The organism is Intestinimonas sp. UBA1698, from assembly GCF_002320075.1.
GTDB classification, from domain to species: Bacteria; Bacillota; Clostridia; order Oscillospirales; family Oscillospiraceae; genus Intestinimonas; species Intestinimonas massiliensis.
Genome location: NZ_DCJO01000035.1, coordinates 1 through 56,223, shown reverse-complemented (window position 1 = coordinate 56,223; position 56,223 = coordinate 1). Strand labels below are relative to the sequence as shown.

Here is a 56,223-nt window from a genome sequence, read left to right as displayed (position 1 = left end):
GCAGGAAGCCCTGGACGCCACCGAGCGGGTAAAGATCGGGTAGGGGCGGCCGGCCGCGGAGCCAATTCCCCGCGTGATCCCCGATCATGCAGGGCTCCCTTTGATTCCACATCCTCGGGCGGAATGAATCCGTCCTGCGGAAATGCTTTGCTGGCGCTGCACATTGGGCGGCGGCACTCGCCGCCGTCCCGGCGTTGGCATACGGAGGCTTTTATCATGTCCCACACAGCCGAACTCATCGCCGTGGGCACCGAGCTGCTCCTCGGCAACATCGCCAACACCGACGCCCAGATGATCTCCCAGGGACTCAGCGGCATCGGCATCAACGTCTTCTACCACACGGTGGTGGGCGACAACCCGGAGCGGCTGCGCGCCGCGGTGGAGATTGCCAAGCGGCGGGCCGACATCCTCATCACCACCGGCGGCCTGGGCCCCACCTGTGACGATCTGACCAAGAACGTACTGGCCGCCGCCTTCGGCAAAAAGCTGGTCTTTGACGAGGCGTCGGCCCAGCGCATCCGTGCCTATTTTCAAAAGCTCCACGCCCGCCGGCCCATGACCGAGAACAACCTCCAGCAGGCCATGCTGCCCGAGGGCTGCACCGTTCTCTCCAACGACTGGGGCACTGCCCCCGGCTGCGCCTTCGAAGCGGAGGGGGTCCGGGTGGTCATGCTCCCCGGTCCACCCCGGGAGTGCCGGGAAATGTTCACCCACCGGGCCCTGCCCTATCTGCAAAATCTGGCCGACGGCACCATTCTCTCCCGCTCGCTGCGGATCTTCGGTATGGGGGAGTCCGCCGTGGAGTCTCTGCTCCGGGACCGGATGAACGCCATGACCAACCCCACCCTGGCCCCCTATGCCAAGGAGGGGGAGGTGGAGCTGCGCATCACCGCCAAGGCCCCGGTGGAGGCCCAAGCCCGGGACCTGATCGCCCCGGTGGAGGCGGAGCTGCGCGCTCTGCTGGGCGACGTGGTCTACGGCGCCGATGTGCCCAGCATCCAGGCCGTGGCCTTCGCCCTGCTGGAAGCCCAGGGGCTGACCCTGGGCGCGGCGGAATCCTGTACCGGCGGGCTGGTGGCCAAGTGCATCACCGATCTGCCCGGGGCCTCCGGCGTGTTCAAGGGCGGCGTGGTGAGCTATACCAACGAGGTCAAGCACGGCGTGCTGGGGGTGCCCCGTGAGCTGCTGGACCAATTCGGCGCGGTGTCGCCCCAGGTGGCCGAAGCCATGGCCCGGGGGGCCCGCCGGGTGCTGGGCGCCGACCTGGCCGTCTCCACCACCGGCGTGGCCGGCCCCGACCCCGACGACCGGGGCAATCCGGTGGGACTGGTTTACGTGGCGCTGGCCGGGCCGGACTTCTGCCATGTTCGGGAACTCCATCTGGGCGGCGTGCGGGAGAGCATCCGCATCCGGGCGGCGGGCAGCGCCTTTGACCTCATCCGCCGGTACCTCACCGGGCTGAAACTGAACGAAAGCGACGGGCGGCGGTTTGCCGATCGCCTTCCCTGAACCCGATGGAAACGAGGTGATCCCATATCCCCCGAACGGCCGCTCACCGAAGGGGCCGTCCGCCCCCCGCTCCGCACCGGGCTGGCCGCGCTGGACCAAACAAAGGACCTCTGACCGGCGTCAGAGGTCCTTTTTCTGTGCTATTCTTCCCCCTCCAGGGCCTGAAACAGCCGGTGGACGGTGACGAAGGACTGTTCCCTGGTGTAGCCCGCCAGGGGGGAGAAGCGGTTTGCCCCGGTGCTGCCCATGACGCCCCGGTCGGCGGCAAAGGCCACCGCGTCCCGGAACCACACCCCCACCTGGTCATGGTCGGCAAAGGCGCTCTCCGCCACCCCGGCCGTCTCCATGCCCAGGACCTTGGCGGTCCGGTAGAGGAAGGCGGCGGCCTCCTGCCGGGTGATGGGGGCGTAGGGATCGAAGGTCCCCTCGCCCCGGCCGCTGACGATGCCCAGCGCGTAGGCCGCCATCACGTCCGCCCCGGCGGTGTCGGCAAAGGGGTAGTCCCCCACCCAGTCGTAGAGGCTCCGGCCGGTCTCCTCCCGGACCACCGTCCGGATATCCTTTCCCTCCGACCGCTGGACCACCTGGACGATGAGGGTACAGAACTGGGCCCGGGTGATGTTCTGCCGGTACAGGCACTGGAGCTCCACCGGCACCAGGTCCGCCTCCACGGCGGCCACCACCTCGCCATAGGCCCAGGCGTCCATCTCTCCGGCCTCCGGCAGGGGGGGCAGGAACTCCAGGCGGCCGAAGCCGTACTGTCCCCCCTCCTCGATGACCACATACTCGCCGGGGTTGACGGCGGTCTTGGTGCCGTCCGCCCCCTCCCGGAAGTAGGTCTCGGTGTCCAGCTTGTCGGAGCCGGTCACCTCCCGGCCCCGCCGGTCGATGAGGAAGGCCCGCTCCCCGTCGTACACGGCGGCGTAGCCGCCCGAGAAGCCGGTGGCCCGCTCGTACCGGGCGGGGATGGCCGTCTGCCCGGATGGGTTCAGATAGCCGTACTTCCCGCCCAGCCGGAAGGGGGCCAGGCCCTCGCTGTAGGGCCACAGCTCCTGGTACTGGAAGGGCAGGGCGGTCCGGCCGGTCTTGTCGATGGCGCCGTAGAGTCCCGCCTCGTTCTGGACCATGGCCAGGCCGGTCTCACCAAATACCTCCCAGGCGGCGTCGGAGCCGGAGACGAAGCAGTTGGTGTAGGCGGGCAGGATGGCCCATTCCCCGGTCTGGTCGATAAAGCCCAGGCGATAGGTGACCGCCCAGTTCTGGGAGGCGTCTGCAGTGCCCTGCCACACGGGGGCCAGCCCCTGGTTGAAGGGCAGCACCCCGCTGACGAAGCGGTAGCTCTGGGCCCGCAGGCCGTCGGCGGTGGTAACGGGAGCGCCGAAGTACTCCGGCCCGTCCCAGTAGAGGACGGCCTGGCCGTCCCGGTCCACGTATCCCCGGCCCAGCCGGGCGGAGGCGGAGTAGCCGGGGGTCAGCCCCTCGGTCATGGTGTGCAGGGGGACGAGCTGGGCGCCCATGGCCTGCCCTGCGGCGTCGTACAGGGCCCAGCCGGCGCCGGCGGGCAGGCGGACATAACCGTTGTAGAAGTAGCAGTCGGTGTCGGCCTGCCAGTCCTCCGACTGGACCAGCAGGGGCTTGCCCCAGCCGGTGAAGGGGGTATAGTTTCCGTCGTGGTCCACGAAGCCCAGGGCCAGGCCGGTCTCCTCCTCCCGGCCCACCACGGCCTTGCCCTCGCTGAAGGGGCAGGCAAAGTCGTACGCAAAGGGGATGGCGGTCTCGCCGTCGGTGGCGATATAGCCCCACTTTCCCCCTTGGCGGACGGCGGCCAGGCCCTCGGAAAAGAGCTTGGCGGCCTCATACTGGGGGGCGATGGGCTCGGTATAGGTCATGGTCCCCCGCTCGGGCTCCGTCGTCTGCTCCGGCTCGCCCGAGGCGGCCTGGACGGCGGCGGCCATAGCCCCCGCCACCAGCGCCAGGGTCAGGCACAGAGACAGGATGCGTCTGCGCGTGCGCGTCATGGATCGTTTCCTCCTTTGTGCGCGGGGCGTATCTGAAAAGGTTCAGATACGCCCGCATAACAAAGGGATTTTAGCACATTTTTCCGTCGTTTGCAATCCTTTCGTGCCGAATGGGGCTCACAGGGCCCTCCCGTCCGCCACCGGGCCCACCATTTCCGGCTCGGCAAAGAGGGCGGTTGCTCCGCCGGTGTGCCAGAACACCACGGTGGAGCCCCGGGGGATCTTGCCCTGTTCGGCGTAGTCGATGAGCCCGGAGAGGGCCTTTCCGGTGTACACCGGGTCCACCAAAATGCCCTCGGTGCGGGCCAGACGCCGGATGGCGGCAGTGGCGGCAGGCGCGGGCGCCTCGTAGCCCGCGCCGTAGTAGCCCAGGTCGGTCCGGAAGTCCTCCGGCCGCAGGTTCTCGTCCGAACCGATGGCCCTCAGGGCCCGGGTGCCCAGCTCCGCCGTGCGGGCGGGGTAGCCCTCGTCCTTGGGGCTGACGTTGACGGCCACGATCTCCGGCCCGCCCATCAGCTTCCGCCCGGCGGCCAGCCCGGCCAGTGTGCCGCCGGTGCCGGTGCCCAAGAACAGATAGTCCGGCGCAATACCCTGGCCGCAGCACTGGTCCAGCAGCTCGGCCCAGCCGCCGATGAAGCCGGCGGAGCCCAGGGGCTGGGCGGCCCCCATGGGCACCTCGCAGCAGATGTGCCCCTCCCCCTCCAGGCGGGCCATGTGGGCCCGGCCCAGCCGGACGGCCTCCTCCTCGGCCTCCTCCTCCGTGCCGCCGTTCAGGGGGACCAGATGGACCTCGGCGTCCAGCACATAATCCAGCAGGAGGTTGGCCCGCAGCTCGGCGGGCTCCACGATGGCCACCAGATACAGAATAGGCCGCATCCCCAGGCGGCGGCAGGCGGTGGCCACCTGCATGGCGCAGTTGGACTGGGTGGCGCCGTAGCTGACCACGGTGTCGCAGCCCCGGGCCCGGGCCTCCCCCAGCACATACTCCAGCTTGCGGACCTTGTTGCCGCCGAACAGGCTCATGCCGGTCAGGTCGTCCCGTTTGATCCACAGATCGATGCCCAGCTCCCGGGACAGATTTTCCGCCCGGTGGAAGGGGGTGGGGAAAAAGCCCAGCGCCGCCCGGGGCAGGGTGGACAGGCGGGCGTGTACTTGCGCGGTGGTCTCCATAGAGATCCCTCCTATATGGTTTTGTGATGTTGCCAGTATAACACTTAAGGGCCCGCGGGAAAACGTCTGTTTTCCCGCGGGCCCTCAAGCTTCGCCGTTCTCCACGACCTCCAGGATGTCGGTCAGGTCGCAGTCCAGCGCGGTGATGATCCGCGACAGGTTATAGGCATCATATCGGACAACGGTATTTTTATAATACCCATCAATGGTCTGATATTTGATTTTTGACCTCTGCGCAAGCTCGTACCGACTTATGCCGCGCTCATCCAAATAGCGGTCCAGCTTCAGACGAACCTGCTTCATCCTATCACCTTCTTTTCGTATATACATCATATCGGTGATAGTAATGATTGACAATTTCCTGAACTCAGTATACACTGTTTATCGGATATAAAGGAGGTCTCGGTATGCCGGACTATCAAGCCCTCTACACCTACCTGTTCAACCGGGTCACCGATGCGGTGGCCGCCCTGCAGGCCCGGGACTATGGCACCGCGGAAGACATTCTGAAAAGCGCCCAACAGGATACCGAAGAGCAGTACGCCGAAGGCGAGTAGAGCCCCGCGCCCCGCCCCTCAATTTCGCCGTGAGCCTTGTATTTTCCCCTGCCATCGTATATAATGTCAGGGCGAATCAACGGAAAAGAGGGTTCTGCCGATGAAATTAGGCATCGTGGGTCTGCCCAACGTGGGCAAATCGACCCTGTTCAACGCCATCACCAACGCGGGCGCCGAGTCCGCCAACTACCCCTTCTGCACCATCGACCCCAACGTGGGCGTGGTGGCCGTCCCCGACAGCCGCCTGGACTGGCTTTCCGACTTCCACAAGCCCAAAAAGACCACCCCCGCCGTGGTGGAGTTTGTGGACATCGCCGGTCTGGTGAAGGGCGCCTCCAAGGGCGAGGGGCTGGGCAACAAGTTCCTATCCAACATCCGGGCCACCGACGCCATCGTTCACGTGGTCCGCTGCTTCGACGACCCCAACGTCATCCATGTGGAGGGCTCCACAGACCCCCTGCGTGACATTCAGATCATTGATATCGAGCTCATCATGGCCGATATGGAGATGGTCCAGCGCCGCATCGACAAGTGCTCCAAGGCCGGCCGGACCGGCGATAAGAAGGCCGCCCATGAAGCGGAGGTCTTCCAGGGCCTCCAGGACTGGCTCAACGAGGGCAGGTCCGCCCGCTCCTACGAGTGCGGCGAGGACGACGCCGCCCTCATCGCCACCGCCGAGCTTCTCAGCCTCAAGCCCATCATCTACGCCGCCAACCTGGACGAGGCGGGCTTCTCCGACTACCAGAACAACGCCTACTACCAGCAGGTGGCGGGTGTGGCCGCCGCCGAGGGCGCGCAGGTCATCCCCGTCTGCGCCCAGTTGGAGGCCGAGATCGCCCAGTTGGAGCCCGACGAAAAAAAGCTGTTCCTGGACGACCTGGGCATCCCCGAGTCCGGCCTGGACCGGCTCATCAAGGCCAGCTATGCCCTGCTGGGCCTCATCTCCTTCCTCACCGCCGGTGAGGACGAGTGCCGGGCCTGGACCATCCAAAAGGGTACCAAGGCGCCCCAGGCTGCCGGTAAGATCCACACCGACTTCGAGCGGGGCTTTATCCGGGCCGAGGTGGTCTCCTTCGACGACCTGGTAGCCAACGGCAGCATGAACGCCGCCAAGGAAAAGGGCCTGGTCCGCAGCGAGGGCAGGGACTATGTCATGCAGGACGGGGATATTGTCCTCTTCCGCTTCAACGTGTAATCGCTTAAAAAGGACCGGGGCGTCCGTCCAGTGGACGGACGCCCCGGTCCTTTTTTACTGCTTCCAGTACAGGCAGTAGCTGACGTGGGTCTGGCCCAGATAGACCCACACCGTGTCCCCCATATCCAGCTTTTCCTCAAAGACCAGGTCGGGGACAAACAGCTTCAGTGAGGTGCCCTTCATACCAGTGCGGATGTTTTTGCCCTCCGGCGCGGGCTGTGCCCGGAAGGCCTCTACCTGGGCGGGCAGATCGGGCAGCTTCACCTTCCGGCTGAACTCCGGCAGGAAACGCTCCGCCTCCACATAGACCACGTGCTCGGGCTCCTTGAACCAGTTGACATTCACGGTGATCGCTCCTTTCCCCTCCATAAAGGCCTCTCTGCAAAGCAATGCCTGCCGCTCCCTTTTGCTTCATCGGACCATGAGGCCCACCAGGCGCTCCAGAACGGCGGCCACCTCGGCGCGGCTGGCATTCCCGGCGGGGTCCAGCCGCCCGCCGTCCTTTCCGGTCAGCAGGCCGGTGGCCAAGGCCCAGGACAGGGCCTCCTCCGCCCACCCGGCGCGCTCGGCGCCGTCGGCAAAGGCGGTGAGCGGCTGCCGGGCGGAGGTATCCAGGCCGGCGTACCCGGCATAGCGGTAGAGCATGGCGGCCAGTTCCTGCCGGGTGATGGAGCGCTCCGGGGCAAAGGCCCCGCCGGAGACCCCGTTGGCGATGCCTGCCTCTGCCGCCCAGGCGGCGGCCGAGGCGTACCAAGCCTCGACCGCCACGTCGGAGAAGGCCGCCTCAGCCCCCTCCGGCTGGCCCTCCAGGCGGTAGAGCACCGTCACCAGCATGGCCCGGGTCAGCACCCCGTCGGGGTCGAAGCGGTTGCCGCCCACCCCCTGGAGCAGCCCGCGGGAGGCGGCGAAGGCCACCGCTTCCGCCCCCCAGTATCCGTCGGGCACGTCGGCGAAGGTCTCTGCCCCTCGGATCAGAGCCACGGAGGCCGAGCCGGGCAGCAGCAGATAGGCGGTGCCGTCCGCCACCAGGGATTTTTTCAGCGGGGCGGCGGCGCCATCCGCCCCCACCAGTGCGGGCACCAGCCCCGCCTCCGCGGCGGGGAAGGCGACCCGGATGCCGCCGGGCAGGGTCTCCACCGGCTTGCCGTCCACCAAGACGGCGACGGTCCGGACCCCGTCCGCCCCCTGTCCCACCGACACCGACACCGTCCGGCCGCCTGCGTCGGCCAGTGCGGCCAGCGCCCGGCTGGAGAGGTCCACCTGCGCCAGTCCGGTCTCAATCCTTAGGCCGACCCCGGTCTCCCCAGCCAGCCGCTCCACCGCCGTCCGGGGCAGCTCCACGGTGACCTGGTCCGCCCGTCCCGAGACGTCGGGCCGGATGATAACACACCCTGCGCCACCGTTCTGGGCGGCGTCCAGAGCGGCGCGAATCTCCTTTTCCGTCACCGCCGCCTTGGCCTCGCCGGTTTTGTCTGCCACCGCCTGGGGCTCCAGAACGGCGCTGGTGTCCGCCGCCCCTGCCGAGGAGCTGCCGCCCCAGGACTCCGAGCCGTACTCGTCGTGGTAATTGTCAGTGTAGAACCAGATCACCTTGGCATCCCGCGTCAGCGAATAATCCCGGCAGCCGATGTCGGCGGTGGTGCCGTTGACCATATACAGCCAGCCGGAATCCTTGCTGCCGTGCCCGAACTCCTCCTCGTCTCCAATGGAGCTGATGTACCCCGGCGTGCTCTCCACATAGTCCACCCCCGCCTGGGTCAGGGCGGCGTCCAGGGCGTCGAACACCGACTGACCGGCCCGCAGCGCCACAGACTCGTCAGCCAGGACCACCTGATAGGCCGAGGTGTTGTGCTTATAGGTGTATTTTCCGCCGCAGGCGCTGTCGTCGTGGGTCAGCACCTTGACGGAGACGGTGATGCTCCTGCCGCTGTCTGCGCCGGGCGCGGCGGCCAGCGAGACGCTGATCTTCTGGCCCGTGTGGGCCTCAGCCTGGGCCTCCGTCACGGTAAAGGAGCCGGTCTTGCCCACATACCCGCTCTTGCTCACGGTGTAGGTGTAGGTCCCGGCGGGCAGGTCATAGCGGAAGGGAGCCGCCGGCGTCTGCTCCGTCTCCTCCCGCAGGACGGTCACCGCCGCGTCATCCGGGATGACCGCGAAGGTCACCGGGCCGTGTTGGGCCCAGGTGGCCTCGGCCGTCTCCATGGCCCGGTCGGAGAAGTCAAACAGCCGGAAGGGCAGCCCCGTCTCCCCGCACCGGAGGGCGGCGATCAGGCCGCGGAAGCCCTGCTCGGTGGAGAAGGAGTTGGACGTGGGCCGGAAGCCATCCAGGGTGTCGCTGACATAGGTCAGCAGTCCGTCCACCAGGGAGGGCTGGCCCTCGCCTGCCGTCACTTCGGCAGGGTCGATACCCAGCGCGGCAAAGGCCATGGCGGCCAGGCCGGTGGAGGCGGCGTTCCCCATGCCGCCGTCTGCCCCCTGGCAGGCCCGCACCTTGGCCAGGGCCCCGTCCACGGCCTCCTTCACCAGAGCGTTGCCGTCACAGTAGGGGGCCAGCGCCAGCAGCATGGGCGTGGCCCCGTCGGGGCCCCAGGATGTATTGCCCCAGGAGTCCTGGCTGTCCACCGCCGCCTGGATCAGGTAATCCATCTGCGCCTGGGTGGCGTAGCCCTCCCCCTGCTGGAGCGCCAGAATGACGTAGGGCAGGGTATACGGATTGGTCACGCTGGCAGCCTTGCCGTCCACCATGGCCGTCAGCTTGGCCACCACGTCCACCTCCCGCAGGTCGGCGGTAACGGTCTTCCGGGCGTCGTAGCCCAGGGCCCGCAGGGCAATGATGTATTTGGCCAGATCGCCGGGCGCGTCGGTAGCGTCAGCCTTGGCCAGGAAGGTATCCAGGCAGGCCTGCACCTGGTCCGCGGACAGTTTGTGGCCGCGGTCCGGCCAGGCGGCGGCATAGGCAGCCAGATCGGCGGCCAGCCAGGGGCCATTGCCGTCGCCCGCCACGCCGGAGGCCGCATACCGGGCCGCGATGTTGTCCAGGACCTCCCGGGCCCCAACCGGGGTGACCGTCACTGTAAATATCTTAGTCAGGCTTTCCAGCCCCGCAGCCGAAAGGGTGGCTGTCAGTGTAACGGTCTGCTCCTTGGCCCCCCGCCGGACCACGCCGCTGCCGCTTATAACATCCGGTGCGCTGGATGTCCAGGTAATGGAGGACAGCCCGCTGGCCCCGGTCTCCGGTAGATCCAGGTCCGCAGAGACCTCCACCGTGCTGTCGCCGCCCCCCAGCCGCAGGGCATCCCGGTCCGCCTCCAGCTCGGCTGCGGTCAGGGCACGGCTGATCCGGACGGTGTAGGTTTTGGCGGACAGCCCAGTGCCCTCCGGCGGTTCTACCACCATTCGCAGCACGTTGACCGTGCCGCTCCAATCCAGGTCCCTGAGTATAATCCAGCTATCCCCCTGCGGGCCTGTGACCTGCGCCGCCGGCTCCGCAGCCTCTCCCAAATAGATGGAGACCACCGCATTCCCAGAGGCGGCGGCTGCCTTCACCTTGACCATTGACAGCGTGGTGGGAAAATCGTAGAGGGCGTATTCTGTCTCTGCGGGATCAAAGTCTATGGACCCGGTGTAGCTCTCCATCAGGTCCGTCACGACCAAACTGGTCAGCTCGTTGGCCGGGCTGGGCTGCATCGCTGCGGCCAGGGCTGCCGCAGCCTTGATCAGTTTGTCGGCGTCCGAGCCGGGGCCATAGAGGGCGCTCCCCTTCTCCGCGACATACTCCAGCCAGAGCCCCATATAGGTCTCATCCAGCCCGCCGATCAGCGTTTCAGCTTCCGCAACGGCCTGCTCCAGAGCCGCTTTTTCCGGGTCGGAAAAGGCGGAGGTGTCCCATGCCTTGGCCTGCTCCAGGGCGGTCCGGGCCTCGTCCAGCGCATCTAGGAACTCGTAATCGTAATAGTGCATGGCATTCCCGCTCCAGACCCCATAGAGGCTGTAGCGGAAGGTATACGTATCCCCTTCTGTAACCGGATCTGCTCCGATGCCGGCCGGGGCGTCAAAGTCGCCATTGATGGCATAGGACCAGCCGGGGTACTGAAAGCTCCCCTCCTGGACCTCGGTCCCCAGCGTCTCGTTGATGGCGCTGATGCCCGATACCCAGCCGATGCCCGTCACAAAGCCCTTGTCCAGCCCAACGATATCCAGTCCCTGGTCCTTCTGGGCCTGGGTCAGCACATCCTTTACGGTGGACCCGGCCGGCACCGTCACTGTCACCGGTCCTGGCAACGGCGACTGCACGCCCAACTCCGCCAGCATTTCCGGCTCTGCAACGGCGCGGATATTGACCTCCAGTGTGACCGTCACGTCCTCCGCCGCAAAGGCGGCGGCGGGCAGCAGACTCAGGGTCAGCACCAGCGCCACCAGCAGAGCCAAAGCCTTTTTCATCCTGTTTTTCATCGCGCTCTCTCCTTTTTCGTCTGGGCGGAGCCCGCCCAAAATATAAAATGCCGCGGCAAGCATATGCTTGCCACGGCCGTTTTTCCGCAACACCAGAGCCCCGTCCCTCCACGGGGCGGGTCGTTTTTGTAGGTCTTCTGACTTGCGTTTAGGGAGCGTCTGCTCCTGCGCCCGCATCCCGCCTTCCCAGGTCTCCCCAGTGACTGGCTTTCGCCAACGGATGCGGCCTCCACGCTTACAGCGGCGGTTACCGTCCGGTCTGCACGGTCTCCCGTGTTCCGGTTCCCTTGTCCATCTCTCCCGGTGCCGGGCCAGGGCCCACGCCCCGAAAGAGCCACAAGAACATCTCTTTTTTCTTTTTCAATTGTCGGTCCAAGCGGGATGGGCCCAGAAGAGCCATCCATCCTTTTCCAGTATACACAGTCTGCGAAGGGATGTCAATGCCCTTTTGCGCCGCCTAGACCAGCAGAATATACAGCAGCATGGCGACCAATCCCACTCCCGCCAGCAGCAGGTCGAAGGAGAAGGTCTCCCCCACCAGGAACCGCCGGGGCTTGCGCTCATATGCGCCGAAATTCTCATCGTGCTTAGGCACAAAGATGCCGGGAGCCTTGGTAAAGAGGATGCGCTCCCCCAGAAAGACAATGACGTCCCCCACCGAGGCCGCGGCCCGGGCGCAGAAGGCGCCCAGGAAGGCCAGGGCATTCAGGGCGGGCCGGTACACCAGCTCCTCCAGGTCCAGCCTCTGCGGCCAGCGGTTGAGGTAGACCTCCCCGCCGCTCTCCCGCCGCATCAGTAGCCCCCGGATGACCGCCAGATAGACCAGCGCGCCGATGCCCAGTGAGATGCAGGCCCCCTTCAGATTGGTCAGGGAGAAGTAGTGGAGGGTCTCCTCCAGGTGGTCGCCGTGCAGGAACTCCGCCGCCCAGACGGCGATGGGCTGCATGGTAAGGGAGGGGGTCACGCCCAGCGCCAGCAGCACCCCCGCCCCGCCGGTCAGGGCCGCCGCCGTGCCCGCAGACCAGTAGGGCTTCGGCGCCGCGTGCTGGCCCCGGGCCTTGGGGGAGAGAAAGATGCACACAAAGAGCTTGGTCATATAGGCTGCCGTCAGGCCGCCGGAGATCAGGAACAGCCACTCCACCACACGGTAGACTCCGGCGTCCAGACCCGCGTGGGTCAGGGCGTGGATGTACTCCACAATGCTCTCGTGGAGCAGGGTCTTGCTGACGTATCCGGAGAAGCCGGGCACCCCGGCGATGGAGCAGGCCCCCACCAGAAAGACCGCCTTGAGCCAGGGCTTGTCGCGGCCCCAGCCCCGGATGTCGTTGAGGTTCAGGGAATGGGTCCCCAGATAGACCACCCCAGCCGCCACGAAGAGGACCAGCTTGATCAGGGAGTGGTTGAGCATATGCAGAATGGTGCCCCAGGCCGCCAGGGCGTTCTCCCCGCTGAGGAGGCCCTGCATGGCCACTCCCACCAGGATAAAGCCGATCTGGGACATGGATGAGCAGGCCAGAGTCCGCTTCAGGTCCACTGAGAAGACGGCCAGCACCGCCCCCAGCACCATGGTCACTACCCCCAGCAAAAGCACCGCGTCCCCCCAGGGCGCGTCGGCCCGGAACAGGTTCCGGGCGATTACCAGAATGCCGAACACGCCGCTTTTGGTCAGGATGCCGGACAGCAGGGCCGAGGCCGGGGCCGGCGCCACCGGGTGGGCCTTGGGCAGCCAGATGTGCAGGGGGAACATGCCCGCCTTGGCTCCGAAGCCCGCCAGGCAGCAGCCTCCCGCCACATAGAGCGGGACCTTCTTCTCCTCCGGCAGGGCGGCGGCCAGGCCGGCCAGCGCCCCAATCTCCAGGGTGCCCAGCAGGTCGTACAGCAGGAACAGCCCCACCAGCAGGGTCATGCCGCCGATGACCGCCACCGCCAGATAGGTGTTGGCCGCCCGGAGGGCCTCCGGGGTCTCGTTTTGGGCCACCCACACGTAGGAGGTGAAGGACATCATTTCAAAAAAAACAAAGAGGGTGATGAGGTCAGCCGCCAGAAAGACCCCCATCAGGGCCCCCAGGGTCAGCAGCCAGAAAAAGTAGTAGCGCTCCTTGTGCGCGGCGGCGGCAAAGTATTCCCGGCTGGCCAGGCCGGTGGCCAGCCACAAAAAGCCCGCCACCAGGACCAGCAGGGTACGCAGGCTCCCCGCCGCCAACCGCAGTCCCAGGCCGCACACGCCGGGCAGGGCGGCCCCCGCCCCGTCCGCCGTCAGCAGCAACAGGGCCGCCGCCAGCTCCACAGCGGGCACGATGCGGACATACCAGTCCCGGCCCGCCGGGCTCCGCTTCCCCAGGGGAAAGACCGCGAAAGCGCCCAGAATAGGGAAAAGCACCAGAAACAGCAGCAGATCGGTTTGCATGTTCTCTTCCCCCCTTACAGCAGCCCCTGGCTGACCTGGGTCAAAAAGCCGATAACCAGGTTGGAGCACAGGGCCAGCACCACGCCCATGGACGTCAGGAGCACCAGCGGCACGGTCATGGTCTTGTCCGGGTCGTGGACCTTGGCCAAGGCCTCGGCGTCCAGCTTTCCCACCGGGAAGTAGGCCCGGACCACCACTGTCATCAGATAGAGGGTGGTCAGCAGCGTGGACAAAATCAGCGCCCCGATGCCCACGTAGGCCAGTTTGTTCTGGGAGGCCACGGCGGCGGTGGCGATCATCCACTTGCCCGCGAAGCCGCCCAGAGGAGGCAGGCCGATGAGGGCAAAGGAGGACACGGTGAAAGCGGCGAAGACCACCGGCATCACCCGCCCGAAGTTTTCCAGATCGTAGACGTACTCCCGACCGCTCTTGTGGAGGATGGCGCCGGCGCAGCAGAACATGGTAATCTTGACCACCGCGTGATAGACCATATGGGTCAGTCCGCCCAGCAGCCCGGCGGGAGTCATGATGGTAAAGGCGAAAAGGATGTAGGACAGGTTGCTCACCGTGGAGAAGGCCAGCCTCCGCTTCAGGTGGGGGGTGCGCAGGGCCCGGGCGGAGCCGTAGACAATGGTGACGATGGTGGCCGCCATGACCACCGTCTGGGCCCAGGTGCCCCGGAGAAAGTCGGCCCCGAAGCCGAAGTAGATGAGCCGCATGACGGCGAAGGCGCCCGCCTTGACCACCGCCACGGCGTGGAGCAGGGCGGAGACCGGGGTGGGGGCCACCGAGGCGTCGGGCAGCCAGCGGTAGAAGGGGTAGATGGCCGCCTTGACGCCGAACCCGAGGAAGGCCGCCACAAAGACCACCAGCAGCGTCCGCTCGTTGCCCGCCACCCGGGCGGCGTCCAGAATGCCGCCGTAGGTAAAGTTCAGGTGGCCCGCGCCGTAGTTGAGCAGGAACACGATGCCGATGAAGGCAAAGGCCGCGCCGGACAGGGAGTAGATGAGGTACTCCCGCCCGGCGTACCGGGCCTTTTCGTCGGCGGCGTGCATCACCAGGGGCAGGGTGGACAGGGTCAAAAGCTCATAGAACAGGTAGAGGGACAAAAAGTCCTCCGAGTAGGCCACGCCCAGCACCACGCCGTAGGCCATGAGCCAGAAGGAAAAGAACCGGTTCTCAGAGCCCTCGTGGGACATGTAGTCGATGGCGTACACCGTGATGATGGGCCACAGGGTGGAGACGATGGTCCCGAACACCATGGACGCCCCGTCGATCCGCAGGGAGATGGAAAACACGTCGTTGAACCGGACCATGATGCAGGCCAGGGCGTCGCTGCCCTGGACATAGGTGACGCCGATGGCGGCAAAGGAGAGCGCCGAGGTGATCAGCACCGCCGTCATCAGGTAGAGGTTGCGTGTTTTCCGGCTCTCCGGGTGCAGGATCAGCAGACCCAGGCCCATCAGCACGGGGAAGAGGATGGGCAGATTGAGAAATCGAAGCATGCGTGCGCCTCCTTTCCGGCGGAATTCAGAACATCTTGGGGATCAGCCCGCCCAGCCAGCTCATGAAGGGGCCGGGGAACAGGCCCAGCAGGACGGACGCCGCCGAAAAGCACAGCATGGGGGCCAGCATGGTTTTTCCCACTTCCTTCCGCTCGCCGCTGAAGTCTCGGCCGGGGAAGAAGCCCGCCGTGACGATGGGCAGCAGGTAGCCCGCCGTCAGCAGGGCGGAGAGGATGAGCACCACCAGCCCGGCGATGCCGAAGGCCCGGGAAGCCCCCTCCAGCCCCGCCGTCACCAGATACCACTTGCTGAGAAAGCCGGGCATGGGCGGGATGCCAATGAGGGACAGGGCGGCCAGGGTGAAGCACCACATGGTCACCGGCATGCGGCGGCCGATGCCCCGGAGCTGGTCCACCCGGGTACGGTTGGTGGCAAAGATGACGGCCCCCGCCGCCAGGAAGAGGACGTCTTTGGCCAGGGCGTGGAACACGAGCTGGAGCAGAGCGCCCAGCACGCCCGCCGGGGTGAACAGAAACAGGCCGAAGAGCACGTAGGACACCTGGCTGACGGTGGAGTAGGCCAGCCGCCGCTTGAGGAGCTTCTCCCGGTAGGCCAGCATGGAACCCACAAAGACGGTGCACAGGGCCAGAACGAGCAGCACATACTGGGGCCAGGTGCCGGAGAGGAAATCCACGCCGTACATATAGTAGGTGATGCGCAGGATGGCCAGCACGCCCCCTTTGGTGATGACGCCGGACAGCACGGCGGAGGCGGGAGCGGGGGCCACCGGATGGGCGGCGGGCAGCCAGGCCTGCATGGGCATCATGCCCGCCTTGCACCCGAAGCCCACAATCATCAGGAAGTAGACGACGAGCAGCATGGGCCGATGCTCCGCCGCCTTGACCGGGTCGATGGCCCCGCCGTGGATGAAGTCGGGGGTGGCCATGTAGTAGGCCACGAAGAAATAGCCCGCCAGGGCCATGCCTGCCCCGAACACCGAGTATCCCAGATACTGAAAGCCCGCCCGCCGGGAGGCGGCGGTGCCGCTGTGGAGCACCAGGGGCACGGTGATGAGGCTCATCATCTCGAAAAACATATAGAGCGTCACAAAATTCTTGGCCATGGCCAGCCCCGCCAGGATGCCCAGAGTCATGGTGTAGAAGCCGAAGAACTGCCGGTCCCGGCCCTCGTGCCGGATGTAGGGGAAGGCAAACAGGGTGATGGGGGCCCAGATGCAGGTGATGAGCACCAAGAAGAACTTGGCCAGCAGGTCGCTGCGCAGGGCCAGGTGGAGCCGGCCCTGGATGGTCAGCAACTCCACCGTCTGCTCCGGCATCAGGCAGACGGCGCATACCAGCCCGGCGGTGACCAGCATGAGGGCCAGCACCAGCCGGTTCCGGACCGATTCCTTTTTCTGCCGGAAGACAAATATGCCTCCGGCCACGGGCGCCAGGATGGGCAGCAGCAACAGCATGGACACTACCTCGCAAACCTCAGATCAGCCGGATTCCGGCCTCGATGATGTCGGTGATGGGGTGATAAAAGATCCCCAGGATAAAGATGCTGGCGGTAAAGACCGCGGCCGCCGCGGTAAAAGGCCGGTCAAAGGCCAGCATTTCCGGCGTGGCGTCGGCCAGAACGGCGCGCTCATCCGCCGGGTCCGGCCGCATCCAGATGGACAGCAGGGCCGGGATGTAGTACAGCGCGTTGAGCACCGTGGACAGGGCGATGGTCAGCAGCGTCACCGCCGTCCGGTTGGTGGGCAGGGAGGCGCTGGCAAAATACAGCTTGGAGACGAAGCCGCCGAACAGCGGGATGCCGATCATGGACAGAGAGCCCACCGTAAAGCCGATCCCGGCGGCAATGTCCCGATAGGCGCTGCCCCGCAGGTTCTTGAGGCTACGGTGGTGGCCGCTGACGGCGCTCAGCCGCCCGGCGCAGCAGAACAGCAGGGGCTTACAGCAGGCGTGGACCAGAATGTGGAAGCAGGAGGCCACGAGGCCCGCCGCGCTGCCCAGACCGATGCCCATAAAGATGTACCCGATCTGCGCCACCGAGGAGTAGGCCAGCATCCGCTTGACGTGGTACTCCCGCATGGCGCCCAGGGAGCCGAAGATCATGCCCAGCAGGCCGAAGAGCAGCACCACGTTGGTCACACCCAGCTCCACCATGAGCTCCATGGAGAACACCCGCACCATCAGGGTCATCATCAGCACGATGTATCCCTTGAGCACCAGCCCCGACAGCAGGGCCGAGGAGGCAGTGGTGGCCCCTCCGTGGGCGTCGGGCAGCCACAGGTGGAAGGGGAACATGGCGCTTTTGATGCCCAGCCCGGTGACCATCAGCCCGGCGCACACCGTCAGGGGGACCCGGTATTCTCCCGTCTCCGCCAGCCTGGCCACCGCCTCGGCCATGGAGGGCATCAGCAGGTAGCCGGTGATGGAGGTGAGGATGGCCAGACCGATGAGAAACAGCCCGGAGCCCATCAGGCTCATGAAGAGATACCGGATGGTGGCGATGAGGTTGGGTCCGTTGTCCTTGGCCATGACCAGGGCGCAGGCGGCGATGGTGCTGATCTCAATGAAGACATAGCCGGTAAAGGCGTCGTTGGTATACACCAGGGACAGCAGGGCGGCGTCGGTCAGGTTGACCATGACGAAATAGAACCGCTGCTTCTCCGGCAGCACGTCGTGAAACAGGTCCCGGGACCCGCCCACCAGGGCAAAGAGCAGCACCCCCGCGAACACGGTGCACAGCAGGGCCTGGAGGGGGCCGCAGCGGATGGCGTTGCCCAGGGGGATGGGGAAGCGGCCCATGGTGTAACCGAAGCTCAGGCCGCCCTCCACCACATACCGCAGGGTCAGGGCGGACAGCACGGCGATGGCCCCGGTGACGGCCAAGGTCATGCGGTAGGCCGCCCGGCCGCTGCGGAAGGTGGCGGACAGGATGCCGGCCACCAGGGCCAGGAAGATGCAGAAGAAGGGGAAATTCTCGACAAACGGCCGCATCAGTCATCCTCCTTCTTGGCCCGCTCCAGCAGCTCTTTCATCTCGATGGTGCCGTAATGCTTGTGGATGCGCTGGATGAGGGCCAGGGAAAAGGCGGTGATGCTGACCGACACCACGATGCCGGTGAGCACCAGGCCGCTGGGGATGGGGTTGATAAACAGGCTGGCGTCCGGGGTTACGCCCTCGCCCATCACCGGGGCCACCCGGCCCTCGATGTAGCCCAGGGAGGCCAGCAGCATGAACACGGCGGAGTCCATGATGTTGAAGCCCACTACCTTTTTCAGCAGGTTCTGCTGGAGCAGCAAATTCATGAAGCCAATGCCGAACAGGAGGACGGCGGTGACCGCAAAGCGGTTGTGCAGGATGGTTTCCAGCATCACAGCTCCCCCCTTGCAAACAGGGCGTAAAACCCGTAAACCGTGCAGGCCACCACCAGGCCCACCGCCAGGTCGATGAGCAGGCTCATGCCCACCAGATAGTTGGGCAGGCCGTTGGCGCCCAGAAAGATGTTGATCCCGTACAGCACGGCGTACAGCATCAGGCCGAAGGTGCGCACTACGCTGTAGGTCCTGTGGTTCATAAAGGCCCGCAGCTTGTCGAAGCCGAAGGCGCAGGCGAACAGGACCAGCCCGCTGCCTAGAATGGTACCGCCGGAGAAGCCGCCGCCGGGAGAGGTCTCGCCGTTGAGCAGCACATAGACGGCAAAGAGGAAAATGAAGGGGATGAGGATCTCCCCGGCCTCCTTGAGAATGACGTCCTGGTGCTCCCGCTGGATGGCGTCCTCCTGGGCCATCCGGCGCAGGTCCCGGCCATCGGTGTTCTTCTCGTCCCGAAGCAGCAGCATCATCACGCTGGTCACCGCCAGGAACAGCACACAGCTCTCCCCCAGGGTGTCGAAGCCCCGGTAGGTGAGGATCATGGCGGTGACCACGTTGGCCGCGCCGGAATCCTCCTTGCCGTGCTCGATATAGTGTTCGGACACCTGGTTGTGCAGGGGATTGTCCGCCCGGCCGAAGCCCGGCATCTGGAGCACAGTGAACATCAAGACGGCCGTGAGCAGCAGGCAGATGAGCACCGCCGCTGCGGGATACCAGTTGAAAAACTCCCGCAGCCGATGCTTCTCCCGTTTCTCGTGCTCCTCCACCGTGGGCAGGCGGGACCGCCGGGCGCGGGTCTCCATGACGAAGAGCGTCCGGTCCTTGGGCCCCCGGTCGCCGTCCACCCAGGCCGTCAACCGCCCCTTCCAATCCCCTTTTTTCGCCGTCTTACTCATCGCGGGTCCCCTTCAGCGCGTGGATTTTCTTCAGCGTCAGGAAAAATAGGATGCTGGTGATGCCGGCGCCCACGGCGGCCTCGGTGATGGCCAGGTCGGGGCTCTGCAGCAGGCTCCACAGCACTGCCATCAGCAGCGAAAAGGCCATATACACGATGACGGTGGCCAGCATCCGCCTGCACAGGGGCGCGGCCACGGCGGTAATGACCAGCCCGGCCAGCAGCAGATACTCCAATGCGGTCATCGCACCTCCACCTCGCATTCCTTTTGGATGTCCGGGATGGTCAGGACCTCCATCTCGGCGATCAGGTGGCTGGACACCGGACTGGTCAGCCACAGAAACAGCAGGATGGCCAGCGTCTTGAAGGCCGGCAGGGACCAGCCGTGGAGCAGCATCAGCCCCAGCAGGATGCAGAAGATGCCCAGCGCGTCGCCCACGGCGGCGGCGTGCATCCGGTTGAGCACATAGTCAAAGCGGTATAGCCCCAGCACCGCCGTAAAAAAGACGAACAGGCCGAACAGCAGGACCGCCAGTCCTAGGCCCGTCACGATATTATGTACCACGCGCGCCGCCTCCTTTTTTCCGGGTGCCCCTGCACCGCTGCTCCCGCCGCTGGTCCTCCTTGTGCCTCTGCCGCCGGGTGAGCACCAGCCGGGAGACCACCACCACCGTCAGAAAGCTCAGCAGGGCGTAGATCAGAGCCACATCCACCAGAAAATCCTCGCTCATCCACACCGAAAGCACCACCAGCAGCGCCACCACCAGCGTGTTGATGACATTGACGGCAATGATGCGGTCGGTGAACCGGGGCCCCAGAATGGCCCGCACCAGAACTGCCAGGATCAGCACGGCCAGCACCAGGGCGGAGGCGACCAGGAGGCCGTTTCTCACCTGTTCCATGTCACTCCTCCAATTTCTCCAGCCGGCGCTGGAACTCGCAGTCCTCGATGCCCTCGGCCAGGGACCGGTCCAGGGCGTGGACGCAGAAGCGCCCGTCCACCGTCTCCACGGTGATGGTGCCGGCAGTCAGGGTAATGGAATTGGCCAGCACCGCCCGGCCGCCCTCGGTGTGGACCGGGCTGTCGTAAAACACCAAAAGAGGCTTCATGTTCCGCCCCCTGGTGTAGACGAGCTTCATGACCACCAGCCCGGCCTTGAGCATCTCCACGATCAGATAGCCCAGATAGCGCAGCCCGGGGCCCAACTTTTTGACCGCCCGCCTCTCATAGCGCCAGCCATAGCCCAGCACCTTGGTGCAGAAACAGTACAGCAGGGCGGAGACCACCGCGCCCCATACGCAGACGCGCAGGGTCACCTCTCCCGACAGCAGGAGCCAGAGCAGAAAAAACAGGACAATCACGCGTCCACCTTCTTCAAACGGAATTGGGTCCCGGTTTCCGGGCAAAAAACGGACGCCTCACGGGAGGCGTGTGGGAGCACTGCTGCACGGGGCAGGGGGGCACACGTTCGTTGGGCGTCCAGGGCCAACTGGGTGGCATGTCAGTCAAAAGCAACAAAACAGGCCTTTTTTTCCAGTTATTCTTATTTTAGAAGCTCCTCCGGGGAATGTCAACCGCTTCCGGTTGTTCCCGGGCCGGAATCCCCTGGATTCGGGTGTAGAAATCTTGGTATACGAATTATGCAATCTGCCAAATTGGTCCTACCATAGGTGGGCAGCGGTCCTCCTTTTGCGCCTTTGTTTTTCCTGTCCGCCCAAATTCAGGAACATATGGTTAAAAATATGCCCCATCTCCTGCGCGGGGATGGGGCATATGGGCGGTCCGGTTCAGCCCAGATAGGCTTTTTTGACCGCTTCGTTGCTCAAAAGCTCCCTGCCGGTACCCCGGAGGGTCAGCCGGCCGGTCTCCAGCACATAGGCGCTGTCGGCGGTGTGCAGGGCCATGTTGGCGTTCTGCTCGATGAGCAGGATGGTCACGCCCTGGCGGTTGATCTCCTTGATGATGTCGAAGATGCCCTTGACCACCAGCGGAGCCAGGCCCAGGGAGGGTTCGTCCATCATCATCAGCTTGGGACGGGACATGAGGGCCCGGCCCACGGCCAGCATCTGCTGCTCTCCGCCGGACAGAGTGCCCGCCGCCTGCCAGGACCGCTCCTTGAGCCGAGGAAAGAGGTCGTACACCCATTTGATGTCGTCCTCCAGGTTGTCCTTGCGGAGGTAGGCGCCGATCTTCAGGTTCTCCAGCACGGTGAGGTCGGGAAATACCCGCCGCCCCTCGGGCACCAGGGTGATGCCCTTGGAGACGATCTTGTCCGGGGACAGGCCGGTGATGTCCTCGGCCTGGAGATGGATGCGCCCCGAGGCCGGCTTTACCAGTCCGGCGATGGCGCGCAGGGTGGTGGATTTTCCGGCGCCGTTGGCGCCGATCAGGGTGACGATCTCCCGCTCAGGCACTGCAAGGGTGATGCCCTTGACGGCCTCGATGCCGCCATAATTGACCCGCAGGTCGTCAATCTTCAGCATCGTCTGCCACCCCCAAATAAGCCTCGATGACCCGGGGATCGTTCTGGACGGCCTCCGGGGTGCCCTGGGCGATCAGCCTGCCGAAGTCCAGGACGTAGATGCGGTCGGAGATCTGCATGACCAGATCCATGTGGTGCTCGATCATGAAGATGGTCAGGTTGTACTCCCCGCGGATCTGCTTGATGAAGTCGGTGAGCTCCTGGGTCTCCTGGGGATTCATGCCGGCGGCCGGCTCGTCCAGGAGCAGGAGCTTGGGATCGGTAGCCAAGGCCCGGGCGATCTCCAGCCGGCGCTGGAGTCCGTAGGGCAGGCTGCCCGCGATCTCGTCTTTCAGATGGGCCAGGTTCTGCTCCTCCAGCAGGGCCATGGCCTCCTGGCGCATCCGCCTTTCCTCCCTGGCGTTGAGCCGGAAGGTGGCGGACAGGAAATTCTGCCTGGCCCGCATGTGCTTGGCAATGAGCACGTTGTCAAAGACCGACAAGGCCCCGAACAGCCGGATGTTCTGGAAGGTCCGGGCGATACCCAGCCTGGTGATGTGGTCGGGGGTGGGGCTCAGCTTCTTGGTGTAAAGGCCCTGGTTCTCCCCGGCGTAGAGCTTCTGCATCTTGCCCTGGGGATAGTTCTCCACCATGGTCTCACCCAGGAATGAAACCCGGCCGTTGGTGGGCTCGTAGACCCCGGTGATGCAGTTAAAGGCGGTGGTCTTTCCGGCGCCGTTGGGGCCGATCAGGGCCACGATCTCCCCCCGGTTTACCTCCAGAGAGAGGTCGTTGACCGCCACTACGCCGCCGAACTGCATGGTTACCTGTTCGACCCGGAGGACGTTCTCTCTCATTTTGCCGCCTCCTTTCGCTTGCCCGGCCGCTGCCGGAAGAGGTCGGGGAGCTCCTTGTCCCCCATGATGCCCCGGCGGAAGAAGAGGACCACGATCATAATGATGATGGAAAAGACCACCAGCCGGAAGCCGTTGCGCAAAAAAGGCACCTTAAGGCCGTTGGCCAGCACCATCTCGCTGTCCAGGAAGCGCAGCCACCACTCGGAGCAGGCCACGAACAAAAAGGAGGCCAAGCAGCTTCCGGTGACCGAGCCGATGCCGCCGATGACCACGATTAGCAGGATCTCATAGGTCAGGGCGGACTTGAACTGGGCGGCGGCCACGGTGGTCTGGAACATCGCCAGCAGGGCCCCGCCGACCCCGGCGAAGAAGGAGGAGATGCAGAAGGACATCTGCTTGTGCCGGAACAGGTTGACGCCCATGGCCTCGGCGGCAATCTCATCCTCCCGGATGGCCTTGAAGGCCCGGCCGTAGGAGGAGTTGATGAGCAGGACAATGAGCGTGATGCAAATGGCCGACACGGCAATGGGGAACAGGGTGGAGAAGAAGGCCATGTGCCGGCTGTAGAGGCCGTAGAAGGGGGACTCCTCCGCCACCAGGGTGCTGAAATTGGGAAAGCTCTTGAGCAGGTTGGAGCCGTTGGTGATGGGGCCCAGAGGCTTCCACAGGAAGATGGCCTTGATGATCTCGGCAAAGCCCAGGGTGGCGATGGCCAGATAGTCGCTCTTCAACCGCAGCACGGGCAGTCCGATGAGGAAAGCGAAGGCGGCGGCCAGCAAACCGGCCAGCACCAGGGCCACCGGCACGGGCAGGCTGAAGCCCACGGCGCAGTCGTAGTACTGGTACACCTTCTCCTTGGCCTCCAGCGGAATGGTAAAGATGGCATAAGTATAGGCTCCGATGAGCATGAAGCCCGCCTGTCCCAGGGAGAACAGGCCGGTAAAGCCGTTGAGCAGGTTCATGGAGACGGCCACCAGGGCATAGATGGCGCTTTTCCGCAGCACGGTGAAGAGCATGTGCCCGCCGGGCAGGGTACAATCCAGGACATAGAGGGCGGCGATGCAGACCACGGCGGCGGCAATGGGGACCCAAATCTGTTTCTGTTTTTTCATGGCGTTCACCTCAAACCTTATCGGTGGCCTTCTCACCGAACAGCCCGGTGGGCTTGGCGATGAGAATGACGATGAGCAGGGCGAAGGTGAAGGCGTCCGAGAAAGTGGTCAGCCCCAGTCCCGTCTGAAGGACCCCCAATTGGACCAGCATGTCGTCCAGGCCCTTGATGATGTTTTCGCAGATGCCGATGAGGAAGGCGCCCACCACCGCTCCGGGAATGGAGCCGATGCCGCCGAACACGGCGGCCACGAAGGCCTTCAGGCCGGGCATGGCGCCCGAGGCGGGCACCACGCCGGGGTAATTGGTGAAGTAGAGCAGCGACCCCACCGCAGCCAGGAAGGAGCCAATGATAAAGGTGACGCTGATGACCGAGTTGATCTTGATGCCCATAAGCTGGCTGGTCTCGAAGTCCTTGGCCACGGCCCGCATGGCCATGCCGATCTTGGTGTGGTGGATGAGCTGCATCAGCACCGCCACCAGCACGATGGTGAGCACGGGGGTGACCAGAGTGACCACCTTGGTGGTTGCGGGCCCGATGGTGACCTGCTCGGAGATCAGGGGGATGGCGGGGTAGTTCTTGTTTAGGCCGCCGGTGACATACAGGGCCAGGTTCTGCAGCAGGTAGCTGACGCCGATGGCCGAGATCATCACCGACATGCGGGGTGCGGAGCGCAGGGGCTTATAGGCCACCCGCTCGATGACGAAGCCCAGCGCCACGGTGAGGAGGAGTACCAGAGGGACCGTCGCGTACAGGGGCAGGGCGGCGGAGAGATAGACCATCATCAGTCCCGCCACCATGAACACGTCGCCGTGGGCGAAGTTGATCAGCCGCAGGATGCCGTAGACCATGGTATAGCCGATGGCGATGAGGGCATACTGTCCTCCCACCGAGATACCGGCCAGCAGGTAGGCCAGATTTTTGCTCAAAAATTCCATAAGCGGACCTCCACTTTGGACTGTCTCGAAAAAGGCCCCGGGGCCCTTTTCGAGGCAGCCCAAATGATAATAACGGGGACGTATCAGAGGACAGCGGGGGCAGCTTCTGCCCCCGCTGTCCCTTGACGCCGCACTTGGATGATCTTGGGACGACGGCCTCAGCCAGCTTTCTGGACGGTGACGAAGTCCCAGGCGCCGGTCTCAGTGTTGGCCTGCTTGACGTAGGCCACGTCGCGGATGGCGTCGCCGTTTTCGGACTCAAAGGCGATGTCGCCGGACACGCCGGTGTAGGTGGTGTTCCAGAGCGCCTCGTTGACGGCAGCGGGATCGGTGGAGCCGGCGTTCTTCAGGGCCTCCAGCGCCACGAAGTAGGCGTCATAGCCCATGGCGGAGACGGCGGCGATCATGTCGTTGCCGTTGTTGTTGGACAGGCGGGTGGCATCGGCGTTGATCCACTCCTTGATGCCGGCGTCAAACTCGGCGTTGCCTCCCTCCTGATAGAAGGTGGTCACATAGATCTCCACATCCTTGCCCTGGGCGGCGCCGGTGATGACGTTGGAATCCCAGGTGTCGCCGGCCATGATGGGCATGCCCAGACCCTGGGCGGCGGCGTTGTCCACGATCAGAGCGGCCGCCTCGGTGGAGACGGGGGAGAAGAACACGTCGGCGCCGGCATTCTTGGCGGCGATGACGTAGGAGGTGAAGTCAGAGGTGCCCTCCGGGAACTCAGCGGACACGACCGTACCGCCCAGCGCCTCGAAGGCCTCCTTGAAGTAGTAGCACAGGCCGCCGGAGTAGTCGTCGCCCTGCTTGCTCAGGGTGTAAGCGGTCTTGGCCTGGAAGTTGTCCGCGGCGAAGTTGGCCAGGACGGTGCCCTGGAAGGGGTCCAGGAAGCAGATGCGGAAGTAATGGGTGTTGCCCTCGGTGACCTGGGGGTTGGTACAGGTGACGCCGATGACAGGGATGCCGGCGTTCTTAAAGGTATCGGAGCCGGCAATGGACACGCCGGAGCCGTAGGAGCCCAGCACGATGGAGCAGCCCTTGCTCACCAGCTCGGAGGCGGCGGTGGCGGCCTTGTCGTTGGAGGACTGGTTGTCTACGATGGCCAGCTCCACCTGATAGGTCTCGCCGCCGATTTCCACGGTGGGCTGTACGTCGTGGGCGTACTGCATGCCCAGGACCTCCTGCTTGCCGCCGGCGCCGTTGTCGCCGGAGGCGGGCTCAAAGATGCCGATGGTGACCACCTTGTCGCCGGAGGAGGGGGCGTCGCCGCTGGCAGAGGGGCTGGGACTGCTGCTGCCGCTGCCGCTGCCGCCGCAGCCGGCCAGAAGGGTCAGGGCCATAGCGCCGGTCAGCGCGAGTGCAAGAAGCTTTTTCATGAATATGTATCCTCCTTAATCCTGAATCACGGGCCCATTCTGTCCGCACGTTACGGACATATGTCCGCGCCCGTTGCTTTATTATAGCAACGCATTACAGAAAATGCAAGCAGAACTGGCTGTGGAACTCATTTTCTGCTATTTTGGATAAAAATTGAGCGGCGGACAAGCCCAGTCTCCATGGAAAACGCGCCGCGGACCTTGCAGCTCCGCGGCGCGTTTTGTTCATTTCCTATTTTATCCATCCGTACTGCTCCACCAGCCGAGCCAGGATAACCAGGCTCTGCTCCCGGGTCAGGCGGTCCAGTGGGGCGAAGCCCCCGGCGGCATTGCCCTCCATGATATGGTTCTCATGGGCATAGTGCACATAGGGCACCGCCCACTCCGCGATCTGTCCGGCGTCGCGGTAGAAAGCCAGGCTCTGCATCCCGGCGGGGATCGAGATGCCCTCCATCCGGCCCACGAAGCAGCACAGCATCTTGGCCGCCTCCTGGCGGGTGACGCGGCGGTCCGGGGAGAGGGTGGTGCCTGACGTACCTCCCAGCAGCTCCAGGCCATAGGCTTTACGCAGGTCGGTCTCCAGCAGGTGGCCCTGAAGGTCGTTGAATTTGTTTGCCGCGCTAGGCGTCGGGGCCGTCCCCCGCACCTGCTCGTAGACGCTGACCAGCAGGTGGGCCAGTTCGCCCCGGGTAATGCCGGCCTGATAGTCGCCCCACAGCATGGGGGGCACCAGCCCGGTGGGATAGAGCTCCTCGGCATAGGGCCGGGCCCAATCGCTGATGCCGTCGGTCCAGGACACAGGGTAGGCGCCGCCGCTGCCGGTGCCGGTCAGGACCCGCACCGGGCTGTCGGCGTTCTCGTTCCTGCTGTTGCCGAGCTGGTAGCGCTGGTTCCGGCCCCAGGCGTAGAGCACGCCTCCGTTGGTGACGGCCAGATCGTGGTAGGCCCCGGCGGCGATCTGGGCCATGCCGCTGCCCGGCATGCTGATGGTGTAGGGCCGGCTCTGGGTGTTTTGCCGGCGGGAGCTCCCGAGCTGGCCATACTCCCCGCAGCCCCAGGTATAGACCGTGCCCCCCTGGGTCAGGGCCATGGAGCTGTCTGTTCCGGCGGCCACCTGGACCACCTTGGTCAGCTCCGCCACCTCCGACGGGGTCCGGCGGTCTCCCTCGGCATGGCCTAGCTGCCCGCAGTCATTGGAGCCCCATGCGTACACCCGCCCGTCAAAGGTGACGGCCAGAGAGTGGGCCGCCCCGGCCGCCACATCCACCACATCCACTAAGCCGGGCACCTTCACCGGGGCGGCGCGATCCACCGCCGTTCCGTCCCCCAACTGCCCCCGGTCGTTTTTGCCCCAGGCCCAGACCTCACCGCTGACGGTGAGGGCCAGGTGGTGCCCTCCGCCGGTAGCGATGGCCGCCACCCGGCTCAGTCCGCTCACCCGAGAGATGGCGCCGCCGTAGGTCCACTGCCACACAGTCCCGTCGGTCTTGAGGGCCAGGACCACCTCTCCGCCGGCGGCGATGGCCGCCACCTGATCAATGGCCGCCTGGACAGGGACGGCGTGGACGCCGTGGCCCCAGGTGTAGACCGCGCCGTCATACCGCAGGGCGGCGGAAAAATCCTCTCCCGCCGCCACCGATACGGCGGAGACTCCCTCTACCGCCGTGGGCTTTCTGATCTCGGCCACATCGCCGCCCAGCCCGAGCTGCCCGGCGGAATTGTCTCCCCAGACCAGTACGGTGCCGTCCTCCTGCACTGCCAGGGAATGGGCCTGGCCCCCGGCGGCCAAGGTGTTGGCCCGGTCGGTCCCGGTGGCCCGGGCCGGCAGCAGGGTGAGCAGCAGCAACAGCGCCAGGACCAGAGGCAGTCTCCGTTTGCCTTTCATATCCCATTCCTCTTTTCTTTGTAAGCTGGGCAAATACGCCCCTTCTTTTGCAAGTATACCATGGGCTCGCCCCGGGCTCAACGCCTTTTCCGTCGAGCCCGTCAAACTAAACAAAAAACCAGGTCCAGATTCTGCACCCATGCAAAAAATTTTTCTTGCTTTCTCTGGGTGGGAGGGCGTATAGTAGGTGTAACATAAAAAACATTTAGGTCTAAAAAAAAGTTGTAAGGTGATGATTGTATGCCAACGCACCCCAATTCCGCCGCCCTGTTCCAGTACAGAGGCGTCCCAGCTCCCGGCCAGCTCATCCCCCTGGGGCTCCAGCATGTGGTGGCCTCCATCGTGGGGATCGTCACCCCCGCCATTCTGATCTCCAACACCTGCGGCCTCAGCCCCGCTGACCAGACGCTGCTCATTCAGGTCTCCCTGGTCATCACCGCACTGGCCACGCTGCTGCAGCTCTTCCCCCTGTTTCGGCGCATTGGGGCGGGACTGCCTGTCATTATGGGCATCAGCTTCGCCTATGTCCCCACCCTCCAGTCCATCGGGATGCAGTTCGATCTGCCCACCATCCTGGGAGCCGAGCTGGTGGGCGGCATGGTGGCCATTGTGTTCGGCGTTTTTGTCAAGCAGATCCGCCCCTTCTTTCCGCCGCTGGTGACCGGAACCGTCATCTTTACCATCGGTCTCTCCCTGTATTCCACGGCCATCCGGTATATGGCCAGCGGCTCCAATCCAGCGGACCCGGCCCAGTTCGGCAGCGTCCAGAACTGGGTGGTGGCCTTCATCACCTTCGCCGTGGTGGTGTTCTTCAACAACTTTACCAAGGGCACCCTGAAGCTGGGCGCCATCCTCATCGGCATGGTGGTCGGTTACCTGGTGGCTTGGCTCATGGGCATGGTCTCCTTTGATTCCGTGGCCAGCGCCGGCTGGTTCCAGGTGGCCGCTCCCCTTCACTTCGGCCTCTCCTTCGAGCCCTCGGCCTGCGTCTCTCTGGCCATCGTCTACGTGGTCAACGCCGTGCAGACCATGGGCGACCTGAGCTCCACCACCCTGGGCGGCATGGACCGCCTGCCCACCGACCGGGAGCTGTCCGGCGGCATCATCGGCCAGGGGGTTATCAGCATTCTGGGCGCCTTCGTGGGGGGCCTGCCCACCGCCACTTACAGCCAGAACGTGGGCATCGTCACCGTCAACCGGGTGATTAACCGCCTGGTCTTTGCCCTGGCCGCCGCCGTGCTGCTGGTGGCCGGTCTGGTGCCCAAGTTCTCCTCCGTCCTCACCACCATCCCCCAGAGCGTCATCGGCGGAGCCACCGTGTCGGTGTTTGCCATGATCACCATGACCGGCATCCGCATGATCACCTCCCAGAAGTTCACCATGCGCTCCTCCACCGTGGTGGGGCTTTCCGTGGCCCTGGGTATGGGGGTCACGCAGGTGAGCGGCTCTCTGGCTGGCCCCGGCTTTCCCGGCTGGGTCACCACCGTGTTTGGCTCGTCCTCGGTGGTGCTGGCCACCATGATGGCCATCTTTCTCAACCTGATCCTCCCCAAGGACCCCCCGGAGGAGGAGGCCCAGGCCCATCGGGTGGAGGCCGTCATCGAGGAGGCGGCCCAGAAAGCCGAGCGCGAAACGCAGTGATTTCCCTCCCAGATGCTTGTTAACCGATTGTTTCAAGCGGCATGACGGACCAATCCTGTAGCTTTCCGCCTGTAGGGTTGCGGCGCCCATTTTGTCATAATAGCTAAATTCATTTGTCTACTCTCACCAAATCATTATTGACTTTGCACTATTTGTGTGCTACCCTATAGCTGCCCCGAGGATCAGCGCTCAGACCGACTCAGCACACCTGAAAACAACTACGTGAGAGGAGTCATCGACAAAATGGAACTGAAAAAGCTGATTTACACCGTGCAGGACGGCATCGCGATCATCACAATGAATTATCTCAAGAATCTGAACGCCATCGACGAACCGATGGCAGACGAGCTTCTGTATGTGGTCGACGCGGCGGAGAAGGACCCCGCAGTCAAGGTGGTCGTGCTGAAGGGCAGTCCGAAGGCCTTCTCGGCGGGCGGGGACATCGGCTATTTCTATCAACTGATTCAGGCTGGCGGAGAAGTCAATATGGACGGACTCATCAGCAAGGTAGGCGCCGTGGCGGACGGCATGAAGCGCATGAGCAAAATCGTCATCACTTCCGTCTGCGGCGCGGCGGCCGGCGCGGGGGTGAGCTTGGCTCTGGGCGGCGACTTCATGATTTGCGCGGACAACGCCAAGTTCATCTTAGCTTTTGTCAATCTGGGCCTTGTTCCCGATACAGGGGCTACCTATCTTCTCTCCAAAAGCATCGGCACCGCCCGCACCATGGAGCTGGCCGCCACCGGGCGTCCTATGAGCGCGGAGGAGGCCAAAGCCTTGGGTCTGGCCTACAAGGTGACCACGGTGGAAGAGCTGGACGAGGTCACCTTGACGTTCGCAAAGAAGCTGGCAGCCGGTCCGCTGATCTCTTATAAGAATATCAAAAAGCAGTTATATGATGCAAACTATGCTGATTACAAGAAGTGGCTGTCTGAGACAGAGGTTCCGACCCAGCATGAATGCTCGGCCTCCATGGACTTCCAGGAGGGCTGTAAAGCCTTTATGGAGAAGCGCAAAGCTACGTTTGAGGGCAGATAAGCCGTCGCTAGCTGAAGGTGGAAATCTTACTAGGAAAGGTGGCAACCAACTTGAAATCAAAGGTAGTGACCAAAGAAGAGGCCCTTACAAAATTCAGCGATGGCCAGACTATCATGTTTGGCGACTGGCACGGTGAACTCTCGGCCGAGGAAATCATTACCGGAATGCTGGAAAAGGGCGTGAAGGATATTGACGCGATCGCGGTTTCCGGCGGCATGCCCGACCAGGGGCTTGGCCGGCTTATCAGCGAGCACCGCGTCAAAAGTCTCATCACCACCCACATCGGCCTCAACCCAGTCGCCCGCGACCAGATGTTTGCCGGTGAGCTTGCTGTGGAATTTGTGCCCCAAGGCACCTTTGCCGAACGCATCCGTTGCGGCGGCGCGGGCTTGGGCGGCTGCCTCACCCCCACCGGCGTCGGCACCGATGTGGAGAAGGGCAAGCAGAAGCTCACCATCAACGGCAGAGAATACCTTCTGGAGTTGCCCCTGCGGGCGGATATTGCGCTCATCAAAGCCACCAAGGCGGATACCGCCGGCAACATCTCCTTCCGGCTGACCAGCCGGGCCACCAACAGCTATATGGCGCTGGCCGCCGACACCGTCATCGTGGAAGTGGAGGAGTTGGTAGAGATTGGCCAGCTAGGCCCCGACGAGATTGACGTTCCCGCGCCCATCATCGACATGGTGTATGTCAGAACCGGCGAAAAGAAGCCTTTCTGCCCCATGTGGCAACGCGCCAAGGCAAAAGCAGAAGCGAAGGCAAGGGAAGCGGCGGAAGGAGGGAAACAATAATGGCTGGTCTTACTGGACGCGCATTGATCGCATCTCGCTGCGCAAAGTTTTTTAAGGACGGTGATTTTGTCAATCTGGGCATCGGCCTGCCCCTGCTATGCGTAAACTACCTGCCCGAGGGCGTCCGTCTTTGGCTGGAGGCTGAGATTGGCATCGTCGGCTGCGGCGCCTCTCCCAAGTGGGAAGACGCAGACCCCGATCTCATCGACGCTGGCGGACAGCCCGCGTCGATAATCATGGGCGGCAGCGTGTGCGACCACGCCACCTCCTTCGCCTTCATCCGCGGCGGCCATATTGATGCTGCGGTGCTGGGCACCCTTCAGGTGGACCAGGAGGGTAACATCGCCAACTGGACCGTTCCCGGCAAGCTGGTCCCCGGAATGGGCGGAGCCATGGACCTCTGCGCCGGCGTCAAAAAGATCGTGGTGGCCACTGACCACTGTGAGAAAAGCGGTCAATCTAAGATTCTGAAAAAGTGCACCCTGCCCCTCACCGGTGCAAAATGTGTCACCGATATCGTCACCGAGCGGTGCTACTTCGAGGTCACCCCTGACGGCTTGGTCATCCGAGAGCTGGCCCCCGGTTATACGGTCGACGATATCCGTGCTTGTACGGAGGCAGACTTCATCGTCCCCGATGAAATTGGCGTAATGAAATAAGTCCGTCCTCCGAAATCAGAGCCGTCAGGCTTGCGAGGTTAAAATTCCGTGCGACAAACGATCAGGAGAATGTGTCATGCGGCGGCCGCCTATGGGTGGCCGCCGCACCTGCTTTCTACGCCGAAAACCGGTCGAACTCCTTAAGCGCTTCCCCATCACAAGGGCAAAATTATGTTGTGTAGGTTCCCACCGTCACCCCGGTGTAGTACCACGCCACGATCTCCTGCCAGGTCCTGCCCTGCTTGGCCAGGGCGTTGGCCCCGTATTGGCTCAGGCCCACCCCGTGGCCGTAGCCGGTGACGTGGAAGGTGATCCCCTCCGGCCCCGCCGACGCGGTAAAGTGGGTGGAGCGCAGGTCGAACAGGGTCCGCAGGGCCGTGCCCTTCACCGTCACGCCCCCCACGTCCACGGTCTCCACCCCTCCGTTGGAGGTGGGGACTGTATTTTGGAACCAGCCCGCCGCCTCTCCGGACAGGTCGGCCTGGGGGTACTGGGCCAGGAAGGCCGTTTTGAACGCCTCCAGGGGCACCGTCACCTGGCTGCGGTAGCCGGGAACCTCCTCCCCCTCGGGGGAGGCCACCCCGGTGAGGTAGGGCACGCTGCCCCCCCAGACCTCCACCGCATCCAGGGTGCTCCCCGCCGCCGAAGAGAAGAATACCGCGTCGATGGGCCGTCCGCCGTACAGGATGGCCTGTCCATCGGTAGCGGCCACGGCGTCGGCAATCTTCTGGGTGTAGAGGGGGGCGGCGTCCCCCCAGTTGGCCGCCGCCTGGGCCGGGTCGATGTACGCCTGGCAGCAGGTGATGTCAGTGCATACGTCGGCGTCGGTGTGGCCGGCCACCGGGCCGTTGAGCATCTTGTAGAGGGTATACGTCCGGGCGGTGGCCGCCTGGGCCTTCAGGGCCTCCGGCTCGAAGGAGGCGGGCATCTCCGCCGCCACCACCCGCCACAGATAGTCGGCCATGGACAGGGCGGTCACCGTGCCGTCGGCCTGTTTCACCCGCACCACCGTCTCTCCGTCGCTCTTTCCCGCCCATTCCTCCGCCGGGCGGACCGACGCCCGGTCAATGGGGAGGGTGGCGGTGGGCAGGCTCTCGCTCTCCTCCGGCGCGGGGGTGGGTCCGCCCAGGAACACCATGGGCCAAAGGAAGAGCAGCAGCAGCAGCGCCAGAGCCGTGACTACCACTGGTTTCATGTTCGTTCCTCCGTTTCCTTTCCCCCGCATTTTGCAGGAGGCATCTTTGGATGCTTCATGCTCCATCCATCCTCGTTTTCCTGTTAGTTTCTACAAAAATCCTGTAACAGTATGATTTTCTTGGGATTCAGCATTGACGCGCCCCCGGTTCCGTCGTACAATAGGAAAAATCAATTTGGGGCGAGGAGGCTTTCATCATGCAGAAAGGGCATGGCAATCATAAGCGTGGGAGCGCGGACGCTCTCTCCAAGGGCTTTATCCAAAGTCTATGCGGGGAGTTCCAGAAGCATAACTCCATTGACCCCGCCTACTATGAGAATATCGACGTCAAGCGGGGCCTCCGCAACGCCGACGGCACCGGCGTCATGGCCGGCATCACCCAGATCGGCAACGTCCAGGGCTACTATATGCAGGACGGCGAGAAGGTCCCTATGGAGGGCCGGCTCATCTACCGCGGCATCAACGTGGAGGACCTGATCCACGGCTTTGTGTCCGAGGGCCGCTTCGGCTTTGAGGAGACAGCCTATCTGCTGCTGTTCGGCGCCCTGCCCACCCGAGACCAGTTGGCCACCTTCGACCAGGTCCTGGCGGAGTATCGCCCTCTCCCTCCCGGCTTCACCGAGGATATGATCCTCAAGGCCCCCAGCCCCGACGTGATGAATAAGCTGGGCCGTTCGGTCCTGGCCCTGTACTCCTATGATCCCCGGCCGGAGGACACCTCCCTGGAGCACGAGCTGCTCCAGGCCCTGACTCTGGTGGCCCGGTGCCCCACCATCATCGCCCACGCCTTTGCGGTGAAGCGGCACTATTACGACGAGGAGTCCCTGTACCTCCACCGGCCTCAGGAGGGTCTGAGCATGGCGGAGAATTTCCTCTACTCCGTCCGCCACGACAACAAATTTACCGAGCAGGAGGCCCGGCTGCTGGACCTGTGTCTGGTGCTCCATGCCGAACACGGCGGCGGCAACAACTCCGCCTTCGCCTGCCGGGTGCTCTCCTCCTCCGGCACCGACATCTATTCCGCCATCTCCGCCGCCGTGGGCTCGCTGAAGGGTCCCCGCCACGGCGGCGCCAACAAAAAGGTCATGGAGATGTTCCATTACATCCGCAAGAACGTCAAGGACTGGAAGGACGACGGCGAGGTGAGCGCCTATCTGGACAAACTGCTTCACCGGCGGGCCGGGGATCGCTCCGGCCTGATCTACGGCATGGGCCACGCCATCTACTCCCTGTCCGACCCCCGGGCACGGCTGCTCAAGCAGTTCGCCCGCGGTCTGGCCGAGGAGAAGGGGATGCTGGACGAGTTTGAGCTGGTGGAGTCGGTAGAGCGCCTCTCTCCCCCTCTCATCAACAAGGCCAAGGGGGAGTACAAGCCGGTCTGCGCCAACGTGGACCTCTACTCCGGCTTCGTCTATAAGATGCTGGACATCCCCGAGGAGCTCTACACCCCCCTGTTCGCCATGGCCCGCATGGTGGGCTGGTGCGCCCACCGGTTGGAGGAGGTCTATAACCCCGGCAACAAGATCATCCGCCCCGCCTATAAGGCCGTGGCCCCGGTCCATCCCTTTGTCCCGCTGGAGGAGCGGGGCTGACCCCTGTATTCAAAGCGTGCCGCCCCGTCGGGGCGGCACGCTTTGGCACTCAATCGAGAAGAGTGCTAGAATTCACCGTTTCTTCATAAAAAATCCGATCCTCTGTCACAGTTTTGGGATAGGCTCTTCTCAGAAAGAAAAAGTATCCCGGTCCGCCGGGGTAAAAGGAAGGGTTCTGTATGAGTAAGACATTTTCCCGTGTTCTGTGGATCATCTCCGGTGTGCTCCTCATCCTGTGTGGCATTCTGTGTCTCTCCCGGCCCGTGGTGGCCCTCGCCGCCATCTCCTTGTTTTTGGGCCTGTCTATGTTGTTCTCCGGCATCGTGGACATCGTCATCTTCGCCCGGGGGCGGGACCGGATGGTGGGCTCCGTCTGGTTCCTGGTGGACGGCATCCTGACCGTACTCCTGTCCCTGTTCGTTCTGTTCGACCAGGCCTTTACCGCCCTGTCGCTCCCCTTCATCTTCGGCATGTGGCTGCTGTTCTCCGGCGTCTCCAAGTTCGTCAACTCCTTTGACCTGCGGCGCCTGGGCGTCCGGGGCTGGGGCTGGTTCACCGCACTGGGCGTCCTGCTGGCGTTTGGTGGGTTCTTTTCCTTCCTGGACCCGGTAGCGGGCGCCCTGACCCTGAGCATCCTGGCGGGCGCCCTGCTGATCCTCCAGGGACTGTCCTCCATCCTGCGGGCCTGCTTCTCCGGCCGGTTTCTCCTGTAAGCTTCTTTGCAAAGCGCCCGGACTGACGTGTGTCAGTCCGGGCGCTTTTTCTTTTATGGAAAAGCCCAGAACATCCGTCCTTCGGACAGCTCCATCCCCACCCGGCGCTGGAGGGCCAGGGAGGCCGTGTTGGTGTAGAACACCTGGCCGAAAGCCAGTTGCCCCCGCTCCAGCGCCAGATTGACGGCGCTGCGCTGGAGGATCTCCCCCAGGCCCAGACGGCGGCGGTGGGGCAGCACCTCCAAAAGGCCGATGGAGCCCTCCTCGTGGAAGCCCACGAAGCCGGCCGGCTCCCGTTCTCCCTCCAGGAAGGCCCCCAGCATCCCCCGGCGCAGGGCCCCCTGCATATAGGGCAGCCCACCGAAGTCGTTCTCATAGTGCTCCACCAGCCAGGGGGCCCACTCGGGGCCCAGACGCCGCACCGTTCCGTCGAAGGCAGGCACCGCCAGGGGCTCCACCCCCGGGTAAAGGGCGGAGTAGCAGATCTGCTTGGCGGAAAAGCCCAGCCGCGCTTCCGCCGAGCGCAGATAGAACATCTCATGGCCCACAAAGAGGTCGCAGCCGCCGCTCACCAGAGCCAGGAGCTCCCCCGCCGCCGCCTGGTCGGCGGCACTCATCATCCAGGCGCCGCTGGCCTCGTCGTACAGGAGGATGCCCCGCTCCCCCGCCCAGCAGACCCGGGCGCTGCCCCGGCGCAGCACCTCCAGCAGATTGGCGTAGAGGGCCCGGTCCCGGTTCAGGCGGGCCAGAGCCCCGCTCATGTCGTTTGTCATGTTCCCTTCCCTCCAGTGGGCAGGCGTATGACAAAGCTCGTCCGCCGCCCGTCGGTCTCCGCCCGGATGGAGCCGCCATGGCGCTCCACGATCTCCCGGGCGATGGCCAGGCCCAGCCCGGCCCCGCCGGTGCGGGTGGAGCGGGCCTGATCCAGCCGGTAAAACTTACGAAAGATGTTGGTCAGCTCCTGCTCAGGGATCTCCAGCCCCTCGTTGCGGATGGCGATCTCCACCTCTTCCCCCTCCCGGCGGGCCTCGATGTCCACCTGGCCGCCCACCGTGGAGTAGCTGACGGCGTTGCGCAGCACGTTGTCAAAAACCCGTGCCAGCTTGTCCGGGTCCCCCCGGGTGGTGAGCTGCGGGGTGATGTCGGTGCGGCAGGTCAGCTCCTTTTCCGCAAACAGGGGGTAAAACTCGTCGGCCAGCTGTTCCAGCAGGATGGACAGATGGATGACGCAGCGCTCCTGCCCCGCGCCCTGGAGGTCCATGCGGGTGATATCGAAAAACTCGCTGATGAGCTCCTCCAGCCGCCGGGCCTTGTCCAGGGCGATGCCGGTGTATTTGGCCCGCTGCTCCGGGGTGAGCCCCGGCTCGTCGTGGAGCAGGTTGAGGTAGCCCAGCACCGAGGTCAGGGGCGTTTTGAGGTCGTGGGCCAGGAAGGCCACCAGATCGCCGCGCCGCTGCTCGCTCTCCCGGGCGGCTTCCTCCCGTTCCTTGAGGGCCCGCTCGATGGCGTTCAGGTCCTCCGCCACCGGAGCCAGCTCCTTGGGCAGTACCACTGGCTGCCCGCTCTCGCTGACCACCTGGCGCACCGCCGCGCCGATCTGGTCCAGCCAGGTGGTAAAGCGGCCCAGGGCCAGATAGAAGGCGACGAGCATGAGCACGATGGTCCCCAGCGCCAACAGGCCGGGCTTCTGGTTGCGGACCGTCTGATGATACAGCTCCAGGGCGGCGGCCTCATCCTGCCCGAACAGGTTCTGGGCCACCCACAGGAAGGCCCGGGCAAAGGGGTCCTGCAGGACCCCGTCCACCACGGTGTGCAGCAGGAGCATCCCCACCGCCAGTGCCGCCAGGGTACCTGCCACCACCAGCAGGAGCATTTTCCGTTTCAGCCGGGCATAGCGCTTGTCCACGGGCGTCCGCCTCCTTCCTCCTGTCCGTCCATTATATCCGTCTGCTTCCGGAGCGTCAAGACGGGTAAAAAAGCCGATTCTGGCGTGTGAAGCCCCATTCTTCTGGGCAAGATAGCTTCCGAAAGGAGGGTTTTCCCATGCATGTCAGCATTGAGCGCTCGGGCTGCATCAGCTGCGGCCTGTGCGCCTCCACCTGCCCCGAGGTGTTCCGCATCGGTGACGACGGTCTGGCCGAGGTCCACCAGCAGCCCGACGGCGGGCTGGAGGACGGTGCCAAAGAGGCCGCCGAGAACTGCCCCGTCAGCGTCATCTACGTGGACTGAAAAAGTGAGAGGCCCAATGGGCCTCTCACTTTTTCTCCGCCCGCTTTTCCGCTGCGGTCTTTTGATACCAGGCCAGCGTGTCCGCCGGCGTGCGCTCCGGCGCGGCGTTCATGACCGCTGCCCGCTCCATCAGCCAAGCCCGCATGGCCTCGATACCATCCTCAGTGACGGGATACTGCCGCCGCTCCATCTCCTCGGCATATTGCCGGCAGAATGGGCCGTACCAGAGCACCACGGTCATGGTCTCCTCTTTCGGCTTTTCGATCTCATAGCACAGGACGCCGGAGCTGCCGCTCCAGCCGTTGTCGTTTTGAAAGTGGCTCAGAGTGGGCAGCCACAGCTTCTTTTCCATCCAAGATCCCTCCGTCTCAAATGATGGGCCTGTTTTCCTCCCGGACCTGGCCCACCGTGCCGGTGACCAGCAGCTCCAGAGGGTCCGTCTCCAGCGTGACCCGGTAGCCGCCGCAGTTGGGCAGAAGCCAGTCGTAATACGACCGGTCCGGCCGGCCGTATTGGGCCAGCAGCCCCATGAACAGGCCGCCGTGGGCCACCACCGCCACCTTCCGCCAGCCCTGCTCCGCCGCGTCCCGCCCGATGGTCCGGATGGCCCGGACCGCCCGGGGGCGGCTGTCTTCCACCGCCTCGCCGGGGCCAATCTCGCCCCTGGTCCACCGGCGGTAGAGCTCCGTCTGTTTTGCCCGGCTGTTATCCATGCCCTCCAGGGGGCCGAAATCGGTCTCCCGCAGGTCGTCAATCACCGTGGTCTCCACCCCCGGCCATAGCAGCTCCGCGGTCTGTCTGCACCGGAGCATGGGACTGCGGTACAGGTGCTCCACCGGCTCCAGCAGGGGGGCCGTCTTCCGGGCCAGCGCCTCTCCCTCGGGGGCCAGAGGCTGGTCGGAGGAGCCCACAAAGCGGCGGGCCAGGTTGCCCGGGGTGATGCTGTGGCGCATGAGCAAGAGTTCCATCTCTCTGTGTATCTCCTTTCATTGACCAGTCCCGTCATTTTACCACAATCCCGCGCCCGATGCAAACGCCCCCGGAGCCCGCTGAGCTCCGGGGGCCGTCCATATCGTCTCAGCCCGCCGCATCCTCAAACTGGGAGTTGTAGAGCTCGGCGTAGAAGCCGCCCCGGGCCAGCAGCGCCTCGTGGCTGCCCTGCTCCACGATGTCGCCATCCTTCATCACCAGGATAAGGTCGGCGTCCTTGATGGTGCTCAGCCGGTGGGCAATGACAAAGCTGGTGCGCCCCTGCATCAGGTTGCCCATGGCGCGCTGGATGAGGTGCTCCGTGCGGGTGTCCACCGAGGAGGTGGCCTCGTCCAGGATCAGGATCTTATTGTCCGCCAGAATGGCCCGGGCGATGGTCAAAAGCTGCTTCTGACCCTGGGAGATATTGGTGGCGTCCTCGTTAAGCTCCATCTGATAGCCGCCGGGCAGCGTCATGATAAAGTGGTGGACGTGGGCGGCCTTGGCTGCGGCCACCACCTCCGCGTCGGTGGCGTCCAGCCGGCCGTAACGGATGTTTTCCAGGATGGTGCCCTTAAACAGCCAGGTATCCTGCAGCACCATGCCGAAGGCCTCCCGCAGCTCGGAGCGGTTAAAGCTCCGCACGTCGTGTCCGTCCACCCGGATGGCCCCGGCGTTCACGTCGTAGAACCGCATCAGCAGCTTGACCATGGTGGTCTTTCCCGCGCCGGTGGGGCCCACGATGGCCACCATCTGGCCCGGCTCCACCCTGGCGGAGAAGTCCCGGATGACCGTCTTGTCCGGCGTGTAGCCGAAGTTCACATGGTCAAACTCCACCGCGCCTTTCAGATCGTCCACCCGTGCCGGGTTGACACAGGTCTGGTCCTCCTCTTCCTCGTTCAGGAACTCGAAGACCCGCTCGGCGGCGGCGGCCATGGACTGGAGCATGTTGGAGATCTGGGCGATCTGGGTGATGGGCTGGGTAAAGTTCTTCACGTACTGGATGAAGGACTGGATCTCGCCCACCTGGATGGTCCCCTGGACGGCCAGGACGCTGCCCAGAACCGCCACGGACACATAGCCCAGGTTGCCCACGAAGTTCATGATGGGCTGCATCATGCCGGAGAAGAACTGGCTCTTCCAGGCGGAGCGGAACAGCACCTGATTGGTCTCGTTAAACTCCCGGACGACCTCCTCCTCCCGGTTGAAGGCCTTGACCACGTTGTGGCCGGAGTAGGTCTCCTCCACCTGGCCGTTGAGAATGCCCAAATACTTCTGCTGGGCCTTGAAGTATTTTTGGGAGTGCTTCACCACCAGGCGGATGAGGAGCATGGACACCGGCAGGATGACGATGGCGACCAGGGTCATCAGGGGGCTGATGGTCAACATCATAAGGAAGACCCCCACCAGCATGGTCGCCGAGGAGATGAGCTGGGTAACGCTCTGATTGAGGCTCTGGCCCATGGTGTCCACGTCGTTGGTGATACGGGAGAGGACCTCGCCCACGGTGCGGGACTCAAAGTATTTCATGGGCATCCGGTGGATCTTTTCCGAGATATCCCGCCGCATCCGGTAGCAGATCTTCTGGGTAATTCCGGTCATGATCCAACCCTGGATAAAGGAAAAGGCGGCGCTGGCCAGATACAGGCCCAGCAGCAGGAGCAGGATGCGGCCGATCTTGTCAAAGTCAATGCCGCCGGTGCCCTGGACCTTGGCCACCAGGCCGTTGAACAGCTCGGTGGTGGCGTTGCCCAGAATCTTGGGCCCCAGCACCGAGAAGAGGGTCCCCGCCATGGCAAAGAGCATCACCACCCCCACAGCGGCCTTGTATTTCCCGATATAGGCCAGCAGACGGAGGATCGTCCCCTTGAAATCCCGGGCCTTCTCGCCGGGCATCATCCGGCCGCCGGGGCCGTGGGGCCCCCGCCGGCCCGGTCCGGCCGGTACATGCTTTTCGTGGTTCATGCGCCCGCACCTCCCAATTCTGCCTCGGAGAGCTGCGAGCGCGCAATCTCCTGATAGGTCTTGCAGGTTTTCATCAGGGTCTCATGGTCCCCGATGCCGGCCACCTTCCCCTCGTCTAGCACCACGATCTGGTCGGCGTGGAGGATGGTGGAAATGCGCTGGGCCACGATGATGACGGCGGCGTCCGCCGTCTGCCGGGCCAGAGCCCGGCGGAGGACCACGTCGGTCTTGTAGTCCAGGGCGGAGAAGGAGTCGTCAAAGAGGAGCACCTTGGGCCGCTTGGCGATAGCCCGGGCGATGGAGAGCCGCTGCTTCTGCCCGCCGGACACGTTGGTGCCCCCCTGGGCGATGGGACTGTGGTAGCCCTCCGGCTTGGCGTCGATGAACTCGGCGGCCTGGGCCACCTCAGCGGCCCGGCGCATGTCCGCGTCGCTGATGTCCGCCCCGCCGAACTTCAGGTTGGAGGCGATGTCCCCAGAGAACAGGACCCCCTTCTGGGGCACATAGCCCATCAGCGCGCGCAGCTTGTGCTGGCTCAGATCTCGGATGTCTACCCCGTCCAGGGTGATGCGGCCCTCGCTCACGTCGAAGAACCGGGGGATCAGGTTGATGAGGGTGGATTTGCCGCTGCCGGTGGAGCCAATGATGGCGGTGGTCTTGCCGGGCTCGGCGGTAAAGGTGATGTGTTCCAACACGTCCGCCTCGGCGTCCGGGTAGCGGAAGGATACGTCCTCAAAGGCCACCGCGCCGCGCCAGTCGGCGCGGCTGTCGTCTGCGGTCTGCACCCGGTCCCGGACGGTGGGCTGGGTACGCAGGACCTCGTCGATGCGCGCGGCGGCCACCCCTGCCCGGGGCAGGAAGACGGCGATCATGGAAATCATCAGGAAGGCCATGATGATGATCATCGTATACGTGATAAAGGCCATCATGTCCCCCACCTGCATGGTGCCCAGATCGGCCCCGTGGGCACCGTTCCAGACGATGAGCACACTGACGCAATTCATGATCATCATCATGGCGGGCATCATGAAGGTCATGCACCGACTGGTGAAGAGCTGGGTCCGCATCAGGTCCGTGCTGGCCTGGTCGAAGCGCTGCTCCTCGTGCTTCTCCCGGGAGAAGGCCCGGATCACGCTCAGGCCGGTGAGGATCTCCCGGCTGACCAGGTTGAGCCGGTCCACCAGCACCTGCATCTTCCGGAACCGGGGCAGGGCCAGGGCCATCAGCGCCACCACCACAGCCAGAACGGCCCCCACGGCCACCCCGATGATCCAGCCCATGCCGGTGCGGGTGGTGGAGACCATGAGGATGCCGCCGATGCCCACAATGGGAGCGTAAAGCACCATGCGCAGCAGTAGGACAGCCACCATCTGGATCTGCTGGATGTCGTTGGTGGAGCGGGTGATGAGGGAGGCGGTGGAGAAGCGGTCAATCTCGGCGCTGCCGAAGGAGACCACCTTCTCAAACACCCGCCGGCGCAGATTCATGCCGATGCGGGCCGCCGCCCGGGAGGCCAGCAGGCCCGTCAGGATGGCGGCAGCCACCATCACCAGGGAGAGGGCCAGCATCCGTCCCCCGGTGGCCAGCAGATACCGGGTCTGAAGGGCACCCAGGTCCATGCCCAAGGCCTGGTACTCCTGCCGCACAAAGAGCACCGTTTTCTGCCGGCTCAGGGTCTCGGTCTCCTGGGGCAGCGCCTCCAGAAGCGCCAGGCCCGAGCCCGGGTCCGGCCCGCCGGAAGGGGCCCGCTCCGGCGGCTCCAGGCCGTATGTTTCGCTGATGGCCTGGAGCCTGGACAGCGCCAGAATGGGCTTTTCCAGAAGGCCCTCCAGCCGCTCGAGCTCCTCGGTGCTCCGATCCGCCAGGGTGTAGCTGCCGTCGGCCTCTTGGGTGTAGGCCCCCTCCAGCACAGCAATCTGGTCCGGGGTCATATAGGCTTCCAGCTCCCGCAGCGTCTCCCCCCGCATCCGGTAGGGCACGGCGTAGGCGATGCCCCCCTGCTGGATGCCCACGTCCACAATGTCCGACGTGTAGGTGGGCAGAGACAGGTCGCACCAGGCCTGCACGATGAGCAGCAGGACGATGAGCCCCACCGTCCACCCGGCGTCCTTCAGGTACTTGAACAATTGGATCATGGCGTGTTCTCCTTTGCCCGTTCTTCGGTCATGACGTCGGCTAGGCGGTTCCACAGGCGGATGAGGGTCTCCATATCCTCCCGGCCCATGCGCTCCAGCACCCGGCGGGTGTAGCCGTCCAGCTCGCGGATGGTGTCCGCCCGGGCGGCCTCTCCTGCCGGCGTGAGCATCACATAGGTGTTGCGCCGGTCGATCCGGTCCACCGCCCGGTCCACCAGGCCCCGCTGTTCCAGGCCCCGCAGCATCCGGGACACCGCCGGCGGCGACACCCGCATCCGTCCCGCCAGCGCCGACACATACACCCCCCGGTCCCCCGGGTGGCTCTGCATATGCTCGCGAATCTGGGACAGCGCGTAAAATTCCGCCCGGGTCAGCCCGCCGCCGGCCCAGTGCCAGCTTCGGTCCTGCCGGAAGCGGTGGATGGTCCGGATAAAGGCCTCCTGGAGCTCTGTGATCTCCAAGTCGCATCCCCCTATCTGTCTCAAATCGTTAACTATGTTAGGAATGAAACGTGTTAAGATCATAGCGCGCACGGCGGCTCCTGTCAACGGCAAACTGCACAAAAAAGACCGGCGCGGCTTTGCCGCGCCGGTCTGACTGCGGGCCGCGTTCAGCCGCCGCCCCGCTCTCCGTCCCGCCGCTTGGCCGCCCGGTGCAAGGCGGACTCCACCGTCCGGGACTTCTCCCGGCGGTTGTTCCGGGCCAGGACGGCGGAGATCTGCCCCTCCACCTGCTCCACCTCCGCCTTGAAGGCGCTGGCCGACAGGCGCAGGGCCCCATGGCCCAGAATGATGAGCTGCTCGGCCCCGTCGGAGGTGGCCACCCGCACCCGGTGCTTTTTTCCCAGCTCGTAGGTGGTCTTTTCAATGTAGGCGTCGGCGGTCTCGGCCTCCTTGGTGTAGACCACGTAGATGTTGTGGTATTTCACCACCTCTCCCAGGCTGCGGGGCACCTTATAGGCGTCAAAGACCAGGATCACCTCGCACCTGCGAAAACCCTGATAGTTGCTCAGCAGGTCCATTAAAAGCTGCCGGGCGGCGTCCAGGTTGTCCCGGGCCACAGTCTGGAGCTCCTCCCAGGCGAAGATGATGTTGTACCCATCCACCAGCAGGTACTCCGGCCCCGCCTGGCGGGCCTGGATGGCGTAATGCTCCCCGTCCAGGCTGGTGCGGGCGGGCTTTTTGGCGGGCTGGAAGGCCCGGGGCTCCACCTTTCCGTAAGTCCGCTCAAAGATGGCCTGGAGCTCCTTGTCCCGGGCCAGGGAATCGGCATAGGTCCTCCGCTGCGCCGGGGCGGATTTTTCCCCCTCCGGCCCTGTTTCTCCCAGCCGCAGGCCGCTGTCCACATGGGCACGGGCCTTCACCTGGTTCCAGGGGACGGCGAAGCCCGCCCCGTGATCGCAGAACACCGAGTCCGCCGGATTGTCCAGGTCCCGCCGGGGGTCGTAGCCAGACTCCGCCACGCCCCGCTCCTGTTCCCGGCAGGGCTCGTACCCCTTCAGGGTGCAAAACAGCCGTCCCCGGCCCCGGGTGTAGGCCGCCACCTCCCGGGCGTAGTCCCGCATCCCCGCCACCGGCGCCGCGCCGGTGAGCAGGGCGTCCTGACCCAGGATCTCGGGGGGCGAGGCGTCGCCCCCCATCCGCTGCACGTCGGACAGCGCCCGGCCCACGCTCTCGGCGGGGACCTCCAGCCGGAAGTCGTACCATGGCTCCAGCAGGATACTCTCGGCCTCCATCAGGCCCTGCCGCACCGCCCGATAGGTGGCCTGGCGGAAATCGCCCCCCTCGGTGTGCTTCTGGTGGGCCCGCCCCGCCGTCAGTGTGATCTTCAGGTCGGTGACGGGTGCGCCGGTGAGCACCCCCACATGCTCCTTTTCCTCCAGGTGGGTGAGAATCAGCCGCTGCCAGCTACGGTCCAGCGCGTCCTCCGGGCACCGGGAGGCGAAGCGCAGACCGCTGCCCCGCTCCCCCGGCTCCAGCAGCAGGTGGACCTCGGCATAGTGCCGCAGGGGTTCATAGTGGCCCACGCCCTCCACCGGGGCGGCGATGGTCTCCCGGTAGACGATGTTCCCCGGGCCGAAGCCCACCTCCAGCCCAAAGCGATCGGCGATCAGCCGCCGGAGGATCTCCATCTGCACCTCGCCCATGAGCTGGATATGGATCTCCCGGAGCTGCTCATTCCAGGCGATGTGGAGCTGGGGGTCCTCCTCCTCCAGCAGCCGCAGCCGGCCCAGCGCTCCGTGGACGTCACACCCCTCGGGCAGCAGCACCTGATAGGTCAGCACCGGCTCCAGCACCGGAGGCTCGGAGGCCCAGGCGCTGCCCAGTCCCTGTCCGGGCCGGGTGTAACTCAGGCCGGCCACGGCGCACACCGTCCCCGCCGGGACCTCCTCCGCCGTCTGGAACCGCGCCCCGGAGTAGATGCGGATCTGGTCCGCCTTCTCTTCCCAGACCTGGTCCTCGCGCAGGCCGGGCCGCCGGTTGGTCAGCAGGCTCTTGACCCGCAGACTGCCCCCTGTGACCTTGAGATAGGTCAGCCGCACGCCCTGGGCGTCCCGGGCGATCTTGTAGACCTTGGCCCCGAACTCCGCCGGACGGACCGGTCTAGGGGCGTACCGCTCCAGCCCCCGGAGAAGTTCCTCCACCCCCTCCAGCTTCAGGGCCGAGCCAAACCAGCAGGGGAAGAGCTTCCGCCCGGCCGTCAGGGCGGCGATCTGCTCATCCGCTATCGTCCCCCGGTCCAGGTAGCCGTTCAGGGCGGCCTCGTCGCACATGGCCACGTCTTCCAGCAGGGCCTCCCGGTCCCGCCCCGGCCCGAAATCCACGCAGCCCTCCCCCAACCGCCCCCGCAGCTCGGCCAGCAGTCGGCCCCGATCCGCACCCGCCAGGTCCATTTTGTTGACGAACAGGAAGGTGGGGATGCCATAGCGCTCCAGCAGCCGCCACAGGGTGAGGGTATGCCCCTGTACCCCGTCGGTGCCGCTGACCACCAGAATGGCGCAGTCCAGCACCTGGAGGGTGCGCTCCATCTCGGCGGAGAAATCCACGTGCCCCGGCGTGTCCAGCAGGGTGACCTCCACCCCCTCCAGGGGGAGCACCGCCTGTTTGGAAAAGATGGTGATGCCCCGCTCCCGCTCCAGCGGCTCGGTGTCCAGAAAGGCGTCCTGGTGGTCCACCCGCCCCAGCTTTTTCAGCCGCCCGCTGTGGTAGAGCAGTGCCTCCGACAGGGTGGTCTTTCCCGCATCCACATGGGCCAATATCCCTACGGCCAGTTTTTTCATATCCGCTTCCTCAAATGCAAAATCTCGTTTGCAGTATTGTACCACAGTTTTGCCGTACAGGATAGCGCCCTCCCTGTTTTGACTTCTGCCGGGCCGCTCCATTTTTGAAGTCTCCGCTTTACTTATACTCTATATTTTGTGTTTTATTTCTTGCAAATACAATATTTGGTTATTTTGCAAAAATTCCTCTCCAAATTTTGTGTAAAAAACGTATTTCATTTTTGTATCGGTCCTATATAATATGATTCTGTAAGTAAATTACAAAAAAGGAAGTGGATTTATGGCCCCGCCACATTATGAGATGGTCTCCCAGCAGTATGATGAGCTCTGCACGGTATACGGTATGATCTGTTCTGTGGACGGTCTCGCGGCGGAGACGTGCGGAGACATCTCAAGCAACGCCGGACTGGTGGGAAAAATGGTGGAACTGTTCAATCTGTGCGAGCTCCCGCCGGATCGAATGAAGCGCGTTATCATCGACCTGCTCCCTTAGACCGCAGAGCACCGGGCCCAGACGGGCCCGGTGCCTTTTTGACTGTTTGGTGGCTCGTTCGTCCCCCGCACACGCCCGGCGAGGCTGGCATAGCATGGGATAGCATATGGGAGGTGCGTCCATGAACGAATCATGCTTAAATATCGGGGACCAGGCCCCTGCGTTTACCGCAGCCACCACCTTTGGGCCGGTCAGCCTCAGCGATTACCAGGGGAAATGGGTGATCCTTTTCTCTCATCCCGGCGACTTCACGCCGGTCTGCACCACAGAATTCATTGCATTTGCCAAGGCGCAGCCACAGTTCGAGGCCCTCAACGCGCAGCTACTGGGTCTGAGCATCGACAGCTCGGCTTCTCATCTGGCCTGGGTGTACGCCATCTACGCCGCCACAGGGGTCCAGGTCCCCTTCCCGGTCATTGCCGACCGGGATGGGAGCATCGCCCGTCTGTACGGAATGATCGCCCCCAACGCCAGCACGCAGGAAACGGTCCGGAATGTATTCTTCATCGACCCGGAGCAGACCGTGCGCGCCATTCTCGTCTATCCCCTCACCAACGGGCGCAGCATCCCGGAGATCCTGCGTCTATTGGCCGCGCTTCAGGCCACGGATCAAGATCACGTGGTCACCCCCGCAAACTGGCAGCCGGGCCAGCCTGCCATGGTTCCTCCCCCCAAGACCTACGAGGGGCTCTTGGAGCGGCAGGCCAAGCCCAATCCTCAGGGCCTGGAGTGCCGGGACTGGTATCTGTGTTACCGGCAGATGCCGCCGATCCAGGACTAGCGGCAAGCGCCCGCCTCCGCCCGCGCTGTGAAAGGCCGCGGCCCCAATTGGGGCCGCGGCCTTTCACAGAAATTTGGAAAGAGAAAAGAGGATGAAAGGAAGAGGATCTTGGCTGCCTGGCTGAACCTAGGATAGCCCATTTCCGCCTGAAATGGATGACTTGGCTTTGAACGAACTGTAAAGGATTTGTAAACCGCGGTCAAAGTCGGCACGGAATTATTTTCTCTGATTCTTGTCATCTCTCTCAAAACCTGCTATACTGGCCCCGAGGTGAACAATATGGATTTCCAGCATGAGAAAGGCCGTATTTTTGCGCTCGATGCAGACGGCAAGCTTCTGGCAGAGGTGACGTTCCCGGCTGAAAACGGCGTGGCCACGATCACGCATACCTTTGTGGACGACTCCCTCCGCGGTCAGGGCGTGGCATCTCAAATTCTGGCAGAGGCCGCCGAGCAGATCCGCGCCTCTGGACTGCGCATGAACGCGACCTGCCACGTCGCCGCCAAGTGGATCGCCAAGCATACGGAGTTCTCCGATCTGACCACCGCCCCCTGACCGGGGCGGTTTTCTTTTTGCAGGGCTGTTTTTCTGTTCCGGACCCGAAAGGCCGCCCGGCAGCCTGTTTTTCCACCCACATCGGGCTGGAAGGGAGGATATGGGCTGGTCCCGCCGCCTCTGGTTCTGTCTCCAATCGCCCCCGGCCGACATATCCTATCATATATCCATAGGAGGTGCCGAGCATGATCATGCAGGCTGTTGTAATTGAAGTGCAGTGGGGGCGCCTGCTCGTACTGGACCTGGATGCACGACAGAGAGTCCTTGTCAACACACCGGATGCGTCCCGGTTTCGTCCCGGAGATACCATTCGTATCTGGTATGACGGCGTGATGACCGCCAGCATACCGCCGCAGATCAACGCATGGGGGATCGCCGCGATGCCGCCCCATGAATTCCCGCCCACCTTGCCTCCGCCTGGAGCAGGTCCGCCGGTCGTGTGCCCGCCCAATGGCTGCCTACCGGCGGTGCGCCCACCGGTGATCTTTCCGCCCGTCATATGGCCGCCCGTCCTCTTCCCGCCGGTGGTGCACCCGCCCCGTCCACCTGTGCGCCCGCCGTTCAGGCCCCGTCCGCCCCGTCCCAGGGGCAGGTCCAGGTGACGCCAGTCTCCCCCTGGGGGGCATTTACTACATGCAAAAAACACCTGAAATCTTCGATTTCAGGTGTTTTTTGTTGGTGGAGACAACAGAACTCGAATCTGTGACCTCTCGCGTGTGAGGCGAGCGCTCTACCAGCTGAGCTATGCCTCCATGTCTGCCCCTGGTGTCGTTCCCCGTATGGGGTTGGTGACCCGTACGAGACTCGAACTCGTGTTACCGCCGTGAAAGGGCGGTGTCTTAACCACTTGACCAACGGGCCATGCTGCAGCACATCGGCTGCATGGTAGCGGCACCTGGATTTGAACCGGGGACACCGCGGGTATGAACCGCGTGCTCTAGCCAACTGAGCTATGCCGCCAAATGGGCTCTGTCCAAACAGGGCAAGAGTTAGTATACCCGATTTCGCCTGACTTGTCAACATTTTTCTGGAGAAATTCTCGGGTTTTTGGGCAGCCGTTCAGTCAACCTTATACCCCACACCCCATACGGTTTTGATGAACCGGGGATTTCGGCTGGGCTCCCCCATCTTCTCCCGCAGGCGGCGGATGTGGACCATAACGGTGTTGTTCCGGTCCAGGTACTTCTCCCCCCATACGGTCTCAAACAGCCGCTCGGCTGAGATGACCTGTCCCCGGTTCTCACACAGCATCCACAGGATATCGAACTCGATGGGGGTAAGGGTCAGTTCCTTGTCATAGAGCCAGCACTCGTGAGTGCCTCGGTTAATGACCAGCCCGTTGAAGTCGATGACGTCGCTTTCCGCCTTGTCCGTCCCATTGTAGCGGGTGTACCGCCGGAGCTGGGCCTTGACCCGGGCCACCAGCTCCAGGGGATTGAAGGGCTTGGTGATATAGTCGTCTGCGCCGATGGTCAGTCCCATGATCTTGTCCATGTCCCCCACCTTGGCGGTGAGCATGAGCACCGGAAAGCGGTGCTCCCGGCGGATCTCCCCGCATAAGGTGAAGCCCGACATGTCCGGCAGCATTACGTCCAGAATGGCCAGGTCCAGCCGGTTGTCCCGCACACAGGTCAGGGCCTCCGCCGCCGTGCCACAGGTAAAGACGGTAAAGCCCTCGCTTTTCAGATAGACCTCCACCAGATCGGCAATCTCCGGCTCGTCGTCCACGACCAGAATGTTGGCGTCCATATGCGTTCACCCTTTCCACCCGGATTATACCCAGATGGGAAGGGTGAAGTCAAGCAGCCGGGCAAAAGATAAGAAAAAGATAAGAAATCAGAAGATCCAGCCGATCAGGGCGGCCAGCAGGAAGGCCCCCACCGCGGGCAGCAGGTTCTCCCAGCGGAAGGGCTGGTCCAGCAGGCCCTTGATAAGCAGGACTACGCCGGCGATCTTCAGCAGCCAGGGCAAAAAGCCGAACAGCAGGGCCAGGGGCAGGCCGATCACCGTCAGGATCACGCCGGCCACCAGGGCGAGCACCAGGCAGACCGCCCCCACCAGCAGGGCAAAGGCAAAAAACGTCAGGGTCAGCATATCGTGTACCTCCTCTTTTGGTTGTCCCTATCCTACTACGGCCATTTAAAACCATCCTGAAGGAAAGATTAAAAAAGGATAAAAAGCGCGGAGGTCCGACCGCCGGACCTCCGCGCCCCGCTTCACGGGCTTATTGGAAATACGCCGCGCCAGACTCGAAGATGGGCTGGAACTTGTCGCCGGGAATGTTTTTTGCCACAAAATCCCCCCGCCGCTCGGAGTGGCCCATCTTGCCGAAGACCCGGCCATCCGGGGAAAAGATGCCCTCGACGGCCCCCACAGAGCCGTTAGGGTTGGCGTCGATGTCCATAGAGGGCTGCCCTTGGGCGTCCACATACTGGGTGGCCACCTGGCCGTGGGCAATGAGCTCCCGCAGGAGGTCGCCGGGACAGACGAACTTGCCCTCGCCGTGGGAGATGGGGATGGCGTGGAGATCGCCCACCTGGCTTTTCAGCATCCAGGGGGAGTTGACCGAGGCCACCCGGGTGGTGACGTACCGGCTCTGATGGCGGCCGATGTCGTTGAAGGTCAGGGTGGGACAGGACTCCTCCATGGGCCGGATCTCGCCGTAGAGCGCCAGGCCCAGCTTGACCAGGGCCTGGAAGCCGTTGCAGATGCCCAGCATCAGGCCGTCGCGGTTTTTGAGCAGGTCGTGGACAGCGTCGGTAAGCCGGGGGTTGCGGAAGAAGGAGCAGATGAACTTGGCCGAGCCGTCGGGCTCGTCGCCGCCGGAGAAGCCGCCGGGCAGCACCACGAGCTGGGCCGACCGGATGGCGGTCTCCAGCGCCTGGGCCGACTGGGCCAGCAGGTCGCCCGTCAGGTTGCGCACCACCACGATCTCCGGCTCCATGCCCGCCCGCAGACAGGCCTGGGCGGTGTCGTACTCGCAGTTGGTACCCGGGAACACGGGGATCACCGCCTTGGGCCGGGCGATCCTGGATTTGCACACGGCGGGGGACCGCCGGTCCCAAGAGATGGACTCCACCGCCCCCTTGGCCCCGGTCCGGGTGGGGTAGACCTCCTCCAGCACCCCCTCGTTCAGGGTCAGCAGCGCGTCGATGGGGGCGGAGTCGCCGCCGATGGTGACGACGGGCTCGGCCATGGTGGCGCCGATCCTCATGCACTGGGCGCTGTCCGGCTCTCCCTCCACCTCGGCCACAATGACGCCGGGCATGGGGACGTACCATATGGGCGCCTTTGCGGGGTCCTCGGCGGCAAAGCCCACGCCGTTGCCAAAGGACATCTTCATCACAGCCTCCGCCAGGCCGTGCTCCACCGCCCAGGCGGCCTTGACGCGGCCATGGCGGCACAGCTCGTGGAAATACGCCCAGGATGCCTTGCAGGCGTTAGGCTCACCGGAGCCGAAGACGTAGACCCCGTGTCCCGCCTCTTTAAACTCGGGGGAAAGGACTTCGCCGGCCTTGACGGGAGCGATGGCAAAGGAGATGAGGGTGGGGGGCACATCCAGGTCCAGGAAGGACCCGGACATGGAGTCCTTACCGCCGATGGCGGCGGCGCCCAGCTCCAACTGGGCGTCCAGGGCGCCCAGCAGGGCGGCGAAGGGCTTGCCCCACCGCGCCGGCTCGTCCCGCAGCTTTTCGAAGAATTCCTGGAGGGAGAGATAGGCTTTTCGGTAGTCGGCGCCCGCGGCCACCAGCTTGGCCACCGAGGTATAGACCGCGCTGTGGGCCCCGGCGTAGGGGTCGGCGCACATCTGGTCCGGGTCAAAGGCCCAGGCCATCACGCTGGCCTGCTCGGTCTCCCTGCCCGGCTCCACGGGGAAGAGGGCGGCCATGGCCTGGGCGGGGGTCCGCTGACTTCTGCCGCCGAAGGGCATCAGCACGCTGCCCGCGCCGATGGAGCCGTCAAACCGCTCGGTCAGGCCCCGGCGGGAAGCGCACTCCAGACTTCCGGCCAGCTCCCGCAGGCTCCGGCAGCGGTTCCGCGCCCCGGCGGCGGGGTCCGGCTTCGCCACGGCCACCTGGGCGTGCTTCACCGCGCCGTTGGAGCTCAGGAAGGCCCGGGACAGGTCGGCCACCACCTTCCCCCGCCAGCGCATCACCATCCGGGGATTCTCGGTGACCACCGCCACCGGATAGGCCTCCAGGTTCTCCGCCTGGGCGGCGGCGATGAAGCGGTCGGCATCGGCCGCGGCCACCACCACCGCCATGCGCTCCTGGGACTCGGAAATGGCCAGCTCGGTGCCGTCCAGGCCGTCGTATTTCTTGCGCACGGCGTCCAGGTCGATGGACAGGCCGTCGGCCAGCTCGCCGATGGCCACGGACACGCCGCCCGCGCCGAAGTCGTTGCACCGCTTGATGAGGCGGGTCACGTCGCCCCGGCGGAACAGCCGCTGGATCTTCCGCTCCTCGGGGGCGTTGCCCTTCTGCACCTCGGAGGCCATGGTGTCCAGGCTCTTCCGGTCATGGCTCTTGGAGGAGCCGGTGGCTCCCCCGATGCCGTCCCGGCCGGTGCGGCCGCCCAGAAGGATGACCACGTCGCCGGGGGCGGGCTCCTCCCGCACCACGTGGTCGGCGGGAGCGGCCCCCACCACGGCGCCGCACTCCAGGCGCTTGGCCACATAGCCGGGGTGGTAGACTTCGGCCACATGGCCGGTGGCCAGGCCAATCTGGTTGCCGTAGGAGGAGTAGCCCGCGGCGGCGGTCTGGGCGATCTTGCGCTGGGGCAGCTTGCCCTCCAGCGTCTGGTCCATGGGGACCCGGGGGTCGCCGCCGCCGGTGACGCGCATGGCCTGGTGGACGTACACCCGGCCGGACAGGGGGTCCCGGATGCAGCCGCCGATGCAGGTGGCCGCGCCGCCGAAGGGCTCGATCTCGGTGGGGTGGTTGTGGGTCTCGTTCTTGAACATCAGCAGCCAGTCCTGCTCCTGGCCGTCCACCACGGCGGGGACGTGGATGGAGCAGGCATTGATCTCCTCGCTTTCGTCCAGCTCGGGGAGCAGGCCCCGCTTTTTCAGGGTCTTGGTGCCGATGGTGGCCAGGTCCATCAGGGTCTGGGGCCGCCGGGCGGCCTTCTCGGGGCCGTAGACCTCCACCCGGGCGGCCAGATACCGCTCATAGGCGGCCCGGACGGCGGGGGCTTCGATCTCCACCCGGTCCAGGTGGGTGGCGAAGGTGGTGTGGCGGCAGTGGTCGGACCAGTAGGTATCCACCAGCCGCAGCTCGGTGACGGTGGGGTCCCGGCCCTCTTCGTCCCGCATATAGTCCTGGAAAAATTTCAGATCGTTTCGGTCCATGGCCAGGCCGTATTGCTCCAGAATCTCCCCCAGCGCCTCCTCCGTCCGGGCGCGGAAGCCCTCCAGCACCGGCACGTCGCCGGGCACGGGATAGATCTGGGTCAGGGTGGCCGGCTTATCCAGAGAGGCTTCCCGGCTCTCCACCGGGTTGATGAGGTACTTCTTCACCTTCTCCAGGTCGGCGTCCGCCACCTGCCCCAGCAGGACGTACACGGCGGCGGCGGCCACCGCCGGCCGGTCCCCGCCGGTCATGAGCTGGATGCACTGGGCCGCCGAGTCCGCCCGCTGGTCGTACTGTCCGGGCAGCGCCTCCACCGCCGTCAGGGCGTGGGGCCCCTCCACCGGGGGCATGGTCTCGTCCCAGATCGCGTCCACCTGAGGCTCGGAAAACACGGCGGTCCGGGCGGCGGCGTAGACGGCGGCATCGACGCCCTCCACATCATAGCGGTTCAGGACCCGGACCCGCTCCAAGCCCCGCACGCCCAACTGTTCGGTCAGCTCCCGGCACAGGGCCCGGGCCGCACCGTCAAATCCGGGCTTTTTTTCCACAAAGCAGCGGAATACCATAACCATCTCTCCTCGTTGTCTCTGTCTCTGGGTGGTTTATCCTCCGGAGCCGACGCTCCAGTGTGCAAAGCCGTAAAAGGGGTTCTGCTGGGTGGGGGTCAGGCCGGAGACCATGCCCCACTGGGTCAGCACCGACTGGTTCTGGAAGCACAGCACGGCAAAGGGGGCCTCCTGGGCCAGCCGGGCCCACAGGGCGGCGGCCGCCGTCTCCCGGGCCGTGCCGGCGGCCGCCCGGTAGGCGTCCGTCAGGGCGTTGGTGTCGGCGTTCCAGTACCTCCCGTAGTTCAGCGCCCCGCTGAGCAGGGGCGTGGGGTCAAAGTCGGCGCTGAGGGTCACCGCCCCCAGGTAGAGGTCGAAGTCCCCCTGGGCCAGCGCCTTCTGGTAGTCGGTCCAACTGAGCTTCTGCAGCTCCACCCCGATCCCGGCCCGGGTCAGCTCCCCGGCCAGGTACTCCGCCGCCGTCAGGCGAAAGGTGTTATCGGTGCTGACCACGAAGGTGAGAGACAGGCGCTCCCGGCCCCTGGCCCACAGACCGTCCTCTCCCTTGGACCAGCCCGCCGCCGTCAGGCCGTCGGCCAGGGCCTGGGGGGCATAATCCAGGGCGGCGGCGGCCGTCTGATCGTAGCAGGCGGCGGCCGGGTGGACCGGCAGGGCGGAGGCCACGGCGTGGCGGGCGTAGAGGGCGGAGGCCACGCTGTTCCGGTCCAGGCCCCGGGACAGGGCCTGCCGCACCGCCGGGTCCCGGCAGGCGCCCGCATTGCAGTTGAAGCCCACATACAGCATGGTGGAGGTGGGATAGTCCCAGGTCTCGTAATCGCCGCCGAAGCCCAGGGCGTTGGTGCCGGTAAGGTCGGTGGACACCAGGGAGATGTCCCCGGCATCGAAGGCGTAGATCAGGTCGTCCGGCTCGGGCACCGTGTACAGCGGGATGGTCTGGACGGGCAGGGGCTTGTTCTGCCACCAGTCCGACCGGGCGGTCAGCCGGGAGTCCTCCCCCCAGCCCTCCACCACATAGGGCCCGGTGCCCAGCGGCTCCTCGCTTTCCCCCTTGACGATGGGGATGTCCAGCAGGGCGGGCAGGGCCCCGTTGGGCCGGTTGAGGGTGACCACCACCGCGCCGTCCTGGCTGGTCACGCTCCGGACGCCCCCCATCCGGCCGGAGAACCGGGAGCTCTCCCCCATGGCCAGCCGCAGGGAGGCCGCCGCCTCGTCAGCAGTCAGGGGACTGCCGTCGGAAAAGGTGACGCCAGAGCGGAGGGTAAAGGTCCAGGTGAGGCCGTCCTCGCTGACGGTGTAGCCCTGGCACAGCACCGGCTGGGGCTCGAAGCTGCCGTCCAGGGCAAACAGCCCCTCCCACACCAGGCCGGCCAGGGCCACGTTGGCGGCGTCCTGGCTGAGGATGGGGTGGAGGGTCCCCTCCGAACGGGGCAGAGTAAAGGCCCGCGCCGGCTCCGGCCGGGCCGTCTGGGTTGGGGTGGGGGTGGTCTCCGGCGGAAGGACCTCCCCCGCCGGGGCGCAGGCGCTTAGAGCCAGGGTCAGGGCCCCCGCCAGCAGCAGAGCCGTCAGCCGCGTTCCCATGGCCGGCCTCACAGCAGTTGGATGACCGCGGCCTGGCTGCCCCGCCGGCCCTGGGTGGCCCGGTGGGACCAGTATTTCTCCGGGTGGCAGGCGGTGCAGTCGGGAGAGATGTCGATGTGCTCCTCCAGCAGTCCCGCCCGCTTGAGCCGCATGGCGTTGAGGCCCTTCAGATCCACCTTGAACCTGCCCCCCTCGATGGGCTCAATGTAGGGGGTAGCGCATACGCCCAGGGCCTTGGTCATAGCGTTGGGCACATCCTCGTGGGTCTCGAAGCAGCACTTGGCGATGCCGGGACCGATGGCGGCCCGGATGTCCTCCGGTCGGGAGCCGTAAAAGCCCATCTTTTCCACCGCCCGCTGGGCGATGCCCAACGCGGTGCCCCGCCAGCCCGCGTGGCAGGCCGCCGCCACCCGGCGCACCGGGTCGTAGAGCAGGATGGGCAGGCAGTCGGCCCCGAAGATTACCAGGGACACCCCCGGCAGGTCGGTGACCAGGCCGTCCGCCTCATACCCCTCCGGGTCATAGAGGTCCCGCTTCCGGTCGGCGGAGGTGACCGGGCGCACCACGTCTCCGTGGACCTGGTTGGACATGGCCACCTGGGTCAGGTCCGCCCCTGCGGCCTGGAAGAACCGCCGGTAATTTTCCCGGACACAGTCCGGGTCGTCCCCCCGGGTGGAGCCCAGGTTCAGGCTGGCATAGATGCCGGTGGACACCCCGCCCAGCCGGGTGGAAAAGGCATGGACTGCCCCGCCGGCCCCGGCGATGCCCTGGGAATAGGTAACGGTCACTCCGTTTTTCGTGGTCTCAGCAAAGCTCATACATACCCCTCTAGCAGGAGAATACGGGTCCCCACGGCGCGCGGGGACCCGTATCTTTGTTTTTACTGCATGTCCTCGGAATGGTACTCCTTACAGGTACACTTCTTCCACTTCAGCCCGCTGCCGCAGGGGCAGGGGTCGTTGCG

Annotated in this window: 50 protein-coding genes, 3 tRNA genes and 1 riboswitch (1 of these 54 only partly in view); of the genes, 14 read left to right on the top strand and 39 right to left on the bottom strand. The window is 64.7% G+C overall.

The window, feature by feature from the left end; all coding sequences use genetic code 11:
* On the top strand, positions 1-43 hold the 3' end of the coding sequence (gene thiI / locus B3H64_RS09470) for a tRNA uracil 4-sulfurtransferase ThiI (RefSeq protein WP_286734691.1). Its footprint begins 1,127 nt before the window's first position; 43 of the gene's 1,170 nt are visible here — the last part of the coding sequence; its start codon lies beyond the left edge, outside the window; the stop codon is at positions 41-43.
* A 173-nt stretch (positions 44-216) separates the two neighbouring features.
* Positions 217-1,509 (top strand): competence/damage-inducible protein A, encoded by a 1,293-nt coding sequence (locus B3H64_RS09465; RefSeq protein ID WP_286734689.1) that lies wholly within the window; start codon positions 217-219, stop codon positions 1,507-1,509.
* 140 nt (positions 1,510-1,649) lie between these two features.
* Here B3H64_RS09465 and B3H64_RS09460 read toward each other — a convergent pair whose 3' ends face one another.
* From B3H64_RS09460 to B3H64_RS09450, 3 genes are all read right to left on the bottom strand, one after another.
* Entirely contained in the window at positions 1,650-3,527 is a 1,878-nt protein-coding gene (locus tag B3H64_RS09460) for a WG repeat-containing protein (protein WP_286734687.1), read from the bottom strand.
* Positions 3,528-3,644: 117 nt separating this feature from the next.
* Positions 3,645-4,697 (bottom strand): 1-aminocyclopropane-1-carboxylate deaminase/D-cysteine desulfhydrase, encoded by a 1,053-nt coding sequence (locus B3H64_RS09455; RefSeq protein ID WP_050619461.1) that lies wholly within the window; start codon positions 4,695-4,697, stop codon positions 3,645-3,647.
* An 84-nt stretch (positions 4,698-4,781) separates the two neighbouring features.
* Positions 4,782-5,000: a helix-turn-helix domain-containing protein gene (locus B3H64_RS09450; protein WP_050619462.1), complete on the bottom strand. Its 219-nt coding sequence runs from the start codon at positions 4,998-5,000 to the stop codon at positions 4,782-4,784.
* Positions 5,001-5,104: 104 nt separating this feature from the next.
* Here B3H64_RS09450 and B3H64_RS09445 point away from each other — a divergent pair, with 104 nt between their 5' ends.
* Positions 5,105-5,254, top strand: coding sequence for a hypothetical protein (locus tag B3H64_RS09445; protein ID WP_286734684.1), 150 nt, complete (start codon positions 5,105-5,107; stop codon positions 5,252-5,254).
* A gap of 100 nt (positions 5,255-5,354) precedes the next feature.
* Positions 5,355-6,449: a redox-regulated ATPase YchF gene (gene ychF / locus B3H64_RS09440; RefSeq protein WP_286734681.1), complete on the top strand. Its 1,095-nt coding sequence runs from the start codon at positions 5,355-5,357 to the stop codon at positions 6,447-6,449.
* 54 nt (positions 6,450-6,503) lie between these two features.
* Here the strand turns inward: ychF and B3H64_RS09435 are convergent, their stop codons facing one another.
* The 18 genes from B3H64_RS09435 to B3H64_RS09350 all read right to left on the bottom strand — a co-directional run bounded on the left by B3H64_RS09435 (position 6,504) and on the right by B3H64_RS09350 (position 27,725).
* Positions 6,504-6,794, bottom strand: coding sequence for a hypothetical protein (locus tag B3H64_RS09435; RefSeq protein WP_238074881.1), 291 nt, complete (start codon positions 6,792-6,794; stop codon positions 6,504-6,506).
* 66 nt (positions 6,795-6,860) lie between these two features.
* Entirely contained in the window at positions 6,861-10,901 is a 4,041-nt protein-coding gene (locus B3H64_RS09430) for an S-layer homology domain-containing protein (RefSeq protein ID WP_286734674.1), read from the bottom strand.
* Between the two features lie 114 nt (positions 10,902-11,015).
* Positions 11,016-11,254: riboswitch (cobalamin riboswitch) on the bottom strand.
* Positions 11,255-11,358: 104 nt separating this feature from the next.
* Positions 11,359-13,308 carry a complex I subunit 5 family protein gene (locus B3H64_RS09425; RefSeq protein ID WP_050619466.1) on the bottom strand — a complete coding sequence of 650 codons (1,950 nt, stop codon included), beginning with the start codon at positions 13,306-13,308 and terminating at the stop codon, positions 11,359-11,361.
* Positions 13,309-13,322: 14 nt separating this feature from the next.
* Complete coding sequence (locus B3H64_RS09420; RefSeq protein WP_050619467.1) at positions 13,323-14,813, bottom strand: complex I subunit 5 family protein; 1,491 nt, start codon at positions 14,811-14,813, stop codon at positions 13,323-13,325.
* A 25-nt stretch (positions 14,814-14,838) separates the two neighbouring features.
* Positions 14,839-16,287, bottom strand: coding sequence for a complex I subunit 5 family protein (locus B3H64_RS09415; RefSeq protein WP_286734672.1), 1,449 nt, complete (start codon positions 16,285-16,287; stop codon positions 14,839-14,841).
* A gap of 19 nt (positions 16,288-16,306) precedes the next feature.
* A complete protein-coding gene (locus B3H64_RS09410) occupies positions 16,307-17,821 on the bottom strand; it encodes a complex I subunit 5 family protein (protein ID WP_286734669.1) in 1,515 nt (504 codons plus the stop codon).
* Positions 17,821-18,198, bottom strand: coding sequence for a sodium:proton antiporter (locus B3H64_RS09405; protein ID WP_050619470.1), 378 nt, complete (start codon positions 18,196-18,198; stop codon positions 17,821-17,823). The genes B3H64_RS09410 and B3H64_RS09405 overlap by 1 nt, the downstream gene beginning before the upstream one ends.
* Positions 18,198-19,094: a hydrogen gas-evolving membrane-bound hydrogenase subunit E gene (mbhE, locus tag B3H64_RS09400; protein ID WP_094762533.1), complete on the bottom strand. Its 897-nt coding sequence runs from the start codon at positions 19,092-19,094 to the stop codon at positions 18,198-18,200. The genes B3H64_RS09405 and mbhE overlap by 1 nt, the downstream gene beginning before the upstream one ends.
* Positions 19,087-19,338: a hydrogenase subunit MbhD domain-containing protein gene (locus tag B3H64_RS09395; protein WP_256304084.1), complete on the bottom strand. Its 252-nt coding sequence runs from the start codon at positions 19,336-19,338 to the stop codon at positions 19,087-19,089. Before B3H64_RS09395 ends, mbhE begins: the two co-directional genes overlap by 8 nt.
* Positions 19,335-19,658: a cation:proton antiporter gene (locus B3H64_RS09390; protein ID WP_050619473.1), complete on the bottom strand. Its 324-nt coding sequence runs from the start codon at positions 19,656-19,658 to the stop codon at positions 19,335-19,337. Before B3H64_RS09390 ends, B3H64_RS09395 begins: the two co-directional genes overlap by 4 nt.
* Entirely contained in the window at positions 19,648-19,995 is a 348-nt protein-coding gene (locus B3H64_RS09385) for a monovalent cation/H+ antiporter complex subunit F (RefSeq protein ID WP_094762534.1), read from the bottom strand. Before B3H64_RS09385 ends, B3H64_RS09390 begins: the two co-directional genes overlap by 11 nt.
* 1 nt (position 19,996) lies before the next feature.
* Entirely contained in the window at positions 19,997-20,455 is a 459-nt protein-coding gene (locus tag B3H64_RS09380; protein WP_238074873.1) for a Na+/H+ antiporter subunit E, read from the bottom strand.
* A 426-nt stretch (positions 20,456-20,881) separates the two neighbouring features.
* A complete protein-coding gene (locus tag B3H64_RS09375) occupies positions 20,882-21,577 on the bottom strand; it encodes an ABC transporter ATP-binding protein (RefSeq protein WP_050619475.1) in 696 nt (231 codons plus the stop codon).
* Positions 21,564-22,412: an ABC transporter ATP-binding protein gene (locus B3H64_RS09370; protein ID WP_286734664.1), complete on the bottom strand. Its 849-nt coding sequence runs from the start codon at positions 22,410-22,412 to the stop codon at positions 21,564-21,566. Before B3H64_RS09370 ends, B3H64_RS09375 begins: the two co-directional genes overlap by 14 nt.
* Complete coding sequence (locus B3H64_RS09365; protein WP_286734661.1) at positions 22,409-23,524, bottom strand: branched-chain amino acid ABC transporter permease; 1,116 nt, start codon at positions 23,522-23,524, stop codon at positions 22,409-22,411. Before B3H64_RS09365 ends, B3H64_RS09370 begins: the two co-directional genes overlap by 4 nt.
* A 10-nt stretch (positions 23,525-23,534) precedes the next feature.
* A complete protein-coding gene (locus B3H64_RS09360) occupies positions 23,535-24,461 on the bottom strand; it encodes a branched-chain amino acid ABC transporter permease (RefSeq protein WP_286734659.1) in 927 nt (308 codons plus the stop codon).
* A gap of 158 nt (positions 24,462-24,619) precedes the next feature.
* Positions 24,620-25,840, bottom strand: coding sequence for an ABC transporter substrate-binding protein (locus tag B3H64_RS09355; RefSeq protein ID WP_050619478.1), 1,221 nt, complete (start codon positions 25,838-25,840; stop codon positions 24,620-24,622).
* 232 nt (positions 25,841-26,072) lie between these two features.
* Positions 26,073-27,725: an S-layer homology domain-containing protein gene (locus B3H64_RS09350; protein WP_050619479.1), complete on the bottom strand. Its 1,653-nt coding sequence runs from the start codon at positions 27,723-27,725 to the stop codon at positions 26,073-26,075.
* A gap of 240 nt (positions 27,726-27,965) precedes the next feature.
* Between B3H64_RS09350 and B3H64_RS09345 the strand changes: the two genes are divergently transcribed.
* The 4 genes from B3H64_RS09345 (at position 27,966) to B3H64_RS09330 (ending at position 31,857) form a co-directional block, all read left to right on the top strand.
* Entirely contained in the window at positions 27,966-29,366 is a 1,401-nt protein-coding gene (locus tag B3H64_RS09345; RefSeq protein ID WP_050619480.1) for a uracil-xanthine permease family protein, read from the top strand.
* Positions 29,367-29,609: 243 nt separating this feature from the next.
* Positions 29,610-30,404: an enoyl-CoA hydratase/isomerase family protein gene (locus B3H64_RS09340; RefSeq protein WP_050619481.1), complete on the top strand. Its 795-nt coding sequence runs from the start codon at positions 29,610-29,612 to the stop codon at positions 30,402-30,404.
* A gap of 50 nt (positions 30,405-30,454) precedes the next feature.
* Positions 30,455-31,198 carry a 3-oxoacid CoA-transferase subunit A gene (locus tag B3H64_RS09335; protein ID WP_050619482.1) on the top strand — a complete coding sequence of 248 codons (744 nt, stop codon included), beginning with the start codon at positions 30,455-30,457 and terminating at the stop codon, positions 31,196-31,198.
* Positions 31,198-31,857, top strand: a complete 660-nt coding sequence (locus B3H64_RS09330; protein ID WP_286734651.1) for a CoA transferase subunit B — start codon at positions 31,198-31,200, stop codon at positions 31,855-31,857. The genes B3H64_RS09335 and B3H64_RS09330 overlap by 1 nt, the downstream gene beginning before the upstream one ends.
* A 169-nt stretch (positions 31,858-32,026) precedes the next feature.
* Here the strand turns inward: B3H64_RS09330 and spoIID are convergent, their stop codons facing one another.
* Complete coding sequence (gene spoIID, locus B3H64_RS09325; RefSeq protein ID WP_286734649.1) at positions 32,027-33,052, bottom strand: stage II sporulation protein D; 1,026 nt, start codon at positions 33,050-33,052, stop codon at positions 32,027-32,029.
* Between the two features lie 197 nt (positions 33,053-33,249).
* On the opposite strand from spoIID, the gene B3H64_RS09320 reads away from it, so the two are divergent.
* Complete coding sequence (locus B3H64_RS09320) at positions 33,250-34,644, top strand: citrate/2-methylcitrate synthase (RefSeq protein WP_050619485.1); 1,395 nt, start codon at positions 33,250-33,252, stop codon at positions 34,642-34,644.
* A gap of 179 nt (positions 34,645-34,823) precedes the next feature.
* Positions 34,824-35,357 (top strand): HdeD family acid-resistance protein, encoded by a 534-nt coding sequence (locus B3H64_RS09315; protein WP_050619486.1) that lies wholly within the window; start codon positions 34,824-34,826, stop codon positions 35,355-35,357.
* A 53-nt stretch (positions 35,358-35,410) separates the two neighbouring features.
* Here B3H64_RS09315 and B3H64_RS09310 read toward each other — a convergent pair whose 3' ends face one another.
* Positions 35,411-36,130 (bottom strand): GNAT family N-acetyltransferase, encoded by a 720-nt coding sequence (locus tag B3H64_RS09310; protein ID WP_238074862.1) that lies wholly within the window; start codon positions 36,128-36,130, stop codon positions 35,411-35,413.
* Positions 36,127-37,263, bottom strand: coding sequence for a sensor histidine kinase (locus B3H64_RS09305; protein ID WP_242853769.1), 1,137 nt, complete (start codon positions 37,261-37,263; stop codon positions 36,127-36,129). The genes B3H64_RS09310 and B3H64_RS09305 overlap by 4 nt, the downstream gene beginning before the upstream one ends.
* A 137-nt stretch (positions 37,264-37,400) precedes the next feature.
* Between B3H64_RS09305 and B3H64_RS09300 the strand changes: the two genes are divergently transcribed.
* Complete coding sequence (locus B3H64_RS09300; protein ID WP_050619488.1) at positions 37,401-37,586, top strand: ferredoxin; 186 nt, start codon at positions 37,401-37,403, stop codon at positions 37,584-37,586.
* Positions 37,587-37,611: 25 nt separating this feature from the next.
* On the opposite strand, the gene B3H64_RS09295 is transcribed toward B3H64_RS09300, so the two are convergent.
* The 6 genes from B3H64_RS09295 to B3H64_RS09270 form a co-directional block, all read right to left on the bottom strand.
* Positions 37,612-37,938, bottom strand: coding sequence for a hypothetical protein (locus tag B3H64_RS09295; RefSeq protein ID WP_050619489.1), 327 nt, complete (start codon positions 37,936-37,938; stop codon positions 37,612-37,614).
* 16 nt (positions 37,939-37,954) lie between these two features.
* The gene (locus B3H64_RS09290; protein ID WP_050619490.1) at positions 37,955-38,554 is read right to left on the bottom strand and encodes a histidine phosphatase family protein; all 600 of its coding nucleotides are present in this window, start codon (positions 38,552-38,554) and stop codon (positions 37,955-37,957) included.
* A gap of 109 nt (positions 38,555-38,663) precedes the next feature.
* Positions 38,664-40,520: an ABC transporter ATP-binding protein gene (locus B3H64_RS09285; protein ID WP_050619491.1), complete on the bottom strand. Its 1,857-nt coding sequence runs from the start codon at positions 40,518-40,520 to the stop codon at positions 38,664-38,666.
* Positions 40,517-42,655, bottom strand: a complete 2,139-nt coding sequence (locus B3H64_RS09280) for an ABC transporter ATP-binding protein (protein ID WP_286734642.1) — start codon at positions 42,653-42,655, stop codon at positions 40,517-40,519. Before B3H64_RS09280 ends, B3H64_RS09285 begins: the two co-directional genes overlap by 4 nt.
* Positions 42,652-43,116 (bottom strand): MarR family winged helix-turn-helix transcriptional regulator, encoded by a 465-nt coding sequence (locus B3H64_RS09275; protein ID WP_050619493.1) that lies wholly within the window; start codon positions 43,114-43,116, stop codon positions 42,652-42,654. Before B3H64_RS09275 ends, B3H64_RS09280 begins: the two co-directional genes overlap by 4 nt.
* A gap of 149 nt (positions 43,117-43,265) precedes the next feature.
* Positions 43,266-45,935, bottom strand: a complete 2,670-nt coding sequence (locus B3H64_RS09270) for a translation factor GTPase family protein (protein WP_286734640.1) — start codon at positions 45,933-45,935, stop codon at positions 43,266-43,268.
* Positions 45,936-46,215: 280 nt separating this feature from the next.
* On the opposite strand from B3H64_RS09270, the gene B3H64_RS09265 reads away from it, so the two are divergent.
* The 3 genes from B3H64_RS09265 to B3H64_RS09255 all read left to right on the top strand — a co-directional run bounded on the left by B3H64_RS09265 (position 46,216) and on the right by B3H64_RS09255 (position 47,764).
* The gene (locus B3H64_RS09265) at positions 46,216-46,428 is read left to right on the top strand and encodes a hypothetical protein (RefSeq protein ID WP_050619495.1); all 213 of its coding nucleotides are present in this window, start codon (positions 46,216-46,218) and stop codon (positions 46,426-46,428) included.
* 121 nt (positions 46,429-46,549) lie between these two features.
* On the top strand, positions 46,550-47,209 hold the full coding sequence (locus B3H64_RS09260) for a peroxiredoxin (protein WP_286734635.1): 660 nt from the start codon (positions 46,550-46,552) through the stop codon (positions 47,207-47,209).
* Positions 47,210-47,488: 279 nt separating this feature from the next.
* Positions 47,489-47,764, top strand: a complete 276-nt coding sequence (locus B3H64_RS09255) for a GNAT family N-acetyltransferase (protein ID WP_050619497.1) — start codon at positions 47,489-47,491, stop codon at positions 47,762-47,764.
* Between the two features lie 676 nt (positions 47,765-48,440).
* Here B3H64_RS09255 and B3H64_RS09250 read toward each other — a convergent pair.
* The 9 genes from B3H64_RS09250 to B3H64_RS12075 all read right to left on the bottom strand — a co-directional run.
* Positions 48,441-48,516, bottom strand: a tRNA-Val gene (locus B3H64_RS09250).
* A 34-nt stretch (positions 48,517-48,550) separates the two neighbouring features.
* Positions 48,551-48,625 (bottom strand) — tRNA-Glu (locus B3H64_RS09245).
* 22 nt (positions 48,626-48,647) lie between these two features.
* Positions 48,648-48,724, bottom strand: a tRNA-Met gene (locus tag B3H64_RS09240).
* A gap of 99 nt (positions 48,725-48,823) precedes the next feature.
* Positions 48,824-49,513 (bottom strand): VanR-ABDEGLN family response regulator transcription factor, encoded by a 690-nt coding sequence (gene vanR, locus B3H64_RS09235; RefSeq protein WP_050619498.1) that lies wholly within the window; start codon positions 49,511-49,513, stop codon positions 48,824-48,826.
* 87 nt (positions 49,514-49,600) lie between these two features.
* Positions 49,601-49,858 (bottom strand): hypothetical protein, encoded by a 258-nt coding sequence (locus tag B3H64_RS09230; RefSeq protein ID WP_050619499.1) that lies wholly within the window; start codon positions 49,856-49,858, stop codon positions 49,601-49,603.
* A 130-nt stretch (positions 49,859-49,988) separates the two neighbouring features.
* Positions 49,989-53,681, bottom strand: a complete 3,693-nt coding sequence (locus B3H64_RS09225; RefSeq protein WP_414653494.1) for a phosphoribosylformylglycinamidine synthase — start codon at positions 53,679-53,681, stop codon at positions 49,989-49,991.
* 36 nt (positions 53,682-53,717) lie between these two features.
* Positions 53,718-55,259, bottom strand: a complete 1,542-nt coding sequence (locus B3H64_RS09220) for an ABC transporter substrate-binding protein (protein WP_286734630.1) — start codon at positions 55,257-55,259, stop codon at positions 53,718-53,720.
* A gap of 8 nt (positions 55,260-55,267) precedes the next feature.
* Positions 55,268-56,077 carry a peptidoglycan editing factor PgeF gene (gene pgeF, locus B3H64_RS09215; RefSeq protein WP_050619502.1) on the bottom strand — a complete coding sequence of 270 codons (810 nt, stop codon included), beginning with the start codon at positions 56,075-56,077 and terminating at the stop codon, positions 55,268-55,270.
* 62 nt (positions 56,078-56,139) lie between these two features.
* Positions 56,140-56,223 (bottom strand): SEC-C metal-binding domain-containing protein (locus B3H64_RS12075; RefSeq protein WP_414653496.1); only part of this gene is annotated, 84 nt, incomplete at its 5' end.

What these genes read in the sequence shown, in the direction of transcription:
- B3H64_RS09355 (WP_050619478.1), bottom strand. Translation starts at nt 25,840, where the DNA reads ATGAAAAAGCTTCTTGCACTCGCGCTGACCGGCGCTATGGCCCTGACC.
- B3H64_RS09350 (WP_050619479.1), bottom strand. Translation starts at nt 27,725, where the DNA reads ATGAAAGGCAAACGGAGACTGCCTCTGGTCCTGGCGCTGTTGCTGCTG.
- B3H64_RS09415 (WP_286734672.1), bottom strand. Translation starts at nt 16,287, where the DNA reads ATGCTGTTGCTGCTGCCCATCCTGGCGCCCGTGGCCGGAGGCATATTT.
- B3H64_RS09270 (WP_286734640.1), bottom strand. Translation starts at nt 45,935, where the DNA reads ATGAAAAAACTGGCCGTAGGGATATTGGCCCATGTGGATGCGGGAAAG.
- B3H64_RS09320 (WP_050619485.1), top strand. Translation starts at nt 33,250, where the DNA reads ATGCAGAAAGGGCATGGCAATCATAAGCGTGGGAGCGCGGACGCTCTC.
- B3H64_RS09310 (WP_238074862.1), bottom strand. Translation starts at nt 36,130, where the DNA reads ATGACAAACGACATGAGCGGGGCTCTGGCCCGCCTGAACCGGGACCGG.
- B3H64_RS09395 (WP_256304084.1), bottom strand. Translation starts at nt 19,338, where the DNA reads ATGACCGCATTGGAGTATCTGCTGCTGGCCGGGCTGGTCATTACCGCC.
- vanR (WP_050619498.1), bottom strand. Translation starts at nt 49,513, where the DNA reads ATGGACGCCAACATTCTGGTCGTGGACGACGAGCCGGAGATTGCCGAT.
- B3H64_RS09285 (WP_050619491.1), bottom strand. Translation starts at nt 40,520, where the DNA reads ATGAACCACGAAAAGCATGTACCGGCCGGACCGGGCCGGCGGGGGCCC.
- B3H64_RS09260 (WP_286734635.1), top strand. Translation starts at nt 46,550, where the DNA reads ATGAACGAATCATGCTTAAATATCGGGGACCAGGCCCCTGCGTTTACC.
- B3H64_RS09450 (WP_050619462.1), bottom strand. Translation starts at nt 5,000, where the DNA reads ATGAAGCAGGTTCGTCTGAAGCTGGACCGCTATTTGGATGAGCGCGGC.
- B3H64_RS09345 (WP_050619480.1), top strand. Translation starts at nt 27,966, where the DNA reads ATGCCAACGCACCCCAATTCCGCCGCCCTGTTCCAGTACAGAGGCGTC.
- B3H64_RS09340 (WP_050619481.1), top strand. Translation starts at nt 29,610, where the DNA reads ATGGAACTGAAAAAGCTGATTTACACCGTGCAGGACGGCATCGCGATC.
- B3H64_RS09425 (WP_050619466.1), bottom strand. Translation starts at nt 13,308, where the DNA reads ATGCAAACCGATCTGCTGCTGTTTCTGGTGCTTTTCCCTATTCTGGGC.
- pgeF (WP_050619502.1), bottom strand. Translation starts at nt 56,077, where the DNA reads ATGAGCTTTGCTGAGACCACGAAAAACGGAGTGACCGTTACCTATTCC.
- B3H64_RS09225 (WP_414653494.1), bottom strand. Translation starts at nt 53,681, where the DNA reads ATGGTATTCCGCTGCTTTGTGGAAAAAAAGCCCGGATTTGACGGTGCG.
- B3H64_RS09420 (WP_050619467.1), bottom strand. Translation starts at nt 14,813, where the DNA reads ATGCTTCGATTTCTCAATCTGCCCATCCTCTTCCCCGTGCTGATGGGC.
- B3H64_RS09445 (WP_286734684.1), top strand. Translation starts at nt 5,105, where the DNA reads ATGCCGGACTATCAAGCCCTCTACACCTACCTGTTCAACCGGGTCACC.
- B3H64_RS09385 (WP_094762534.1), bottom strand. Translation starts at nt 19,995, where the DNA reads ATGGAACAGGTGAGAAACGGCCTCCTGGTCGCCTCCGCCCTGGTGCTG.
- B3H64_RS09290 (WP_050619490.1), bottom strand. Translation starts at nt 38,554, where the DNA reads ATGGAACTCTTGCTCATGCGCCACAGCATCACCCCGGGCAACCTGGCC.
- mbhE (WP_094762533.1), bottom strand. Translation starts at nt 19,094, where the DNA reads ATGAGTAAGACGGCGAAAAAAGGGGATTGGAAGGGGCGGTTGACGGCC.
- B3H64_RS09360 (WP_286734659.1), bottom strand. Translation starts at nt 24,461, where the DNA reads ATGGAATTTTTGAGCAAAAATCTGGCCTACCTGCTGGCCGGTATCTCG.
- B3H64_RS09465 (WP_286734689.1), top strand. Translation starts at nt 217, where the DNA reads ATGTCCCACACAGCCGAACTCATCGCCGTGGGCACCGAGCTGCTCCTC.
- B3H64_RS09460 (WP_286734687.1), bottom strand. Translation starts at nt 3,527, where the DNA reads ATGACGCGCACGCGCAGACGCATCCTGTCTCTGTGCCTGACCCTGGCG.
- spoIID (WP_286734649.1), bottom strand. Translation starts at nt 33,052, where the DNA reads ATGAAACCAGTGGTAGTCACGGCTCTGGCGCTGCTGCTGCTGCTCTTC.
- B3H64_RS09375 (WP_050619475.1), bottom strand. Translation starts at nt 21,577, where the DNA reads ATGCTGAAGATTGACGACCTGCGGGTCAATTATGGCGGCATCGAGGCC.
- ychF (WP_286734681.1), top strand. Translation starts at nt 5,355, where the DNA reads ATGAAATTAGGCATCGTGGGTCTGCCCAACGTGGGCAAATCGACCCTG.
- B3H64_RS09220 (WP_286734630.1), bottom strand. Translation starts at nt 55,259, where the DNA reads ATGGGAACGCGGCTGACGGCTCTGCTGCTGGCGGGGGCCCTGACCCTG.
- B3H64_RS09330 (WP_286734651.1), top strand. Translation starts at nt 31,198, where the DNA reads ATGGCTGGTCTTACTGGACGCGCATTGATCGCATCTCGCTGCGCAAAG.
- B3H64_RS09430 (WP_286734674.1), bottom strand. Translation starts at nt 10,901, where the DNA reads ATGAAAAACAGGATGAAAAAGGCTTTGGCTCTGCTGGTGGCGCTGGTG.
- B3H64_RS09410 (WP_286734669.1), bottom strand. Translation starts at nt 17,821, where the DNA reads ATGCGGCCGTTTGTCGAGAATTTCCCCTTCTTCTGCATCTTCCTGGCC.
- B3H64_RS09265 (WP_050619495.1), top strand. Translation starts at nt 46,216, where the DNA reads ATGGCCCCGCCACATTATGAGATGGTCTCCCAGCAGTATGATGAGCTC.
- B3H64_RS09405 (WP_050619470.1), bottom strand. Translation starts at nt 18,198, where the DNA reads ATGCTGGAAACCATCCTGCACAACCGCTTTGCGGTCACCGCCGTCCTC.
- B3H64_RS09280 (WP_286734642.1), bottom strand. Translation starts at nt 42,655, where the DNA reads ATGATCCAATTGTTCAAGTACCTGAAGGACGCCGGGTGGACGGTGGGG.
- B3H64_RS09455 (WP_050619461.1), bottom strand. Translation starts at nt 4,697, where the DNA reads ATGGAGACCACCGCGCAAGTACACGCCCGCCTGTCCACCCTGCCCCGG.
- B3H64_RS09370 (WP_286734664.1), bottom strand. Translation starts at nt 22,412, where the DNA reads ATGAGAGAGAACGTCCTCCGGGTCGAACAGGTAACCATGCAGTTCGGC.
- B3H64_RS09295 (WP_050619489.1), bottom strand. Translation starts at nt 37,938, where the DNA reads ATGGAAAAGAAGCTGTGGCTGCCCACTCTGAGCCACTTTCAAAACGAC.
- B3H64_RS09230 (WP_050619499.1), bottom strand. Translation starts at nt 49,858, where the DNA reads ATGCTGACCCTGACGTTTTTTGCCTTTGCCCTGCTGGTGGGGGCGGTC.
- B3H64_RS09315 (WP_050619486.1), top strand. Translation starts at nt 34,824, where the DNA reads ATGAGTAAGACATTTTCCCGTGTTCTGTGGATCATCTCCGGTGTGCTC.
- B3H64_RS09300 (WP_050619488.1), top strand. Translation starts at nt 37,401, where the DNA reads ATGCATGTCAGCATTGAGCGCTCGGGCTGCATCAGCTGCGGCCTGTGC.
- B3H64_RS09365 (WP_286734661.1), bottom strand. Translation starts at nt 23,524, where the DNA reads ATGAAAAAACAGAAACAGATTTGGGTCCCCATTGCCGCCGCCGTGGTC.
- B3H64_RS09255 (WP_050619497.1), top strand. Translation starts at nt 47,489, where the DNA reads ATGGATTTCCAGCATGAGAAAGGCCGTATTTTTGCGCTCGATGCAGAC.